The sequence below is a fragment of the Saccharothrix coeruleofusca genome (genome assembly GCF_017876325.1).
Lineage (GTDB): Bacteria > Actinomycetota > Actinomycetes > Mycobacteriales > Pseudonocardiaceae > Actinosynnema > Actinosynnema coeruleofuscum.
In genome coordinates this window covers 6,485,815-6,540,447 of record NZ_JAGINV010000001.1, presented here as the reverse complement: position 1 = coordinate 6,540,447, position 54,633 = coordinate 6,485,815, and the positions used below count along the sequence as shown (strand labels likewise).

The window sequence follows — 54,633 nt, the reverse complement described above, 5'->3', positions numbered from 1 at the left end:
GAATGGGACCGGCTGACTCGCAAACTCGTCGACGCGGGCACCTTCGTGCCACTGCGCAAGAAACCGAACTCGTTCTGGGCCGCGTCCGACCCGACCGATGTCGCGCGGGTCGAGGAACGCACCTTCATCTGTTCGGTGGACCCGCAGGACGCGGGGCCGACGAACAACTGGATGGATCCAGCCGAGATGAAAGCGACCATGACGGACCTCTACCGGGGTTCGATGCGCGGTCGCACGATGTACGTGATCCCGTTCTGCATGGGTCCGCTGGACGCGGAGAAGCCGATGCTGGGCGTGGAGATCACCGACTCCGAGTACGTGGTCGTCTCCATGCACATCATGACCCGCATGGGCACGAAGGCGCTGGCGCGCTTCGGCCACGACGCCCCGTACGTCAAGGCGCTGCACTCGCTGGGCGCGCCGCTGGAGCCGGGCCAGGACGACGTGGCGTGGCCGTGCAACGAGACCAAGTACATCACCCAGTTCCCCGAGGAGCGGATGATCTGGTCGTACGGCTCGGGCTACGGCGGCAACGCGCTGCTGGGCAAGAAGTGCTACTCGCTGCGCATCGCCTCGGTGATGGCGCGCGACGAGGGCTGGCTCGCCGAGCACATGCTGATCCTGAAGCTGACCTCGCCGGAGCGGAAGGTCCACTACATCGCCGCGGCGTTCCCGTCGGCGTGCGGCAAGACCAACCTGGCGATGCTGGAGCCGACGATCCCCGGCTGGAAGGTCGAGACGCTGGGCGACGACATCGCCTGGATGCGCTTCGGCGAGGACGGCAGGCTCTACGCGGTGAACCCGGAGAACGGCTTCTTCGGCGTCGCGCCGGGCACGGACTACCACACCAACCCCAACGCGATGCGCACCATCGAGAAGGGGAACTCGCTGTTCACCAACGTCGCGCTGACCGACGACGGCGACGTGTGGTGGGAGGGCATGACCGAGCAGCCGCCCGCGCACCTGACCTCGTGGAAGAAGCGCGACTGGACGCCGGAGGCGGGCGAGCCCTCGTCGCACCCGAACTCGCGCTACTGCACGCCGATCGCGCAGTGCGACATCAAGGCCCCGGAGTGGGACGACCCCAAGGGCGTGCCGATCTCGGCGATCTTCTTCGGCGGTCGCCGCGCCACGACGGTCCCGCTGGTCACGGAGTCGCGCGACTGGCAGCACGGCGTGTTCATGGGCGCCACGCTGTCCAGCGAGACCACCGCGGCGGCGGTCGGCCAGGTGGGCGTGGTGCGCCGCGACCCGATGGCGATGCTGCCGTTCATCGGCTACCACGCGGGTGACTACTTCCAGCACTGGATCGACACCGGCAAGGGCGCGGACGCGGACAAGCTGCCCAAGATCTTCTACGTCAACTGGTTCCGCCGCGGCGAGGACAAGCGCTTCCTGTGGCCGGGGTTCGGCGAGAACTCGCGCGTGCTGAAGTGGGCCGTCGAGCGCATCGAGGGCAGGGCCGCCGCGCGGGAGACCCCGATCGGGTACGTGCCGACCGCCGACGAGCTGGACCTGGCGGGGCTGGACGCGCCGCGCGAGGACGTCGAGGCGGCCCTGGCGTTCGACGCCGACGAGTGGCGGGCCGAGATCCCGATGATCGAGGAGTGGTTCGCCAAGATCGGCCGGAAGCTGCCGACTTCGCTGCGTGACGAGCTGGAGGCGCTGAAGCTGCGCCTGGGCTGATCCCGATCGCCCCCTGAGCGAGGCCCGGTGGACAACGGCGTCCACCGGGCCTCTTTCGTCCATCCCCTTGTGGAAAACTTTCCGCCGCTGGTCAGAGGGGATACCCGCGAAGTTGTCCACAGCCTGTGGACAAGGCTGTGCACAGCCTGTGGACTCAACCGGGCAGGGGGTTGGCGCCCAGTCCCCACAGCCTGCCGGTGAACGGGCGGGTCGCCTCCGCGTAGCAGACCGCAGTGGTGAAGCCCTCCGACCAGGCGAGGCTGCCGAACGCCCGCCAGGCCGCGAACACGTCCGGCCGGTCCGCGCCGACGTAGCCGCGCACGGCGGTGGCGCAGTGCTCGCGAGCACGCGCGTCCACCTCCTCCTGGGACGGCGCGGGGTCGCCGGGCGAGCCCAGGGACAGCACCCCGGGCACCGCCTCGGCCACGTGCGCGGTGTCGCAACCGGTCAGCTTCGGGTCGCGCGCCTGGGACGGCGAGTCCAGCGCGCACAGCTGCACCGAGGCGAACCCGGAGGCTTTGAGCAGGTCTTTCACCGAGCCCGAGCGCGCCACCCGCTGCCCGTCCGGGGCCAGCTCGACGGCCAGGCACAGCCGCCACCGGTCGCCCCTGGCCCAGCCGTCCGCGCTGGGCCACATCGCCTGCGCGTGCAGCCGGGTGGCGTCGTGGTCGGCGCTGCCGACGTACCGGGCCAGCGCCGCCCGGCACGGCGGGACGGCGGCCCGGCGCACGTCGCGCTGGGAGCCCTCGCCGACGTCGCCCAGCTCGCCGACGTCGGTCACCTCGGCCTCGTGCGGCCCGGCGCAGTCGACCTGCCGCAGCTCGGCGTTCACGCACTGGCCGGGCGCGGGCAGCTCCTGGGCGGAGGGCGTGATGGAGGGGCGGCGCACCTCGTCGTCCGGGCTGCCCTCGACGTACCGGGTGCAGGAGGCGAGCGCCAGCGCGGTCACCACCGCGACCAACGCCCGCCTGCGCACACGGTCACCCTAGTGGTCAGACCAGCGACACCAGGTTGAGCGTCTGGTCGACGATCTGCCGCCGCTGGGCCTCGAACGCGGCGTCGGTGAGCGCGACCGGGTCGCTGGGCAGGCCCATCGCCGGGATGTGCAGGTGGCCGCCCGCCGTGGTGGTGGCGTTCAGGCCGACGCGCAGCCGGTTGGCCCGGTACATGCTCTCGTTGGACAGGTAGTCGCCGCCGCTGCCGCTGGCGGCCACCGCGCCGGGCGTGGGCTCGTCGGTGCGGCAGTCCATGAAGCCCTCGCCGGGGGTGGTGCCCAGCGGCCACTCGCAGAACTCGCGGTTGTAGAACACGGGGAACTGCCCGGTGTCCGCCTCGACCATCCGCTGGTGCGGCAGCGTGGTCTCGATGAACTCCAGGGACGGCTGCGGCCAGCCCGCCGCGTCGGGCACGGGGCCGGTGGAGGACACGTCGTTGTTGTCCCAGAAGCCGCCGCGCCAGCGGGCGGCCCACCGCTCCACGTCGAACTGCCCGCCGCGGCCCTGGCTGATGGTCACGATCGCGTCCGGCCTGGCCGACGAGCGCAGCAGGTTGCCGTAGAACTGCTCGACGATGCCCTCGTCGAAGGTGCCCCACAGCACGGGCAGCACGGCCGCCTGCACGACGACCCTGCCCTGCGGGGTGTCGAAGACGCGGCCGTCGAGCTGGAGGGCCGCCGCGCCCGCCGGGTTAGCGCGGCGCACGCTGTTGCCGTCGAGCTGGAACGGGTCGAAGCCGGTCACCGCGACCCGCCGCACGCCGCTGGGGAACGAGGCGTCGCCGAGGCCGCGCGAGGCCCGGTCGAGCGTGGTGACCAGGGCGGCGCGCTGGTCGGCGGGCAGTTCGCCGCGCACCGGCCGCCACTGCCGCAGCGCCTTGGTCAGCTGCAGCCGCGCCCAGTACAGCGGGCGGTCGTCGTAGGAGTCCCAGGTCTGTGGGCTCTGCGCGCGTCGCACGGCGGCGCGCCACAGGTCGTTGCCGGTGGTGGCGGCGAGCGTGGTGGCCTCTCGGCCGGGGCTCAGGCGGCACAGCGCCGTGGTGAACCGGCTGACCTCGTCGTCGAAGCCGCCCAGGCGCACCAGTTCCGGTCCGACGGCGGGCTGCCCCTCGCCGAGGGTGTCGTCGAGGCGCTGCTCCTCGACGGTGATCGGCGCGGCGGCGTCGAAGCACTGCTGGGGCTGCGCCTGCGCCACGGCGGGTGCGGCCAGCAGGGTCAGGGCCAGGGGGATCGCGGTGGAGATCACCGCGCGGAGTCTCATGGTCACGCCGCGATGCTGCCCAGTGCGGTCGGCTTGGGAAACCCGCCGAACGGAGGTGTGCCCTTTCACGCCACCTTCACGCGCTGAGCTTGCGCTGGTCGGCGGTGAACGGCCGCAGCGCGACGCCCGCCTCGGTCAGCGCCCGCCGCACGGCGCGGGCGATGGCCACCGCTCCGGGGGTGTCGCCGTGCACGCACAGGGAGTCCACGCGCAGCCGCAGGACACGCCCGTCGACCGCGCGCACGTGCCCCTCGGTGGCCATCTCCACGCAGCGGGCCGCGATCTCGCCGGGGTCGTGCAGCACCGCGCCCGGCCTGCGCCGGTCGACCAGCGCGCCGGTGGGCTCGTAGGCGCGGTCGGCGAAGCCCTCGAAGCGCACCGGCAGGCCCGCCACCTCGGCGCGCTTGAGCCACACCGCGCCGGGCAGGCCCAGCACGGGCAGCGTCGGGTCGTAGGCGCGCACCGCGTCGACCACCGCGTCGGCCTGCGCCTCGTGCCGGACCAGCGCGTTGTAGAGGGCGCCGTGCGGCTTGACGTAGGCGACCCTGGTGCCCGCCGCGCGGGCGCAGGCGTCCAGCGCGCCGATCTGGTAGAGCACGTCGGCGGTCAGCGCGGCGGGGGCGACGTCGACGAACCGCCGCCCGAAGCCGACCAGGTCACGGTAGCCGACGTGCGCCCCCACCGCGACGCCCCGCGCGGCGGCCAGCTCGCACGCGCGCAGCATCGTCGCCGGGTCGCCCGCGTGGAAGCCGCAGGCCACGTTGGCGCTGGTCACCACGTCCAGCAGGGCCGCGTCGTCGGTCAGCTCCCAGCGCCCGAAACCCTCACCCACGTCCGCGTTGAGGTCCATGCTCCCCACCTCCCCTCCCCAAGGTAGGGATTGTTCAACAATCCTTCAATACTTCCTTTGATTTGTAGGGCGTTAAGGTGACAGCATGACGACCGTGGAGGCCGACGACTGGCTGCGGACGCTCGCCAAGGACGGCGCCGAGATCGACCGCGCCAGCACCGCCGAGCGGGTGGCGGGCGTCCTGCGCTCCAGGGTCCTCGACGGGTACATCAAGCCCGGCAGGCAGCTGTCGGAGAAGGCCCTCGGCGAGGCGCTCAAGGTCTCCCGCAACACCCTGCGCGAGGCGTTCCGCCTGCTCACCCACGAGCGCCTGCTGGTGCACGAGTACAGCCGCGGCGTGTTCGTGCGGGTGCCCGGCGTCGCCGACATCACCGACCTCTACGCCGCCCGCCGGATCATCGAGTGCGGCGCGCTGCGGCGCTGGCCCGAGGCGGGCGAGGCACGCCGCGAGGCGATCCGCGAATCGGTGCGGTGGGGCGAGCGGCGCGCCGAGGAGGGCGACTGGGACGGCGTGGGCACCGCGAACATCCGCTTCCACCGCGCGATCACCGCGCTGGCGGGCTCCGCGCGGCTGGACGAGGAGGTCGAGCGGCTGCTCGCCGAGCTGCGGCTGGCCTTCCACGTCATGGGCGACCCGGAGGAGTTCTACCGGGACTACCTGCCGATGAACCGGGAGATCGCGGACTTCCTCGACCGCGACGAGACCGACCGGGCCGAGGGGGCGCTGCTGCGCTACTTCGACGTCGCCGAGCAGCACTTGGTCACCGTCCTGCGCGAACAGTGACACGGGCTGTGACAAACGGTCACGATTCAGCCACGTCACATGGCAGCAACCCACCCGACACGATGACGTTGGTCGGGACGCCGCCTAGCATCCCCGACACCCGGTAACCAGGGCCGTACGGAGGGGCGTTGTCATGCGGTCTGCTCGAAAATCCAGCCTGCGCTGGAGCAACTGGAACCTGCTGCTGCTGGTTCCGCTGCTGATGCTCATCACGCCGTGGTTCAACGCCGACGAGCCGAGGGTGTTGGGCCTGCCGTTCTTCTACTGGTACCAGTTCGCCTTCGTGCCGGTGGGCGTGCTCTGCGTGGGCCTGGTCTACGTCAAGACCAAGGACCGGCCCGCGGCGGTCCACGGCAAGCCGGACCGGCTCGGTGTCGACGACCTGGACGAGGGGGCCAACTGATGCAGTGGACCGAGTTGGTGGTCTTCAGCGCGCTGTTCCTGCTGGTCACCGTGCTTGGCTTCGTCGCGGCCAAGTGGCAGGCCGGTGACACGCTGGAGCACCTGGACGAGTGGGGCCTGGGCGGCCGCAAGTTCGGCTCGTGGATCACCTGGTTCCTGGTCGGCGGCGACCTCTACACCGCCTACACCTTCGTGGCCGTGCCCGCCCTGGTGTTCGGCGCGGGCGCGCTGGGCTTCTACGCCCTGCCCTACACCGTGGTGCTGTACCCGCTGGTGTTCCTGCCGCTGGTGCGCATGTGGTCGGTGTCCCGCGTGCACGGCTACGTCACGCCCGCCGACTTCGTGCGCGGCCGCTACGGCTCGCACTGGCTGGCGCTGATCATCGCGATCACCGGCATCATCGCCACGATGCCCTACATCGCCCTGCAGCTGGTGGGCCTGGAGGCGGTGCTGCGGACGATGGGCCTCAACGGCTCCGGCTTCCTCGGCCACCTGCCGCTGTTCATCGCGTTCGTGATCCTGGCGCTCTACACCTACCAGTCGGGCCTGCGCGCCCCCGCGCTGATCGCGTTCGTCAAGGACACCCTGATCTACCTGGTGATCCTGGTCGCGGTGATCTACCTGCCGTCGAAGTTCGGCGGCTGGAGCGCGATCTTCGACGGCGCGCAGGCGCGGTTCGAGGCCACGCCGGCCAAGAGCGACGGCATCCTGCTCAACGGCAACAACCAGCTCCAGTACGCGACGCTGGCGCTGGGCTCGGCGCTGGCGCTGTTCCTGTACCCGCACTCGCTGACCGGCATCCTCGCCTCGCGCGGCCGCAACGTGATCAAGCGGAACATGGTGGCGCTGCCCGCGTACTCGCTGCTGCTGGGCCTGCTGGCGATGCTCGGCTTCGTGGCCATGAGCGCGGGCGTCAAGCCGATCACCAACCAGGCCACCGGCCGCCCGGACACCAACACCATCGTGCCCGTGCTGTTCGGCCAGGAGTTCCCGTCCTGGTTCGCGGGCATCGCCTTCGCCGCCATCGGCATCGGCGCGCTGGTCCCGGCGGCGATCATGTCCATCGCCGCGGCGAACCTGTGGACCCGCAACATCTACAAGGAGTACCTGAAGAAGGACGCCACCCCGGCGCAGGAGGCCAAGCAGGCCAAGCTGGCCTCGCTGGTGGTGAAGTTCGGCGCGGTCGCGTTCATCGTGTTCATCGACCCGCAGTTCTCCATCGACCTGCAGCTCATCGGCGGCGTGATGATCCTGCAGACGCTGCCCGCCGTGGCCATCGCGCTCTACACGCGCTGGTTCCACATCTGGGGCCTGGTCGCCGGCTGGGTCGTCGGCATGGGCTGGGGCATGTACCTGCTGTACCAGATCCCCAGCGCGGACGGGAAGCGCCCGCACTTCGGCGGCTCGGCGCTGGCGCTGGACAAGCTGTCGCTGCTGGGCTGGCACCCGCTGGCCGGGTCCACGGTGCAGATCTACGTCGGCGTGGTGGCTGTGGTCGCCAACCTGCTGGTCGCCGTCGTCGTCACGCTGATCGCCCGCAAGCTGCGGGTGTTCAACGGCACCGACCAGACCAAGGCGGACGACTACCACGCGGACGAGGACAGCCCGAACCTGCGCCCCGCCGCCACCCACTGACCCGCGCGGGCGGGGCGGCCACCACACCGCCCCGCCCCTTCCCCCGCGAGTCGAACGCTCAGGTACCGCGAGTCGAACGCTCGGGTATCTCGGGTGGTACTTACCGGCCCTGAAACGCACCACGGGTGGTACTTGCAGGCGCTCAGCGCTTGAGCATGCGGGTCAGGCCGGCGGCGACGGTGGTGGCCAGCACCCAGCCGGTCACGATCAGGCCGGAGGCGATCCACTGCGACGCGCCCGGCGTCTGCCACCGGTTCTTGTTGCCGAAGTCCACGATCGGCACCACCAGGTCGATGGTGAACAGCCACGGGTTCCACGGCAGCCGGTCGTCGGAGTTGATCACCTCCAGGTCCGGCCGCACCTCGAACCAGACGCTGCCCAGCAGCCACGACACCACCAGCCACGCCAGCGCCCGCGCGGGCCGGTAGCCGTAGCCGACCATCGACCGCTGCAACCAGCTCCACACCAGCACCAGCGGGCCCAGGTAGCGGCGGCCCTCGGCGACCGCCTTGTAGCGCAGCCGCTGCTTCTCCACCAGCACCATCGCGGCGTGCTCGTCGTTGCCGCAGGCCCGCAGCATCTCCGCGAACTGGTCGTACGGGCCGGGCCGGTAGGTGCGCCGCATCGCCTGCCGCAGCCAGCGCAGCCGCCGCTCCACCTCCCCGTCGTCGCGCAGGTCGATCGGGTGGCGCAGCGAGTCGTAGCGGAACTCCTCCAGGTCGATCCGGCCGGTCGCGCCCCACAGGTTCTCGTTGTCCTCCAACGAGGTGCAGCGCGCCTGCCGCAGCGTGACGTCCCCGCGCGGCGGCGTCACCGGGGTCAGCACCAGTTCCTGTACCTGCAAGCCGAGCAGGTTCAGCGCGTGCGCGTCGAGCTTGTCGCCCAGCACCGCGCCCGCGAACGTGGCGATCCGGCCCACCTGGGCCCGCCGCGCCCGCACCCCGCCGTGCGCCACGAACTCCTTGGCGCCGCCCGCGCAGATCAGGTCGCGGCCGATCACCGCGCCGCCCACGTCCAGCGACGGCTTGCCCGCGGGCTGGTGCCGGTAGCGGCCGGGCTGGGTGACGCGGCTGCCGCGCAGGTCCAGGTTGGCCCCGATGTGCACCGCGCGCAGCTCCAGCCCGCCGGTCACCTCCACCTCGCGCAGCGTCAGGTTGCTGCCGACGCGGGACCGGTTGCCCAGCACGGCGTCCGCGCGCGGGTTGTCCACTGTGGACCCGTCGAGGGTGAGGCTGCCCTTCACCTGCAGGTCGACCATGCGGAACTGGCCGCGCACCCTGGCCTGCCTGCCCACGATGTCGCCGCCGATCTGCGCGCCGTCCAGGTGCAGCGCCCGGCCGTAGCCGGTCGGCCCGTCGCCGACGGACTGCTCCAGCGAGTCGAACTCGCCGCCGGTCAGCGACAGGTTGCCGCCCACCGAGGCGTTGACCATGCGCACCGTGCCCGCGCTGGCGAACCCCCGGTCCACGTGCACGTCGCCGTTGACCGCGACGCGGTCGAGCACCAGCGTCGCGGTCGGGTCGCTGTGCGGGTCCAGCGCGTCGGACATGGTGCGGCCGTCGGCCAGCTTGGCCGCGCGCAGCGTCAGCGTCGACTCGACCTGGGCGTTGGCCAGGTACACCGTGCCGTGCGCGGTGGCGGTGCTCAGCACCAGGTTGCCGCCCACGCGCATCCCGTTGCCGCGCAGCGCGTACGCGGCCGGGTTGTGCAGGGTGCCGCCGTTGAAGTTGGCGTTGCCGCCGATGTTCGCGCCCGCCATGCGCACTTCGCCCTCGACGGTGAGCCGGTGGCCCAGCAGCGCGCCCGCCAGCCGCAGCCGGTCCGCGTGCAGCGCCAGCTCGCCGCGCTGCCGCAACGCGCTGTCCTGCAACGACAACGAGCCCGCGATGTCGGCGTCGGTGAGGTCCACGGTGCCCTCGACGGTGCTGCCGATCAGCGCGACCTCGTTGGCGCAGCTGAGGTTGCGGCCCAGCAGGCCGGGTAACCAGCAGCGGCGGAACTCCACGCCCGCCAGCCTGCCCTGGCGCAGGTCCGGTGGCTGCTCGAAGCGGCAGCGCTCGAACTCCAGCAGGTAGTTCAGCTCCACCGCGCGCAGGTCGAGCTGGCCGGTGAGGAACCGGTCCACCACCCGGATCACCGGCGGGGTGTTCGGCCTGCGCCGAGGCAGCCGCCAGGCGCCCTCGTTGCTCTCCAGCGCCCGCAGGACGTCGGCGGCGGGCATCCGGGTGGCGCGCGGCGGGTCGGGGTCGAAGACGTCCAGCCCGCCGCGCGCCTCGGTGTCAGTCACGGGGCCCTTGGTGCGTCGGGTCCAGCACGCGCGCCAGGAACGACTTGGTGCGCTCGTGCCGGGGCGCGCCGATGACCTGGGCGGCCTCGCCCTCCTCGACGACGTACCCGCCGTCCATGAACAGCACCTTGTCCGCGACCTCGCGGGCGAATTGCATCTCGTGCGTCACCACGAGCATGGTCATGCCCTCGTCGGCGAGCTGCCGCATCACGCCCAGCACGTCGCCGACCAGCTCGGGGTCCAGCGCCGAGGTGGGCTCGTCGAACAGCATCACGTCGGGGTCCATCGACAGCGCCCGCGCGATGGCCACGCGCTGCTGCTGGCCGCCGGAGAGCTGGGCGGGCATGGCGCCCGCCTTCTCCGCCAGGCCGACGCGCTCCAGGTTGCGCAGCGCGATCCGCTGCGCCTCCTCGGGCTTGCGCTTGAGCACCTTGCGCTGCGCCACGGTGAGGTTGTTGAGCACGTTGAGGTGCGAGAACAGGTTGAAGCCCTGGAAGACCATGCCGATCTTGGTGCGGGCGGCGTCGATGTCGCAATCGGGGTCGGTCAGCTCGACGCCGTTGACCACGATCTTGCCGCCGGTCGGCTCCTCCAGCAGGTTCACGCAGCGCAGCAGCGTGGACTTGCCGGAGCCGGACGGGCCGATGACGCAGACGACCTCGCCGCGCCGCACGCTCACGTCGATGCCGCGCAGCACTTCCAGCGGCCCGAACGACTTCTTCAGCCCGGTGATCTCCACCGCCACGTCGGTGCTGACCTCGGTGCTCACGCCGACACCCCCAACCCCGTCGACTCGGGCGTGCTGATCTTCTTGCCGCCGGTGCGCCGCTCCAGGTACCGCGACAGGTAGCCCAGGGGCAGCGTGATCAGCAGGTAGCACAGGCCGACCACCAGGATCGGGGTCAGCGACGGCGACCGGCTCAGCGTCTCGCGGCCGAACTTGGTCAGCTCGTACTGCTCGCGGGCCAGGCCGATGATGTAGATCAGCGACGAGTCCTTGGTGAGCAGGATCAGCTCGTTGGTCAGCGGCGGCAGGATGATCCGGAACGCCTGCGGGATGACCACCGTGGCCAGCGTGCGGCCCTGGGACATGCCCAGCGACCGGGCCGCCTCGATCTGGCCCTTGGGCACCGCCTGGATGCCCGCGCGGATCGTCTCGGCCATGTAGGCCGCGCCGACGATGCCCAGCGCCAGCATCACCGTGGAGTAGATGTCGAACTGCAGCTGGAAGGCCAGCGGCACGCCGAAGCTCAGCGCGATGAACACCAGCAGCGCCGGGACGCCGCGGAAGAACTCGATGTAGATCGTGGCGATCCAGCGGTAGGGCGCCACGGAGGACAGCTTCATCAGCGCCAGGACCAGGCCCAGCGCCAGGCCGAAGGCGAAGCCGAGCGCGGTGTAGACCAGGGTGTTCTTCAACGCCACCGTGATGACGTTGGGGAACATCGACGCCGCGATGTCGAGGTTGAAGAAGGCGCGCTGGATCTCGCCCCAGTCAGCGGCCAGGGCCAGCACGAGGGCGATGACGACCAGCAGCGCGTACTGCGCGCCGCGGAACACCTTCGCCCGTTGCCGCTTGGACAGAGCCATGGAACTCCTCGCAGGGTGGGTTCGAACGCGGGGCGGGGCCGGTGCGCGCAGCACCGGCCCCGCTGGCCCAGCCGCTTACTTGCTCTCCGGCTTCTTCCCGAACCACTTCTCGTAGATCTTGTCGTACTCGCCGCTGTCCTTGGCCTTCTTCAGGACCTCGTCGACCTTGGCCTTGAGGGCGGTGTTGCCCTTCTTCATGCCGATGCCGTACTTGTCGCCGGTGTCGAACTCCTTGGTCACCTCGGTGTCCGGGAATTCCTTGGCGTAGTCGTAGAGCACGCCGTTGTCGTTGACGGCCGCGTCCACCGCGCCGGTGCGCACGGCGGTCTCCATCAGTGGCAGGTCCTCGAACTGCACGACCGTGTAGCCGAACTCGGCGGCCTTCTCGTTGGCGTACTCCTCGCCGACGGTCTCCAGCTGGACGCCGACCCGCTTGCCGCGCAGGTCCTCCAGGCCCTTGATGCCGGAGTCCTTCTTCGTCAGCAGCGCCTGGCTGGCGTCGAAGTACGGCTCGGAGAAGTCGATCGCCTGCTTGCGCTCGTCGTTGATGGTCATGCCCGCCGCGGCCAGGTCGCACTTGCCGGTGTTGAACACCTCACCGGAGGTGATCGTCTCGAACGGCGTGTCGAAGATCTCCTGGGTGACGTTCAGTTCCTTGGCCACCAGGTCGACCAGGTCCACGTCGAAGCCGACGGTCTTGTCGCCCTCGCTGAACTGGAACGGCTTGTAGGACAGGTGGGTGCAGGTGACCAGCTTGCCGCTCTGGACCAGGGTGATGCCCGAGCCGCTGTCCTGCGTGCCGGTGTTGACCTTGGTCGCGCACGCCGTCGCCGTGGCGGCCAGGGCCAGCACGGGCAACAGGGCGAGCGCGGCGTGCCTGGTAGGACGGGCCACGGCGGTCACTCCTCGTAACTGTATGGGTCGAGTGCTCGGCATACTGCCACTTGGATGGCGCAGTGGACAGCACGTCCGTGTTACAGAGCACCCTCATGCGCAATTCTTGCGTTACGGCGACTATTCGGCTGAAGGATGTTCATCCCATTGGGTTACTTCACAAAAGAGATTCACTCTCCGCTTCCAGGTGGCGACGATCCGTCAACAGACTGGCCACCAGCGCGGTCCACCCGGTCTGGTGAGTCGCGCCCAGTCCTTCACCCGTGTCGCCGTCGAAGTACTCGCTGAAGGTGACGTGCTCCCGCCACAGCGCGGAGTCGGTCGACTCGATCCGCTTGCCGTCCGCGGGCCTGCGGCCGTCGTGGTCGGGCAGGAACAGCGACACCAGCCTGCGCACCAGCTCGTCGGCCGCCTGCCCGGCGGTGACCTGGCGCTGCGAGCGGGTGGGAAGTTCCACGTGGAACCGGCCCCGGTGGAAGGACTCCAGCGTGCGCAGGGCCTCCACCAGCAGCGCGTTGGTCGGGAACCAGACCGGGCCGCGCCAGTTGGAGTTGCCGCCGAACATCGGCGTGCGCGACTCGCCCGGCTCGTAGCCCATCCGGTGCTCCTGGTCGGCGACCTGCACCTCCAGGCCCTCCCGGTGCGCCGCGGACAGCGAGCGGATGCCGTGCGGGGACAGGAACTCGCCCTCGTCGAACATCCGCCGCAGCACCCGGCGCAGCTTCGGCTCGTCCAGCAGCGACAGCAGCGCCCGCCGGTCGTCGCGGCTGATGAACTGCGCCAGCTCCGGCCTGCGCGCCAGCAGGTGCTCCAGCCGCCGGGTGAACACCGGCAGCTCCTCGAACACCCACGGCTCCAGCACCGCGCACGCCAGCAGCGGGATCAGGCCCACCATCGAGCGCACCCGCACCGGCTTGGACTCCACCGAGCCGTCCGGCAGCCTGCGCGAGACCACGTCGTAGCAGAAGCCGTCGGCCTCGTTCCAGATGCCGCGCCCGCCCGAGCCGAACTGGGTGGACGCCTCGGCGATGCTCAGGAAGTGCTCCACGAACTTCGTGGCCACGTCCTCGTAGGACTCGTCGTGCCTGGCCAGCTCCAGCGCGATCTGCATCAGGTGCAGGCTGTAGGCGGCCATCCACGAGGTGGCGTCGGACTGCTCCAGCCGCCACTGCCCCAGCATCGGCTCGGACCGGTTGACCGGGCCGATGTTGTCCATGCCGAGGAAGCCGCCCTCGAACAGGTAGCTGCCGTCGGCGTCCTTGCGGTTGACCCACCAGGAGAAGTTCAGCAGCAGCTTGTGGAACACCTTGGCCAGGAACTTGCGGTCCGGCACCGGCTCCGAGCGGTACACCTGCAGCGCCGCCCAGGCGTGCACCGGCGGGTTCACGTCGCCGAACTCCCACTCGTAAGCCGGGAGCTGGCCGTTGGGGTGCATCAGCCACTCACGGCACAGCAGCAGCAGTTGCTCCTTGGCGAAGGCCGGGTCCACCTGCGCGAACGGCACCGCCTGGAAGGCGAGGTCCCACGCGGCGAACCACGGGTACTCCCACTCGTCCGGCATGGAGATGACGTCGGCCACGTCGAAGTGCCGCCAGTGCGCGTTGCGCGCGTGCGGGCTCTTGCGCGACTTGGGCGCGGCGGGCTGCGCCGGGTCGCCGTCCAGCCACTCGCTGGTGCGGAACCGGTAGTGCTGCTTGGTCCACATCAGCCCGGCCAGCGCCCGCCGCACGACCGCGGCGCGCACCGGGTCCAGGTCGGACCGGTGGAACTCGTCGGCCTCGGCCAGCCGGGCGTCCATCGTCGCCTGGAAGGTGGGGCCGAAGGCGTCGATGTGCCCGTCGCCCTGGATCAGCCGCAGCCGCACCGACACCGTCTCGCCCGGCTCGACCGGGTCGAAGGAGTACCAGGCGGCGGCCTTGGTGCCCGGCCCGCTGGTGTCGTGCGGCCCGACCACCTGGCACGCCCTGCTGTCGTGGCCGACGACGTAGCGGTCCACGCCGTCCTTGGTGTAGCGGGTGGGGTTCTGCTTGGCGCCGAACAGCGCCACCTCGTTGGTCTCGTTGTCGGTGACCAGCAGCGTCGGGGTGCCCTCGACGTGCAGCGTGTAGCGGCCCAGCGCGCCGTGCTCGGCGGTGATCCGCCGCCAGCCGTCCTCGGTCGACGCGGTCAGGCTCGGCTTGCGGTCGTCGCGGCCCCACGCCCAGGTGTTGCGGAACCACAGCTGGGGCAGCAGGTGCAGCGGCGCCGGGTCCGGGCCGTGGTTGGTGGCGCTGAGCTCCACGCAGATGTCGGTGGGGCTCGCCTTGGCGTAGGTGACCCGGACGTCGAAGAACCGGTTCTCGTCCAGCACGCCGGTGTCGGACAGCTCCGGCTCGCGCGCCTGCCGCCCGGCGCGGGCGGCCATCTCGCGCAGCTCGGCGTAGGGGAACTCGGCCTGCGGGTACCGGTAGAGCACCCGCATCCAGGAGTGGGTGGGGGTGCCGTCGGTCACCCACCAGTACTCCTTGGCGTCCTCGCCGTGGTTGCCCTCGTTGTTGGTCAGGCCGAAGTAGCGCTCCTTGAGGATCGGGTCGCGCCCGTTCCACAGGGCCAGCCCGAGGTTGAGGAACCCGTGCACGTCGCAGATGCCCGCGATGCCGTCCTCGCCCCAGCGGTACGCCCGCGAGCGGGCGTGGTCGAAGGGGAACGACCTCCACGCGTCGCCGCCCGCGGAGTAGTCCTCGCGGACCGTCCCCCACTGGCGTCCGGCCAGGTAGGGGCCCCACAGGCGCCACGGTGCGGTGGGGGAGTCCGAGCAGGCCAGACGTGCCCGCTCGGCCTGCTGCCAGTGCTCGTTCACCGAACCAGTGTGCGGCATCGATACAGTGCACCGGTTACCGACGGGTTAGGACACCACTTTCGGCCTATCGGGCGTGTCGCTACCACCGTTCGCGGTAAAGATCCGGTGGCCGCCGCGTCCGACGGCCACCGGCACGGCGTCGGTACCGGCTCAGCGCCTGCTCTCAGCGCCGGGCGTGCGCGTCCAGCACCAGCGCCACCGCTTCGGTGACGCGGGCCGCCTGGTCCAGGTGCAGCCACTCGTCGGGCACGTGGCAGTTGCTGTCCGGCCCGACCGCCCCGGTCACCAGGAACTGGGCCTGCGGGTACGCCTCGTGCAGCAGCCCCATGAACGGGATGGAGCCGCCCAGCGACACGGTCCGCCACGGCGCGCCGAAGACCTCCTCGCCCGCCGTGTCCAGCGCCTGGCGCAGCCACGGGGCCAGCTCGGGCGCGTTCCACCCGTCGGCGGCCTCGACCCGGCTCAGCTCGACCTCCGCGCCGTAGGGCACGTCGGTGGTCAGCGCCCGGCGCACCGCCTCCAGCGCGGCGGCCGAGTCGGCGGTCGGCGGCAGCCGGAAGCTGAGCACCAGGGTGGTGGCGGGGCGCAGCACGTTGCCCGCGTCGTCGGGCTTGGGCAGGCCGTCCGCGCCGGTGATCGACAGGGTGGGCCGCCAGCCGCCGTTGAGCGCCAGCTCCACCTCGTCGTCGGTGACCGGCCGCGTCCCGCCCGCCCACGGCACCGAGGACACCAGCACGCCCGGCGCGCTGGCCACCGCCTCGCGCACCTCGGCCACCCGGTTGGCCGGGATCTCCACGTGCGCCTCGGGGATCAGCACCTCGCCGGTCCTGGCGTCCTCCAGCCGGTCCAGCAGCTGCCGCAGCACGCGGAACGAGCTGGGCACGATGCCGCTGGCCATGCCGGAGTGCTGGCCGCCCTCCAGCACCTTCACCGTCACCGTGACCTGGGCCAGGCCGCGCAGCGAGGTGGTCAGCCACAGCCGCTGGTAGTCGTTGCCGCCGGAGTCGAGGCAGACCACCAGCGACACCTCGCCCAGCCGGGCCTTGAGGTGCTCCAGGTACGCGGGCAGGTCCGGGCTGCCGGACTCCTCGCCGGTCTCCAGCAGCACCACGCACCGCGCGTGCCGCCCGCCCGCCGCGCGCACCGCCTCGACGGCCGCCAGCGCGGCGTAACCGGAGTAGCCGTCGTCGGCCGCGCCGCGCCCGTAGAGACGCCCGTCACGCACCACGGGCGTCCACGGTCCGAGACCGGGCGACCAGTTGGCCACCGGCGGCTGCTTGTCCAGGTGCCCGTACATCAGCACGGTGTCCTCACCGGCCGTGCCGGGCACGTCCACCAGCAGCAGCGGGGTGCGGTCGGGCAGCTGGACGACCTCGACGGCGGTGCCGGGCAGGTCGCGGGCGGCCACCCAGGCGCGCACGTGCTCGACCGCGGCGGCGAGATGGCCGTGCTCAGCCCAGCGCGGGTCGAACGCGGGCGAGATCGCGGGCAGCGCGACCAGGTCGGACAGGCTCGGCAGGATGTCGTCGTCCCAGAGGCCGCGGACGGTACGGGTCAGCACTGATCGGTCCACGCCCCGATCCTGTCACGCGGGCCGCGCCGGGGAGGGTGGCGGACGGCCGTTAACGATCGGTAACCGGGACAGGACTGTCCGCTCAGCGGACGTTCTAGTGGGATGGCCGATGGTTGGCCATCCGAGTGTTCCCGCAGTTCAGCACGCTTTCGGTATAGAAGCGAAGTGGGGCGGGTCTCACTAAGACGGGTGAGGCCATGTCAAGATGTGGATGAGAACACCGTCAGCGCCGACGGTTGTCGAACGTCCTCACAAGGGCGTCGGCGACTGGCGGTGCCGCCGCGCACGGTCGTCACGAGCGACCGGGCGGCCTCCGAGATGAGGAGCTAGGCGCATGTCGTCCCCTGAGAAATGGACGCCCCCAGGGCCCGGCGCCCCACCGGCGACCGCGGCCCGACCGACCGCGGAACAGGTGATCGCAGGTTTGCGAGCGACGGATGAGGGCGGCGCGGACCTGGTCCAGCTGCTGACCCCGGAGGGGGAGCGCGTCCAGCACCCCGACTTCGACATCGACATCAGCGCCGAGGAGCTGCGCGGGCTCTACCGCGACATGGTGCTGGTCCGCCGGGTCGACCGGGAGGCCAACGCGCTGCAGCGCAAGGGCCAGCTGGGCATCTGGGTGCCGCTGCTGGGGCAGGAGGCCGCGCAGATCGGCTCCGGCCGCGCGCTGCGCCCCGAGGACATGGCCTTCCCCAGCTACCGCGAGCACGGCGTGGCGTGGTGCCGCGGCGTGCTGCCGACCGAGCTGCTGGGCATCTTCCGCGGCACCGACCACGGCACCTGGGACCCGGTGGAGCGGCGCTTCCACCCCTACACCATCGTCATCGGCAACCAGGTGCTCAACGCCGCCGGCTACGCGATGGGCCAGAAGTTCGACGGCAAGGTGGGCGACGACGACGGCGAGGCCACCATCGTCTACTTCGGCGACGGCGCCACCAGCCAGGGCGACGTGCACGAGGGCTTCGTCTGGGCGGCGGTCTACGACGCGCCGCTGGTGTTCTTCTGCCAGAACAACCAGTGGGCCATCTCCGAGCCCACCGAGCGCCAGTCCCGCCTGCCGCTGTACCAGCGGGCGCGCGGCTACGGCTTCCCCGGCATCCGGGTCGACGGCAACGACGTGCTGGCCACCCTGGCGGTCACCCGCTGGGCGCTGGAGCAGTGCAGGCAGGGCAACGGGCCGGTGCTGATCGAGGCGTTCACCTACCGGATGGACGCCCACACCACCTCCGACGACCCCTCCCGCTACCGGCTGTCCGACGAGCTGGAGCTGTGGAAGCTCAAGGACCCGATCGAGCGCGTCAAGGTGCACCTGGTCAAGCAGCAGTGGGCCGACCAGGAGTTCTTCGAGTCGATCGAGCGGGAGGCCGACGCGATCGCGGTCGAGCTGCGCGAGTTCTGCGTGACCATGCCCGACCCGCCCGCCGGGCGGATCTTCAGCGAGGTCTACGCCGGGGGCAACCCCGCGCTGGAGGCCCAGCGCGACGAGTTCCTGTCCTACCACGCCGGTTTCGCTGGGGGTGAGCACTGATGGCTGCTCCGACGATGGACCGCACCACCCCGGCCGCGCCCGCGCCGGTGCGCACGCTGACCATCGCCAAGGCGCTCAACCTGGGGTTGCGCGCGGCCATGGAGGCCAACCCCAAGGTCCTGGTCATGGGCGAGGACGTGGGCAAGCTCGGCGGCGTCTTCCGGATCACCGACGGCCTGCAGAAGGACTTCGGCGAGCAGCGCGTGCTGGACACCCCGCTGGCCGAGTCCGGCATCATCGGCACCGCGGTCGGCCTGGCCATCCGGGGCTACCGGCCGGTGTGCGAGATCCAGTTCGACGGCTTCATCTTCCCCGGCTTCGACCAGATCGTCAGCCAGGTCGCCAAGCTGCACTACCGCACCCAGGGGCGGATCAAGCTGCCCATGGTCATCCGGGTGCCCTTCGGCGGCGGCATCGGCGCGGTCGAGCACCACTCGGAGTCCCCGGAGTCCTACTTCGCGCACACCGCCGGCCTGAAGGTCGTGTCGTGCTCGAACCCGACCGACGCCTACTGGATGATCCAGCAGGCGATCGACTCCGACGACCCGGTGCTGTTCTTCGAGCCCAAGCGGCGCTACTACGAGAAGGCCGAGGTCGACACCACCGCCGCGCCCGGCCCGCTGTACGCCTCCCGCGTGCTGCGCACCGGCACGGCGGCCACCCTCGTGGCGTACGGCCCGATGGTGCGCACCGCGCTGGACGCCGCCGCCGCGGCGGCCGAGGACGGCACCGAGCTGGAGGTCATCGACCTGCGCGCGCTGTCCCCGATGGACCTGGGGCCGGTCTACGAGTCGGTGCGCCGCACCGGGCGGCTGGTCGTGGTGTCCGAGGCGCCCGGCGAGTCCTCCATCACCGGCGAGATCGCGGCGAAGGTGCAGCAGGAGTGCTTCTACTCGCTGCAGGCCCCGGTGCTGCGGGTGACCGGGTTCGACACCCCGTACCCGCCGTCGAAGCTGGAGGAGGAGTACCTCCCCGACCTCGACCGGGTGCTCGACGCCGTCGACCGCTCGCTGGCCTGGTAGGGGGAGGAAGGGAATGCCGCAGTTCAAGCAGTTCCCCCTGCCCGACACGGCGGAGGGGCTGACCGAGGCCGAGATCCTCACCTGGCACGTCAAGCCCGGCGACGCGGTCGAGGTCAACCAGGTCATCGTGGAGATCGAGACCGCCAAGGCGGCGGTCGAGCTGCCGTGCCCGTGGGACGGCGTGGTGACCGAGCTGCTGGTCGAGCCCGGCCAGACGGTCGAGGTCGGCTCGCCGATCATCACCATCGACGTGGACCCGTCCGGCGCCGCGCCTGTCCCCGCGCCCACCCCCGCGCCCACCCCCGCCCCGGCTCCGGCCGCGGTGAACGGCGCGGTCAACGGGTCCTCCGGCGGCAAGATCGGCGAGGAGACGGCGGACGGCCGGATCGCCACGCTGGTCGGCTACGGCCCGAAGTCCGGCGCGGCGAAGCGGCGTCCCCGCAAGGGCGCGCCCGCCCCCGTCGCCGCCGCTCCGGCTCCCGCTCCGGCCCCCGCTCCGGCCCCGGTGGTCGCGCCCGCTCCCGCGCCGGTCGCCCCCGGCGGCCACGTGCCGCTGGCCAAGCCCCCGGTCCGCAAGCTGGCCAAGGACCTGGGCGTGGACCTGCGGGCGCTGGCCGGCTCCGGTCCCGGCGGGGTGATCACCCGCGAGGACGTGGAGCGGGCCGTCGCCCCGCCGCCCGCCCCGGCCGTCACCGTCCCCGGCACCGCCACCGGCGGCGCGCGGGAGCGCCGGGTGCCGATCAAGGGCGTCCGCAAGGCCACCGCGCAGGCGATGGTGGACAGCGCGTTCACCGCGCCGCACGTGACGGAGTTCCTGACCGTCGACGTGACCCCGATGATGGAGCTGCGCGCGCGCCTGAAGAACGCGCCGGAGTTCCGCGACGTCAAGCTCACGCCGCTGGCGTTCGCCGCCAAGGCCGTGGTCCTGGCCGTCCGCCGCACCCCCGACGTCAACGCGACGTGGGACCAGGCGGCGGGCGAGATCGTCTACAAGGACTACGTCCACCTCGGCATCGCGGCGGCCACGCCGCGCGGCCTGGTGGTGCCCAAGGTGCGCGACGCGGACCGGATGTCGCTGCGCGAGCTGGCCGTGGCGCTGGACGAGCTGGCCAACACCGCCCGCGAGGGCCGGACCGCCCCGGCCGACATGCTCGGCGGCACCATCACCATCACCAACGTCGGCGTCTTCGGCGTCGACACCGGCACGCCCATCATCAACCCCGGCGAGTCGGCCATCCTGGCGCTGGGCGCGATCCGGGACATGCCGTGGGTGGTGGACGGCCAGGTCGTGCCGCGCAAGGTCTGCCAGCTCGCGCTGAGCTTCGACCACCGCGTGGTCGACGGCCAGCAGGGCTCGCGGTTCCTCGCCGACGTCGGCGCGCTGCTCGCCGACCCCGGCGTGGCGATGACCTACTGACGACCTACTGGGGTTCGGCCGGAACGCCGGGGGCCTGCGGGCTCCCGGCGTTCTTCATGCGCCGCAAGGCTTCCACGAACCCGGCGGGCTCGGCGCCCTCGGCGGTCACCCGCAGCCCGGACGCGGCGACCCCGTCCGCCTCGACCGAGCACCCGGTGAACCGGCCGTCCGCGAGTCGGATCTCGGCCTCGGTGAACCGGCTGCCGCCGAAGCGGAACACGCAGTCCTCGGCCTCCACCGCGCGCAACCCGATCGCCGCCCACTCGTCCCTCCTCTTGCGCGGCTTCATCAGGTTCACCATGGAGAAGTCCACAGTGGACCGCTGCAGCTCCGCGGCGTCCAGCGCGATGGTCCCCACCCGCACCAGAACTTGGTAGAACCGGATGGTCGTGCCCCGCACCACCGCGCCGGTCAGGTCCACGGTGCTGCGGGTCAGCTCGGCGGTGGAGAAGTCGAGCAGCTCCCCGGTGAACTCGGCCTCGCTGAAGTCCAGCGTCGCGCCCTTGGCCGAGACCTCCACGAACGAGGTGACCGCCGCGGTGAACCGAGCGCCGCGGAAGCTGATCCCGCCGGTGAAGCGCGCGTTGGAGAAGTTCGCGCGGGCGCCGTGGAAGGTCGCCCCGTCGAAGGTGAAGTTGCCCTGGAAGACGCGGTTGGACAGGTCGAGGTCCTCGAACTCCACGCCCCGGAAATCCATCCGGACCGTCTCGGAGTCCCAGCCGCGCTCCCACACCCGGTCGAGCAGGGTGTTGATGATCTCCTGCCGGACCTCGCGCTCGGTGCGGTCCTCCGCAGGGTAGGGCGTGCGCAGGTAGCCGCACAGCACGTCCACGCAGATCTGCCGCTGCTCCGGCCAGTCGTCGGCCAGCCCGACCATCGCGTAGACGCCCGCCAGCCGCACCGCGAAGCTGTCGTGCCCGAGCTGCTCGGCGGCCTGGCCGTAGCGCTCGTTGAAGAACTTCGTGCGCTCGCGCTGCTCCTGCCGCGTGGCGATGACGTGCGCCGCCTCGGACAGCTGCTGCTTGCGGTAGCCCACCGCCAGCGCCACCACCCCGCCCAGCCCGCCGACGACCGCCAGCCCGATCTTGAGCAGGTCGAGCAGCTCCGCGGTGGTGAAAGCGGTGATGACGGGCAGCGCGGGCCTGCCGAGCAGCCAGTACAGCCCGCAGCCGGTCGCGGCGGCGAGCAGCACCGCCAGGAGAACCCACTTGACCAGCGCCCACGCCATCGGCCCCCTGGTGCCCCGCGGCGGTCGCGGCTCCACGACCGGGGGGCGGGCCTGCCGTCGCGGCGCGCGGAACTCCAGCTTGAGCGAACCCCGGTGGTCCGCCCTGAGCACCACCACCCACAGGGCGAGCAGCACTAGCAGTGACAACGCGGAGGGCAGGTAGGCGAGCACGAACGGCAATCGTGCCGGACCGGTCGAAAATGGGGTTGAAGTTCCAGTGACTGGAGAGTCGAAGGTGGTCCCCGTGAGGCACTACTACTCGATCGGCGAGCTGGCGCGGCTGACCGGGATGTCCACCAGGACGATCCGGTTCTACTCCGACTCCGGTCTGATCCCCGTGGCGGGGCGGACGGCGGGCGGGTTCCGCACCTACGACGTCGACGGGTTGGCGCGCCTCAAGCTCGTGCGCACCCTGCGCGACCTCGGCGTCGACCTGCCGACCGCGCAGCGCGTGCTCGCGAGCGAGGTGTCCGTCGCCGAGGTGGCGCGGGCGCACGCGGAAGCCATCGACGCGCAGATGCGCACGCTCCGGCTGCGCCGGGCCGTGCTGCGCGTGGTGGCGCGAAACGGGGAGGTGGAGATGGTGCACGAGTTGGCGCGGCTGTCGGAGGAAGAGCGGCAGGCGATCCTGGACGACTTCTTCGACGAGGTCTTCGGCGGCCTGGACCTCGATCCGGCCTTCGACCAGCGGATGCGGTCGGTGCGGGTGGAACTGCCCGACGACCCCACGCCGGAGCAGCTGGAGGCGTGGATCGAGCTGGCGAACCTGGTGCGGGACCCGGACTTCCGGGCCTCCATCCGGCGCATGTCCGAGCGCCACCAGGAGCTGCGGGCAGGCGGCGCGGACCTGTCCGGGCCGGACGAGGAGCAGACGCGGGTGTTCACCGACACCATGCGGCGGGTGCGCGAGGCGCTGGACGCGGGCATCGCCCCGGACTCGGCGCAGGCCGCGCCGATCGTCGCCGAGGTCGGTGAGCAGTGGGCGCGGGCCACCGGTGTGCCCGTCGGCCCGCAGCTGTGGCGACGCATGGAGGAGTTCGGCGACCCGAGGGCGGAGCGCTACTGGGTCCTGCTGGCCCGGATCAACGGCTGGCCCCCGGTGCCGGACACCTCGGCGGAACGCGCCTGGCTGCTGACCGCCGGGCGGGCCCACACCGAGTAGGACGGACGGCGCGGGGCGGCAGCCCGCCTGCCACCCCGCGCCGTCCGGAAATCCGGTGATCAGCGCCGCGCCGCGTGCCACGATCAGGCCATGCCGATCGACCCGCAGCTGCTCGCGGTCTTCACGCTCACCACGATCGTCGCCATGATCACGCCCGGCCCCGACATGCTGTTCGTCCTGGGCTGCGGGATGCGCGGCGGCCCGCGCGCGGGACTGCTGGCCACCGCCGGGGTGGCCACCAGCGAGGCCGTCCACGTGGCGGTGGCGGCGATCGGCCTGGCGGTGCTGTTCACCGCCGTGCCGGTCGCGTTCACCGTGGTCCGGGTCGTCGGCGCGGCCTACCTGGTCCACCTGGGCGTGCGGATGATCCGGCACCGGGACGACCCGCTGGTCGAGCTGCCCACCGGCATCTCCGGCCGCCGGGCCTACCTCACCGGCCTGGCCACCAACCTGCTCAACCCCAAGATGGTCACCTTCACCATCGCCTTCCTGCCGCAGTTCGTCGACCCGGCGCTGGGGCAGGTGTGGCTGCAGTTCGCCGTCCTCGGCGCGATCCTGATCGCCCTGGAGTTCGCCGTGGACGGCGCGGTCGGCGTGCTGGCGGGTCGCATCGGCGGCTGGCTGCGCCGCAGGCGGTCCGCGCGCCGCCGGATCGACACGGCCACCGGCGGGATCTTCATCGGCCTCGGCGTGCGGCTGGCCGTGGACCGGTGATCACACCGTGACGACGATCTTGCCGATGGTGTGCAGGCGGACGAAGTCCACGCACGCCTGAACCCCTTCGTCCAAGGTGTACCGACGGCCGATGGTGACCGGGAGGTCGCCGCGCGCCGCCTGTTCGCCGACCTCGCGCATCCCGCCGAACTCGCCGTCCAGGTCGAGCACGTGACGCAGGGCCACGTCGTCGCGGCCGTGCGCCCCCGGTTCCGGCACGGGGTAGGTGATGGTGAGGACGCGCCCGCCGGGGCGAACCGCCCCCGCGACGCCGGTCAGCCGGTCGCTCGGCAGGACCAGGTTGAACGCCACGTCGACCTCCGGGTACTCCCCGTACCCGATGAGCTCGTCGGCGCCGAGGGCGCGGAGCACGTCGGCGTCCTCGGGCTTCGAGGTCGCCACCACGTGCGCCCCGGCGGCGGCCAGCAGCGGGATCACCGCGGTGCCGACCCCGCCTGCGGCCCCGACCACCAGGACGCGCTCACCCGCTCGAACCTCGGCGGTCGCCATCAGCGCCCGCGCGGTCAGCCCCGTCGTGGCCAGCGCGGCGGCGTGCTCGGCGGGCAGTTCGGCCGGGCGGTGCGCGATCAGCGGGGTGTCGGCTTCGAAGACCGCGTACTCGGCCAACGCGCCGGTGCTCAGCGAAGGCCGCGTGGCGTTCGCGATCTGCCGCAGCACCCTGGGTATGGCCAAGCCGAACACCTCGTCGCCCACCCGGTAGGCCGTGACGCCCTCGCCCACCTCGCTGACCGTGCCCGCGAAGTCGTTGCCCGGCACGTGCGGGAACTCCACCGACACCACGTCGCGGAAGCCCCCGGCTGGCAGCCGCACGTCGGTCGGGTTGAGGGCCGCCGCGGTGATCCGCACCTGGATCTGCCCCGGTCCCGGCCGGGGCACCGGCACGTCGGCCACCTCGAACCGCTCGGGCGGTCCGTACTCCTTGGCCACCACTGCTCTCACGTGTCCTCCAATAAACGGACCATGCGGTCACCTTATGGTGGCGACGCTAGCAATAACCGGACCAGGCGGTCAACTTGTTAGGCTCCCGCTCATGACCCGGACTCGCCCGCTGCGCGCCGACGCCGCGCGCAACCGCGAGTCGCTGCTGGCCGCCGCCGCGGAGGAGTTCGCCGAGCACGGCCTGGACGCCTCGATCGCCGACATCGCCCGCCGGGCCGGGATCGGCAAGGGCACCGTGTTCCGCCACTTCCCCACCAAGGACGACCTGCTCGCCGCGATCGTGCTCGACCGCATCGGGGCGCTCAACGCGGTCGGCGGGCAGCTGCTCACCGCCACCGACCCCGGCGCCGCGCTGCTGGAGTTCCTCACCTTCGCCGCGCGCCAGCAGCGGCAGTTCGACATGTCCTTCCTGCACGAGGTGGGCGACATCAACCCCGAGGTGATCGCCGCTCGCGAGGAGATGTTCCGGACCGTGACGGCGCTGGTCGACCGCGCCCGCGAGCACGGGGCCGTGCGGGACGACGTCACCGGCACCGACGTGGTCCTGCTGATGTGCGCGCCGAAGCACGTCACCAGCTACCTGTCCGACCCGCCCCCGGACCTGTGGCAGCGGTACCTGGCCATCATCTTCGACGGGCTGCGCCCGCAAGGCGCCCACCCGCTGCCGCACCCCTCCCCCTGAACGAACCGGGGTACGGGTTGGCAGGCGCGGACGGCGGCGTCGCCTGGTGTGCTTCGGCCGCACCGCGCTGCCCGGCAGAATCGCCTTGCCAGATGCGCGGCGGCCTCAGGACCCAGGCACCGCACCGCCTCGTCGGGGCTTGGTCCTCGTCGCCGCCGATGGCGCGACGATCCGATAGAGCCAAGTTCGGCAGCGACGAGTTACACAGTCTCACCAAGCGTTGTAGCAGCTCAGCAACATGCGGACACTGTCATCCCGACATGCTTTGACCCATCTTTGAGGTCGCTCTGCGCGCTGTCACCTTTCCCAAAGGAGCCTCAAAGACATCCCTGCGTTAGCCGAGCTCGAAGCCATCGTGCGGGGTAGGTCGGTGCAAGCTGCAGAGTAACTACATGCACCTCTTGCCGTCCGGTCATGAACGAGCCAGAAAAGCGGAGGGCGGGGTCTCCCGCGTCCGAAGACCCCGCCCGTGGCTCCCCGGCAGCCGCCGGGGCAAATCAACTCACTTGATGTGCATCCCCGAGATGGCCCTGGCCACCACCAACCGCTGAATCTCCGACGTCCCCTCGAAGATGGTGAAGATCTTGGCGTCCCGGTGCATCCGCTCCACCGGGTGCTCCCGCGTGTACCCGGCTCCGCCGAGGATGTGGATCGCCCGCTCGGTGGCCCACACCGACACCTCGCCCGCCTTGAGCTTGGACATCGAGCCCTCGCCCGCCGTGAACGGCACGTTGTTGCGCCCCATCCACGCCGCCCGCCACACCAGCAGTCGCGCCGCGTCGATCTCCATCTTCATGTTGGCCAGGTCGAACGCGATGGACTGGTTCTCGATGATCTTCCGCCCGAACGCCTCGCGGTCCTTGGCGTAGTCCAGCGCGTACTCGTAGGCCGCCCGCGCCACGCCGACCGCCATCGCGCCGACGGTGGGGCGGGTGGTCTCGAACGTGGCCATGGCGGCCTGGCCGCCCGCGCGCTGCCCCTCGCGGGCGCGGGCCAGGCGGGCGTCCAGGCGTTCCTTGCCGCCCAGCAGGCACCGGCCGGGCACGCGCACGTCGTCGAAGAACACGTCCGCGGTGTGCGAAGCACGCATCCCGTGCTTCTTGATCTTGCCGGGGGAGGACAGGCCGGGCGTGCCGGGCGGCACGACGAAACCCGCCTGGCCGCGTGCGCCCAGGGTCGGGTCCACCACGGCGGTGACCACGTGGACGTTGGCGATGCCGCCGTTGGTGGCCCACGCCTTCTGCCCGTTGATGACCCACTCGTCGGTCTTCTCGTCGTAGACCGCGCGGGTGCGGTAGCCCGCCACGTCCGAGCCCGCCTGCGGTTCGGAGGCGCAGAACGCGGCCAGCTTCGGGTCGTCCTCGGTGCCGAAGCACTCGGGCACCCACTCGGCCAGCTGCTCGGGTTGGCCGGAGGCGAAGATGCCCGCTGCGGCCAGGCCGGTGCCCATCAGCGCGAGCGCGATGCCCGCGTCACCCCAGAACAGCTCCTCGGTGGCGATGGGCAGGGACAGGCCCAGGGGGTCGGCGAACCACGTGGCCAGCGACTCGAACCCGTACAGGCCGATCTTGGCCGCTTCCTGGATGACCGGCCACGGGGTTTCCTCCCGCTCGTCCCACTCGGCCGCGGCGGGCCGGATCACGTCCTTGGCGAAGCCGTGGACCCAGTCGCGCAGGTCGGTCTGGTCCTCGTTGAGCTCCAGCGAAAAACCGCCCATGGTCCCCTCACGCCTTCGGGATGTTGAACAGGCTCATGAAGCCGGCGGCGAAACCGAGGTCCCCCTTGACCTTCAGCTTGCCGGTCATGAACAGCACGGGGGCGGAAGCGTTGCCGGTGGCCAGCTTGAGGAATTCGACCGGGCCGACGGTCACGGTGGCGCGCGGCTCGCGCGTCGCGCCCTTGGTGATGGCGCACTGGGCGTTCTCGATGACCACCTCGTAGGAGTCGAGGCCGTCCTCGCCGAACCCGCCGGTGAGCTGGAGGTGGACCACGGCCCTGGTGGAGCCCGCGCGCTCGCTGCGGAAGTGCGCCTCCATGCGGTGGAAGACCTCGTCGAGGACGCGCTCGCGCAGGCCCGGTCGCGTGGTGACCGCTTCGACCTGGCCCTTGGAGGCGCGGGAGATGACGCGGGCGAAGTCGCGCGCGTCCATCGCGGACAGGTCGAGGTGGGCGGCGTTGTCGGCGAGGGCGACCAGCGCGTCGAGCAGGTCGGCGAACTCGTCCTCGTCGAGCTTCTTCGGGTCGATGCCCTTGGCCACGGCGTCGATGTCGAGGCGGGCCAGCGCCGGGTCGTCCGGCTGGAGCCGCCGGAGCCGTTGGAGTGCGGAGATCAGCTCCCGCGCTCCGAGTCCGGCGATCGCCTCGGTGGTGAGGTCGATGGTCATGTGGGCACCTCCGCTACCTACTGCCCGGTAAGACTACTGACGAGTAGGTTAGGCGGCAAGGGGGTTCGATAATCTTGGCGCAGCCTTCAGGGGGTGCGATGCACGCTGACCAACCGGTCCGGAACGGGCGAGCCAAGAGGCTGCCGCGCGAGGTGCGCGAGCGGCAGATCATGGACGCCGCCGTGGACGTCTTCTCGCGGCTGGGCTTCCACGCCGCGTCGATGGACGAGATCTCCGAGGTCGCGGGCATCTCCAAACCCATGCTCTACGCCTACCTCGGGTCCAAGGAGGAGCTGTTCGCGACCTGCATCCGCCGCGAGTCCAACCGGATGATCGAGGCCATCGCGACCGGTGTCGAGGCCGACCAGCCGCCGGACGTGCAGCTGTGGAGCGGACTGCGCGCGTTCTTCGGCTTCGTCGGGGAGAACCGGGCCAGCTGGCAGGTGCTGCACCGCCAGGCCAGCTCCCAGGGCGGCCCCTTCGCCGCCGAGTTGGCCGACATGCGCGGCCGGGCGATCGCGCTGGTGGCGACGCTGCTGGTGCACTCGGCGGACTCCCAGGACGTGCCGCGCGCGGGCGACAAGGAGGCCGAGAGCCTGGCCGCCGCACTGGTCGGCGCGGGCGAGTCGCTGGCCGACTGGTGGCTGGACAACCCGGCGGAACCGGCGGGCGTCGTGGCGGCCAGGCTGATGAACCTGGTGTGGATGGGCTTCGGCGACCTGGTGGCGGGCAACGTGTGGCACCCGCCGTCGCGGCGGTCCTGATCAGCCCCTGACGTCGGGACGCCGGAGCCACGACCCGTCACCGCCGTTTTCGCGGAACTGCGGGACTCTCCGGCGATCCACGTGCACAACGAGTCGCCGAAGCGGTTTCCGCCGATACGTACTGATCAGCTTCCGTCACGCTCGACCCGCGCGCTCGCGGAGCGCATGAACACGTCCGCGCGGTCCCCGAGGAGGCCCTCCGCGTTCAGGATGAACTGCAGCGCTGCCGAGAGGTCGTCGCGCACTTGGTGCTCCATGCTGTCGCGTTCTCCGGCGCTGCTGAAGGTGACCTCGTCGAGGTGGCGCAGAGCTGTCGCGCGCACCGCGTCGGCGTCCAGCACCGTGACGACGGCGTCCACCGAGATCCGGTAGCGCTCACCGTTCTCCAGAACGTTCTTGAGCTGGGACTTTTCGGTTTCGGTGGTGGGCAATGGCCGTGATGTGGTCATATTTCCTAAAACTACCCAGGCCGCCCCGTCGCGACTATCCGGAAGATTCCCTAGGGGGTGTCCCCGAAGCGGGTCGGGCTGATTTTCCTTTTACCTCCGGCCGTGTGCGGATGTCTTGGGACGGCTGGTGAGCGGTGGCGCTCTGACCACAGGGCGCGCATACGCTCGGTAAGTTCTCAGATGGGGTTCACGAATGACCGCCGCAAAGTGGGACGTCCTCTCTGCCCGTTCAACGGCCATGGGGCGGGCCCGGGACGAGCCGCGCACCCCCATGCGCCGGGTCGAGGAATTGCGCCCGCAGGTGCGGGAGATCGTCGCGGAGCTGATCGACACATACGGGACAGTGGCGTGCCCGTCGACGACCGGCACATGATCCAGGCGTGGAGCGACGCCCCGAAGGCCCCTCCGCGGAGGGGCCTTCGGGGCGCTCTAATCCAAGGGGCTCAGGAAAGCGCCTTCTTCAGGACCGAGATGGCCTGGTCGATCGCGGCCTCGGCGGCGTTGGTGCCGCGCAGCGCGTTCAGCATCACGAAGTCGTGGATCGCGCCCTGGTACCGGACCGCGGTCACCGGCACGCCCGCCTCGCGCAGCTTGTTGGCGTAGGCCTCGCCCTCGTCGCGCAGCACGTCGGCCTCGGCGGTGATCACCAGGGCGGCGGGCAGGCCCGCCAGGTCCTCGGTGGTGGCGCGCAGCGGCGACGCGGTGATCTCGGCGCGCTGGGCGGGGTCGGTGGTGTACTGGTCCCAGAACCACTGCATGGCGTCGCGGCGCAGGAAGTAGCCCTCGGCGAACTCGTGGTAGGACGGCGTGTCGAAGGACGCGTCGGTCACCGGGTAGAACAGCACCTGCTGGGTGAAGGTCACGTCGCCGCGCCGCTTGGCCAGCAGGGTCAGCGCGGCGGCCATGTTGCCGCCGACCGAGTCGCCCGCCACGGCCAGCCGGGAGGCGTCCAGGCCGTGCTGGGCGCCCTCGGTGGTGATCCACCGCGCCACCGAGTACGACTCCTCCAGCGCCACCGGGTAGTGGACCTCGGGCGAGAGGCTGTAGTCGGGGAAGACGACCGCCGCGCCGGTGCCGACGGCCAGTTCGCGGACCAGGCGGTCGTGGGTGTGGGCGTTGCCGAACACCCAGCCCGCGCCGTGGATGTAGAGCACGACCGGCAGCGGGCCGGTGGCGTCGACCGGGCGGACGAGGCGCACCGGGACGGAGCCGACGGTCACCCACTCCTCGGCGACCTCGGGCTTGGCGATGTCGCCGGACTGCACGCCGTCGACGGTCTTGCGGCCCTCGACCGGGCCGAGGTCGAACAGGTAGGGCGGGTTGGCGGTGGCGGCGGCGAACTCGGCGGCGGCGGGTTCGAGGGTGACGCTCATGATCGGCTCCTCCGGGGTGGTGGTGCTCCGTGCTGACAAGAACAAAGCTAGCGCGCAATTACATCGTGCACAACTTAATCGGGCACGGGTGTACTGTGGTCTCAGTCACCGGAGGAGGACACCATGGACGACGAGTTCACCCTGGAGCTGGACGACCAGCTCTGCTTCGCCCTCTACGCGGCCTCGCGCGTGATCACCGCGCGGTACCGGCCGCTGCTGGACGACCTGGGCCTGACCTACCCGCAGTACCTGGTGCTGCTGGTGCTCTGGGAGCGCGGCGCGGTGCCGGTCAAGGACCTCGGTGCGGCCCTCCAGCTCGACTACGGCACGCTGTCGCCGCTGCTCAAGAGGCTGGAGGCGAACGGCCTGGTGCGCCGCGAGCGCCGCCCGGAGGACGAGCGCTCGGTCATCGTCGCGCTCACCGACGACGGCGTGGCGCTGCGCGAGCGCGCGGCGGCCGTGCCGCCGGTCATCGGCGACGCGATGGGGCTGAGCAAGGAGCAGACCGCGCAACTGCGCGGCCTGCTGCGCACGCTCACCGACAACGTCAGCCGCTGAGATCAGCCGCTGACGGTGCCCTCCAGGGAGGGCTTGCCGCCGCTCCACACGCTGAACCGCCAGCCGTCCGCCGTGGGCCGCGCGGCGAAGTCGGCGCGGGCGGGCAGCGGTAGGGGCGCCTTGAACCGCACGTCCACCGCGCAGGCGTCGGGCAGCCTGCCCGCCAGCGCGGCCAGGCACCGCGCCTTGGTCCACATCCCGTGCGCGATGGCCCGTGGGAAGCCGAACGCCCGCGCGGCCAGCGGGTGCAGGTGGATCGGGTTGCGGTCACCGGAGACCGCCGCGTAGCGCCTGCCGGTGTCGGCGGGCACCCGCCACGAGGCGGTCGGCCGGGGCGGCTGCGGGCGCTCGCCCGCCGCACCGCCGGTCCCGCCACCGGTCCCGCCACCGGTCCCGCTACTGCGGCGCAGATAAGTCGACACGTCGACCCACACCGCCTCGCCGTCCACCGACGCCGTGGTGACCACGTCGAACTGCCTGCCGCGTTCGTGCGGGCGCAGGTTCTCCGCGCGCACCACCAGCTCCAGCGGCTCGGACGCGAGCAGCGGGCGCGTGCGGGTGATCCGGTTGGCCACGTGCACCAGCCCCGGCAGCGGGAACGGGAAGTCCGCGCCGGTCATCAGCTCGACGTGCAGGGGGAACGCGAGCACGTGCGGGTAGGTCGGCGGCAGCTCGTCGCGCACGCCGAACCCGCAGACCCGGCCGTACGCGGCGAGGTGCGCCCGGTCGACCTCCGCCTCGGCGGTGAGCACCGCGTCGGGCAGCGCGTCGGACGAGGTGTCGCCGCGCTTGGCCGGCGCGGTCACCGCCGCCTTCGCGTACAGCCACGTCAGGCCGGCCATCACGCCCCCAGCAGGCTCTGCCCGCACACCCGCACGACGTTGCCGGTGACGCCGGTCGACGCGGGGTGGGCGAACCACGCGACCGTCTCCGCCACGTCCACCGGCAGCCCGCCCTGGGACAGGCTGTTCATCCGCCGCCCGGCCTCGCGGATGAGCAGCGGCACGGCGGCGGTCATCCTGGTCTCGATGAACCCCGGCGCGACGGCGTTGACCGTGGCCCGGCCCGCCAGCTCGGCGGAGAGCTGGTCCACCATGCCGATCACGCCCGCCTTGGTGGTGGCGTAGTTGGTCTGGCCGACGTTGCCCGCGATGCCCGCGATGGACGACACGCCGATGACGCGGCCGTTGGACCGCAGCGCGCCCGCCTCGACCAGCGCCGCGTTGACCCGCTCCTGGGCGGCCAGGTTCACCTCGATCACCGCGTCCCAGCCGGCGGCGTCCATGCGGCCCAGCGTGCGGTCGCGGGTGATGCCCGCGTTGTGCACGACGACGTCCACGCCGCCGTGGCGCTGGGTGAGGTGGTCGACGATGCGGCCGGGGGCGGTGGCGGAGGTGATGTCGAGCTGGAGCGCCGACCCGCCGACCCGGTTGGCCACCTCGGACAGCTCGGCGCCCTGCGCGGGCACGTCCAGGCACACCACGTGCGCGCCGTCGCGGGCGAGCACCTCGGCGATGGCCGCGCCGATGCCCCGCGACGCGCCGGTGACCAGGGCGACCTTGCCCGCCAGCGGCCGGTCCCAGTCCTCCGGCCGCTCGACCTCGGCCGCGCCGATCCGGACGACCTGGCCGGAGACGTAGGCGGACCGGCCGGAGAGCAGGAACCGCAGAGTGGACTCCACGCCGCCTTCCGCGCCCTCGGCGACGTGGACGAGCTGGGCCGTGCCGCCGCGCTTGAGCTCCTTGCCCACGCTGCGCGTGAAGCCTTCCAGCGCGCGTTGCGCGATCCGGGAGGCGGCCTGCTCCGGTGGCGTGCCCAGGACGACGACGCGCCCGCACGGGCCGAGCTTGCGGATCACCGGGTGGAAGAAGTCGTACAGCTCGCGCAGCCGCTCGGTGCTGTCGATGCCGGTGGCGTCGAAGACGAGCGCGGCGTAGCGGTCGGCGTCGGTCGCCGGGACCGCCGTGTCCAGGCCGGCCGACGTGAGCACGGCGCGCACCGGTTCCACGAGGCGACCGCCGCCGCCGAGCAGCACCGGCCCGTCCAGGGGCGGCCGGTCGGGCGAGTGGCGGCGCAGCGGGTGCGGGTTGGGCAGGCCGAGCTTGCCCACCACGAACCGCCCGATCGCGGACTGGGCGAACGACTGGTACCGATCCATGGGCACATCACACTCCCTACTGACTGGTAAGTCTACTGGTGAGTAGGTAGTCTGGCGGGCACAGCCCCGCACCCGGAGGACGACATGCCCAGCACCCGGCGAGTTGCCATCCTCGGCGGCAACCGCATCCCGTTCGCCCGGTCCAACGGCCCCTACGCCACCGCGTCGAACCAGGACATGCTCACCGCCGCGCTGGACGGCCTGGTCAGCCGCTTCGGGCTGCGCGGCGAGCGGCTGGGCGAGGTCGTCGCGGGCGCGGTGCTCAAGCACAGCCGGGACTTCAACCTCGTCCGCGAAGCCGTCCTGGGCAGCAAGCTGTCCGCCGAAACCCCCGCCTACGACATGCAGCAGGCGTGCGGCACCGGCCTGCAGGCGGTCATCGCGGTGGCCAACAAGATCGCCCTCGGGCAGATCGACTCCGGCATCGCGGGCGGCGTGGACACCACCAGCGACGCGCCCATCGGCGTCAACGAGGGCCTGCGCTCGGTGCTGCTGGAGTTCAACCGGGCCCGCGGCGTCGGGGCGCGGCTCAAGCTGCTGACCAAGCTGCGGCCCAAGCACGTCATCCCCGAGCTGCCGCGCAACGGCGAGCCGCGCACCGGCCTGTCCATGGGCGAGCACGCGGCGATCACCGCGCGGGAGTGGGGCATCGGCCGCGCCGAGCAGGACGAGCTGGCCGCCGCCAGCCACCGCAACCTCGCCGCCGCCTACGACCGGGGCTTCTTCGACGACCTGGTGACCCCCTTCCAGGGCCTGACCAGGGACCAGAACCTGCGGCCGGACTCCTCGGCGGAGCGGCTGGCCGAGCTCAAGCCGGTGTTCGGCAAGGGCGAGGGCGCGACCATGACGGCGGGCAACTCCACCCCGCTGACCGACGGCGCGTCCGCCGTGCTGCTGGCCAGCGAGGAGTGGGCGGCCCAGCGGAAGCTGCCCGTGCTGGCCTACCTGACCTTCACCGAGACCGCCGCGGTCGACTACGTGCACGGCGGCGAAGGGCTGCTCATGGCCCCCGCCTACGCCGTGCCCAGGATGCTCGCCCGCGCCGGGCTCACCCTGCGGGACTTCGACTTCTACGAGATCCACGAGGCGTTCGCGTCGCAGGTGCTGGCCACCCTCAAAGCGTGGGAGGACGCCGAGTTCTGCAAGGCCAAGCTGGGCCTGGACGCACCGCTGGGGTCCATCGACCGGGCGAAGCTCAACGTCAACGGCTCCTCGCTGGCCGCAGGTCACCCGTTCGCGGCGACAGGCGCCCGGATCGTGGCCACGCTGGCCAAGCTGCTGGCCGAGAAGGGCTCGGGACGCGGCCTGATCTCGATCTGCGCGGCGGGCGGCCAGGGCGTCACGGCCATCGTCGAGCGGTAGTCAGTCCAGCAACGACCAGGACGCGGTGCAGCGGACCGTCACCACGATCCGCTGGGCCTCCAGGTTGAGCTGGTCCATGCGCGGCGGCTCGCCCGGCGAGCCGCCTGCGCCGAAGGCCATCACGCGGCTCGCGCCCTCGGCCGCCCACACCTCGCCGTCGCCGTCGGACAGCCGCAGCAGCACGCCCAGCCGGACGCCCAGCGCCTCGGCGTAGCCCTCGGCGCGGCGGCGGGCGTCGGCCACGGCCGCGCGCTGCGCCTCGCGGACGGCGTCGGCGTCCTCGGCCAACTCCCAGGTCGGGCCGTTGAGCCAGGTGGGCTCGGCCCCCACGAGCGCGCCGAGCAGGTCGTCCAGGCCGGTCAGGTCGGTCACCCGCAGCACGTACCGCTGCACCGCGCGGGCACCCGAGCGCCGCTGGCCGTCCCAGTTGTCGTGCACCGACAACTGCCGCGTGCGCACCTCCACCCCGTCGCGCCGCAACAGCGGCTCGACGGCGGAAACGCGCTCGGTCAGCGCGCGCGCCGCCTCGTCGCGGGTCGCGCCAGCCGCCTCGAAGCTCACGTCCACCTGCGCGCGGTCGGCGGTCCGCTCGACCCTGCCCACGCCCTTGGTCACCACCTCGGCCATCGGGCCAGCCAACCGATCCGGCGGGCCGCGCGCAAGCCGTCACCCGCGCTGAGCGGGCAGGAGAATCGTCGGCGCTGAGGCCGTAGCTGCCGGGGATTCGCCGGCTTGTGCCCCAACTCACCGGATAATCGGGTGCATCGCGCGTCCTGAAGGTGCATACTTGAGGCACAGCACCGAGAAGACTTGAGAGGGATGAACCCCGTGAACTTCACTGCGAAGCTCCGCGCTCGTCGTGTCGAGGCTCGCAACCGCAAGGCCGTCGCTCGCGCGATCGACACGGCGCCCACCCCGGCGATGCGGCACGAGCTGATCGCCATCGCGCAGTCCCAGGTCGCCAACCTGCGCTGACCCCTCCCGCGCCGAACCCTCGCGCGAGGTGACCGCCCGATCGACACCGGGCGCGCCCCCGAGTCACCCGCGCGAACCTCCTTGGGGGAACAGCACGAGCCCCTGCCGCACCTCCCGCGCGGCAGGGGCTCGCTGCTGTCCGGAGAGTGATCTGGAGCACACCGTGTGGGTTCTGTAACAGTCCGCGGTGGTGTCTCGATGAAGCAGGTGGCCCCGTGGTGCTGTCAGCCCCCCGACCTGGCAGCACCCGGGGTTTTCCCATGTCCGGGACCATGGGGCGGTGACTTCCCCGCTCCTGGTCGTGGACGCGGCCAACGTGGTCGGCTCGGTGCCCGACGGCTGGTGGCGCGACCGCGCGGGTGCGGTCGCGCGGCTGCGCGACTCCCTGGTCCCGCTCGCCTCCGCCGGTCTGCCCCGCTTCGCCCCCGGCCCGCTGGAGGTCGTCCTCGTGGTCGAGGGCGAGGCCCGCGGCGTCCCGCCGGTCCCCGGCGTGCGGGTGGTCTCCGCGCCGGGGTCCGGCGACGACGCGATCGTGGAGGTCGTCCGGTCCGAAGGCGCGGGCCGAACCGTCGCGGTGGTCACCGCCGACCGCGCCCTGCGGGCCCGCGTGACCGCGCTGGGCGCGGCCACCCTGGGGCCGCGCTCCGTGCGCCGCTGAGGTCGGTCAGGGCATCACCCGCTCCTCCTCGGCCTCCGGGCGCGACTCGTTCTCCCTGATCCAGTCGAGGGCGCTGCCCGTCTTCTGGTGCAGCCGCTCCAGCGCCGCGTGGCTCAGCAGCAGGTCCAGTTGCCCCTGACCGAGGTTGAGTTCGACGTTGTCGAGCGTCGCCGTGCACTTCATCGGCGTCTCGCCGGTGATCGTGAAGCACGACGAAGAAGACATTCCGTGCAGCTGGTTTTCCATGAGCGCCCTTTCGGCAGCGGGGTTTCACCGATGTTCGGCACGTTAGCAGCGCACGTGCTTAGTTGACTCGCCACGATTGGGTGATCTTATTGTGGGTCGATTGCCCAATAGAGTGGCGACATGGCGAACACGCAAACCCGACGCAGGCGCAAGCTGGGCGGCTACCTGCAAGAACTCCGCAAGCGGGCGGAATGGACGCCGGAAGCCGTCGCGGAGGCGCTGGGCATCTCGCGGCCCACGGTGAACCGGATGGAGAGCGGCCACACCCGTTGTCGCCGTGCGGAACTCCAGGCGATGCTCGGGTTCTACCGGGCGACCGAGCGGCAGCGCGCCAAGGCGGTTCAACTGTGGGAGGACGCCAAGGACGACGCGGTCAGGATACGTTTCCCCGCACGTAGTTCCAGTGCGTTCCGGAATTTCCTCCAAGCGGAATCAGAAGCGAATTCGCTGGATGTGCTCGACTCGTACGCGGTCTCCGGCCTGCTGCAAACGCCCGACTACGCGCGAGCCGTGCAGAACCCGGCCGCGTCGCCTTTCGAGGAGGAAGCGGCCGAGGTCGAGCGGTACGTGACCTCCCGGCTGGAGCGGCAGCGCAGGCTGACCGGGACCGACCCGCTCCGACTCCGCGCATTCCTCGACGAATCCGTGATCACGCGCGAGATCGGTGGCGTGGACGTGCTGATCGGCCAGCTCGGGCACCTGCTGGAGATGGGCGACCGGGAGAACGTCACCGTCCGGATCCTGCCGTTCGGCCTGGGGGCCTACGGCACCATGTGCGGCGGTGTCACCGTGGTGGACTTCGGCGATTCGGAGGACCCGCCCGTCGTGTATTTGGAGCACGCGGGCGGTGGTGCCTGGGTGGAGGATGGAGAGGCAATTCAGCGCTACGTCCACATGATGCGTGGGCTGGACGCCGTCGCGCTGTCGGAGAGCGCTTCGGCCGAGCTGATCCGACATCGGATGAAGGCACTCGAGGGCGATGACCGTCTACTGGCGTAAGAGCAGTCGATCGGGCGCGGGGGCGAGCAACTGCGTGGAGGTGGCGCGGAGCGCCGAAGAGGTCCGCTTCCGGGACAGCAAGGCACCGGGGGCGGGCCAGCTGGTGTTCGGCGCGGACGGGTTCCAGCGCTTCCGCGCCGCCGTGGCCGCTCAGCTCCCGGCGGACGTCACCACGGCAGGTCCACGTCTTCCCAGCTGGTGAAGGTGCCGGACGGCCCGTCGGGGCCGAGCCGGGCGACGCGCACCACCTCGCGGGCGGCCTCCTCGACCGATTCCGTCCCCTCGAAGTTGACCAGCGCGGTGTTGGCGAACCCCGGCGAGACCAGGTTGACCTTGATGTCGGTGTCCTCCAGCTCGATCATCATCGCCAGCGTCACCGCGTTGAGCGCGGACTTCGACGCGGCGTAGACCGGCTCGAAGGACGAGTGGTAGCGGAAGTTCGGGTCGGCGGCGATCGTCAGCGAGCCGAGCGCGCTCGTGACGTTCACGACGCGCGCGTCCGGTGACCGGCGGAGCAGCGGGAGCATGGCCTGGTACACCGCCAGGACGCCGAAGACGTTCACCTCCCAGACGGCGCGCACCTCGTCGAGGGGGACGACGCTCGCCGCTGACCTGGCGCGCAGTTCGGCCATGGTGGCGCCGGTGCGGGTGGTGGCGATGGCGGCGTTGTTGACCAGGAGGTCGAGCCGACCCGCCTCGTCGCGAATCCGCTGGGCCGCCAAGGCGATCGACGTCGGGTCGGTCACGTCGAGCTGGACCGCCGTGGCCCTCTCGCCGATCATCGCGGCCGCCGCCTCGCCGCGCACGAGGTCGCGGGCGCCCACGAACACCCGCACGCCGTCAGCGGCCAGTTCCTTCGCGACTTGCTCTCCCATTCCCTGGTTGGCGCCGGTGATCAGAGCGATGCGGTTCTCGGGCACTTCGGCCACTCCTCCGATGGACGTTGCGATGCCGGACGAGCGCTCGTGCCGGGGGCAAGCCGCGCTCCCGGCAACCGTGCGCCACCCGCGGCCCACGGGAAAGGCCATCGCGACCCTAGGAACGTCAGTGCCAGTCAGCGCCACGTCGGGAGAACTACGATCGGCGGTGATGACGGCGGAGACCGGCGCGGGAAGCGCGAACCGGCTCGGCGACTACCTGCGCGCTCGACGTGAGCTGGTGTCACCGGGAGCCGTCGGCCTGCCCGAGGACTCGCGGCGCCGGGTTCCGGGATTGCGCCGCGAAGAAGTGGCCATGCTCGCGGGCATCAGCTCGGACTACTACCACCGGCTCGAACAGGGGCGGAACCGGAACCCCTCCGCGCAGGTGCTCGAAGCCATCGCCGGGGTGCTGCGACTGGACGAGTCCTCCACCGAGCACCTGCTCGAACTGGGTGCCGCCAGGCCGCGCCCGCGTCGCACCCCACGCCGCCGGGAGACCGTCGCCCCCCGGATCGTGGAACTGGTCCACTCGCTCACCATGCCCGCGTTCGTCGGCGGGCGGTACCTGGACGTGCTCGCGAGCAATTCGCTCGCGCGCGCCCTCTCCCCGGAGTTCGAAACCGGTGAGAACCTGCTGCGCGCGGCCTTCCTCGGCACGGAGGGGCGAGTGCGCTTCGACCAGCGCGAGATGGTCGCGATGTTCCGCAAGCGCGTGGGAACCGACCTCGACGACCCGCGGGTCGTGCGGCTGGTGGGAGAGCTGTCGCTGGCCAGCGCCGCGTTCCAGCGGGCGTGGGCCCGCCACGACGTGCGGCCCGCCCGAGGCGGACCCGTTCACGTCGACCACCCCCAGGTCGGCCCGATGGAGCTGAACCTCTCCAAGCTCGTCGTCGACGACATCGGCGACCAGTGGCTGGTCGTCTACCACCCCGCCGCCGAACACCCGGAGAGCGCGGACCGGCTCGCCCTGCTCGCCTCCCTGGTCGCACGGGTTCGCCCCACGTCGAGGGAGGACGTCCCCTCGGCGCGGGAGTGAACCGCGCGGCGACTTGTGACGGGCGTGTCAGTCTCTCCAGATACCGAAGCGGTGCTCGTTGCGACAAGCTGCCGCGAACCTCGGGCACCCGTGCCCCGCGTTGCCGAGTACGTCGAGCAGGTCCTCCACTGAGCGCGGGTACTTCCGGTAGCGGGACGTCTGGCGTCGCAGAGCTGCCAGGACGGCTCCGGGTGCCAGGTCCAGTTGGTCCTGGAGGAAGTCGTCCTGGTGCATGGCGATGATGTCGTAGGGGTCGAGCGCGGCTTTGGGAAAGTCTTTCAGGTTCTCGGTGACCAGCACCTCCGCCCCGCCGCGTACCGCTGCGGCGAGAACGTGCCGGTCCTTCGGGTGGTTGCTCATCGCGTCCACCAAACCCTCGTACCCGAGGACCTCAGCATCGGGGAAGTGGTGGCTCATCCGATCGAGCCTGCGAGCGACTTGCTCCTCGGACACCCCCCGCTTCCGAAGATTGCGCTCCAGTTCGGTGAGCACGTCCCCCGACCACAGGGGGCGGTAGATGCCGCACTCCGCGATGCTCAACACCGTGTCGCACAGGTAGGGCTTGAACAGCACGCAGGCGTCAAAGAAAACGGGAAACAAGGATCACCTGTCGTCGTCCGTGGGCATCCGCTCGAACGGTTCGTCCAAGGGGATGTCGTACAGCCCGTCCTCCTCGCTGGTGCGCACCATGTCGTCCAACCCCGCCGCGCGGGACCGACGAGCGCGCTCGCGGTAGGCGAGGAGGTCCGCCAAGCGCACTCGACGGTGTCGGTTCGGCTGTTCATAAGGGATTTCACCTGCTTCGAGCAGGCGCACCAGAGTCGGTCGTGAAACACCCAAGAGGTGGGCGGCCTCGCTCGTGGTCAACACGGTGTGCTGAGGGGCGACGGTGATCGCCAGCCCTTGCGACATGGCGGCCACCACATCCCGCAGCACCTCGAACACCTCGGGAGGCAGTTCCAGCCGGGTGCCGTCGGGGGCGATGAGGCTGGCGTTTTCGTGGCCATGCCTGGCCAGCGCGGCAACCCACGGCGACAAGCTCTCCGGACTGGCCGGTGGCAATACCGTTCGTTCGCACGCTGCCGCTGTCATGGTCGCCAGTGTAGTGGAAAACGAACAAAACGAAAGCCGGGTCAGCTGGATGGGGTCGCGAGATGCCTCCAGGCGTCGTGCTGCCCCTCATGACGACTGATCGAGGCCGTGCCCGTGTCCGCGCCCCTGAACTGGTCGGCCGAGGCCGGCTGGACACCGACGACCACCACGCGGTCCGAGCGAGCCGCCAAGTCGGCAGGCGACCGCCGGGATCGTCACCGCGTACGACAACGCCAAAGCCCGCCCGCCCCTGGGAGGACAACCGTGAAGCTCGTCGACGACGTCAGGGACGCCCTGCTCGGGCTGGCACTCGAAAGCACCCGAGGAATTGCCATCACGGGCTTCGACGCCGACCACACCACCGGATCGATCCTCGGCCGCCCCCGCGTGCGGTTCACCGTCGCGGATGGCCCCAACGCGGGTTCGTACCTGGCCACTGCCGAGTCGCTGACCCCCGTTGGCCCTGATGGTGGCAACGACGCCGCGGCCTTGTCCGGGTGGTACGCGGGCCTCATCCGCACCCACGTGTGCGAACTGGCGGCCACCTCCGCCCTGCCCTCGACGCGGGGAGCGTCTGTGATCTGGGAGCCTTGGGTGATCCTGCGCGAGCACTGAAGTGCTCCGTCACGGACACGTGCCCGGTAGTAGTTACCGGCCCATTTGGACACGTCGGGTGGTACTTGCCGGTGTGGGGAGTCCACATGGTGGGCGGCGAAATACCGAAGCCTGGACGTCGTGTTCACTTCGGGTGTGACGACCGCCCACCGCCGCCGTGCCCGTGTCCGCGCCCCCGAACTCGTCGGTCGGGGCTGGCTGAACACCGGTGACCGGGAGGTCCGGCTCAAGGACCTGCGCGGCAAGGTCGTGCTGCTGGACTTCTGGACCTTCTGCTGCATCAACTGCCTGCACGTGCTGGACGAGCTGCGCCCGCTGGAGGCCGAGTTCGCCGACGTGCTGGTCACGATCGGCGTGCACTCGCCCAAGTTCGTCCACGAGGCCGACGCCGAAGCGCTCAGGGCCGCCGTGGAGCGCTACGAGGTGCACCACCCGGTGCTGGACGACCCCGAGCTGACCACCTGGCAGAACTACGCCGTGAAGGCGTGGCCGACGCTGGTCGTGGTCGACCCCGAGGGCTACGTCGTGCACGTCGCCGCCGGTGAGGGGCACCTGGACGCGCTGCGGCAGGTGGTCGGCGAGCTGGTCGCCGAGCACGAGGCCAAGGGCACGCTGCACCGGGGCGACGGCCCGTACGTGGCCCCGCCGCCCGCGTCCACCACGCTGCGGTTCCCGGCCAAGGCCGTGCTGACGCCGCGCGGCACGCTGCTGGTCAGCGACTCCGCCCACCACAGCCTGGTCGAGCTGGAAGCCGACGGCGAGACCGTGCTCCGGCGCATCGGCACCGGCGAGCGCGGCAGGCAGGACGGGCTGCGGCCGAGCTTCTCCGAGCCCGCCGGGATCGCGCTGCTGCCCGAGGACGTGGCCGCGCGGGTCGGCTACCACGCGGTCGTCGCCGACACGGTGAACCACCTGCTGCGCGGCCTGGACCTGGACACCGGCGAGGTCACCACGGTCGCGGGCACCGGCGAGCAGTGGCGCGACGGCGCCACCGGCGGCCCGGCCCGCGCGGTCGACCTCACCAGCCCGTGGGACGTGGCCTGGTGGGAACCGGCGGGCGGGGTGGCCGTGGCGCTGGCGGGCAACCACACGCTGGGCCTGTTCAAGCCGCTGGAGGGCACCTTCGAGCGGCTCGCGGGCACCACCGTTGAGGGGCTGAGCGACGGCCCGGCGCTGGAGGCGTTCTTCGCCCAGACCTCCGGCCTGGCGGCGGACGGCGACCGGCTGTGGCTGGTCGACTCGGAGACCTCCGCGCTGCGCTGGCTGGACGCCGACCGCACCGTGCACACCGCCATCGGCCGGGGCCTGTTCGACTTCGGCCACCGCGACGGGGCCGCCGACCAGGCGCTGCTCCAGCACCCGCTGGGGGTCACCGCGCTGCCGGACGGCTCGGTGGTCGTCGCCGACACCTACAACGGCGCGATCCGCCGCTACGACCCCGCCACGGGCGAGGTGTCGACGGTGGCCGACGACATCGCCGAGCCGTCGGACGTCGTGCTGGTGGACGGGGAGCTGGTGGTGGTCGCCTCGGCGGCGCACCGGCTGGAGCGGCCGGTGGCGCCGGGCGCGCGGCTGGTCACCGGTGACGCGCACCGGGTGCGCAGGCCGCCGACCGAGATCGCCGGGGGCGAGCTGGAGCTGGCCGTGGTGTTCACCCCGCCCGCCGGGCAGAAGCTGGACGACCGCTACGGCCCGTCCACCCGCCTGGAGATCACCAGCTCGCCGCCCGAGCTGCTGGTCGAGGGCGCGGGCGTGGGCACCGACCTGGTGCGCGTGCTGCGCGTGGCCGAGGGGATCACCGAGGGCGTGCTGCACGTCGTGGCGCAGGCCGCGAGCTGCACGGACGACCCCGCCGTGGAACACCCCGTGTGCAAGCTCACCCGTCAGGACTGGGGCGTACCCGTGCGGGTGACAGCGGCCGGTCCGCGCAGACTGCCCCTGATGATGGGCGGGCTGGACGACGGCGCTCCGGCGGGCACGTAGACTCTTCGAGTGCCCGATGTCAAGCTCGAGATCCAAATGCTCCACGACCGCGTCCTGGTGCGCATCTCGCCCGAGGACGGCGAGCGCCGCAGCAGCGGAGGCATCGTGATCCCGGCCACAGCCCAGATGGCCAGGCGGTTGGCCTGGGGCGACGTGCACGGTGTCGGCACCGGCGTGCGGCACGTCAAGGTCGGCGACCGGGTGCTGTTCAACCCCGAGGACCAGCTGGAGGTCGAGGTCCAGGGCCAGACCTACCTGGTCATGCGAGAGCGGGACGTGCACGCCACCGCCACCGAGCGGACCGACCACGGGACGGGTCTTTACCTCTGAGCGGCCCCGAACGTGATCGTCACGTGACGGCGTTCGGGTATTCAGTCCCATGACCTTGCGGAGAGGCAAGAGGGGGAGCGGTGCCGGAGAAGCAGCGACCGGAGTACGACGCTGAGCGGACCACGGCCATGGAGCCGGTCCGCCCGTCGGACACCGCTTCGGAGCGCACCACGAAGATTCCCGCCTCGGCGGTCCACGAGGCCGCCTGGCCCTCCGAGGAGCCCGACGCGGAGCCGGACCAGGGGGCCGCGCCGACGGTGCGCAACGTGTCACCCCCGACCGAGGTCACCCGTTCGGGAACCGCGTCGAGTGAGGTCACGCGCGCCCTCAACCCGCCCCAGCCGGAGCAGCCGACCGCCCAGCTGCCCGCGCCCCAGCAGCAGCCTCAAGAGCAGCAGCCTCAACAGCAGCAATCTCAACAGCCCCAGCCCCAGCCCCAGCAGCAGTCGCCCTGGCAGCAGGCATCCCAGCAGCAGACGCAGCAGCAACAGCAGCCTCAGCGGCAGGCCGCGCAGGAGCAGCCCACGCAGGTGGCCCGCCCCTCCTCCGCCGAGGAGACCACGGTCTTCGCCACCCCGGTCCTGCCGCCCCAGCCGGAGCAGAACCCCGGCCAGAATTCCGGGCAGCCCGACGAGCAGGCCACCGTGCTCGGCCCGGTCATGGTCGAGCAGGGCGAGGACGGCAGGCCGCTCGACGAGGCCGAGCGGGAGCGGGAGCGCCGCCGCAAGCTGCGCCGGGGCGGTCTGGTCGCCGCCGCGGTGCTGGGCGTGCTGGTCGTCCTCTACGGCCTGGACATCCTGGTCTCCAGCGGCAACGTGCCGCGCGGCGTCACCGTGGCGGGCGTGGACGTGGGCGGGATGAGCCCCGCCGAGGCCGAGGCCAAGCTGCGCGCGGAGATCGAGCCGCGGCTGTCCCGGCCGATCGCCGCCAAGGCGGGTGACGTCGAGACGCAGCTGGACCCGAAGGCCGCCGGGCTGGAGCTGGACTGGGTGGGCACGCTGGACCGCGCGGGCAGCCAGCCGCTGTCCCCGTTCACCCGCCTCACCTCGTTCTTCACCTCCCGCGAGGTCGGCTTCGCCACGCGCAGCGACGAGGCCAAGCTGACCGCCGCGCTGGAGGGCCTGCGCGGCACCACCGACCACGCCCCGGCCGAGGGCACCATCCGGTTCGAGGGCGCCACGCCGGTCCCGGTCGACCCCAAGCAGGGCCAGCAGCTGGACGTGCCCGGCGCGGCCAAGAAGGTGCTGGCCGACTGGGCGGACGGCGGCGCGGTCGAGCTGCCGGTGACCACCACCCCGGTGAAGACCACCAAGGAGGGCGTGCAGAAGACCCTCGAAGAGGTCGCCAAGCCCGCCGTCGCCGCGCCCGTGGTGATCAAGGGCCAGGGCAAGGACGCGACGCTGGCGCCGGAGAACCTGGCCGCCGCGCTGGTGTTCGAGCCGGGCGAGGGCGGCGCGCTCAACGCCAAGGTCGACAACGGCAAGGTGGTCGAGGCCGCCGGGCCGCAGCTGAAGTCGACCGAGAAGGAGGGCAAGGACGCCCAGATCGTGTTCGAGAGCGGCCGTCCCGTGGTCAAGGAGTCGGTGGACGGCGTCGGCATCGACTGGGACAAGTCCCTCAACGGCTTCCTCGACGTGCTCAAGCGGGCCGACAACCGCCAGGTCAACGCGGAGTACAAGCACACGCCCGCCAAGGTGACCACCGAGCAGGCCAACAAGATGGGCATCAAGGAGATCATCGGGGAGTTCTCCACCGGTGGCTTCGCGGCCGACTCGGGCGTGAACATCCGGGTGGTGGCGGAGAAGGTCAACGGCGCGATCGTCAAGCCGGGCGAGACCTTCAGCCTCAACGGCTACACCGGTCCGCGCGGCCTCGCGCAGGGCTACGTGGAGGCGGGCATCATCGAGAACGGCGCTCCCGGCCGCGCGGTCGGCGGCGGCATCTCGCAGTTCGCCACCACGCTCTACAACGCCGCGTACAACGCGGGCATGAAGGACGCCGGGCACACCGAGCACAGCTACTGGATCTCCCGCTACCCGGCGGGCCGCGAGGCCACCGTGTTCATGGACGCGGCGGGCAACAGCATCATCGACATCAAGTTCACCAACCCCGACGACACCGGCGTGGCGATCCAGACCATCTGGACGCCCTCGTCGATCAGGATCGTGCTGTGGGGGACGAAGAACTACGACGTCACCGGCTCCACCAGCGAGCGGTCGAACTTCACCGAGCCCAGGGAGATCAAGAAGAACACCCAGCCTTGCGCGCCCAGCGCCGGGGCGCAGGGCTTCACGGTGACCGACACCCGCACCATCCGCGACCGGCGGACCGGGCAGACCAAGAGCGAGACCCGCACGGTGAAGTACGACCCGTCACCGAAGATCGTCTGCGAGCCCCCGCCCACGGGCGGCTGATTCACGGTAGCCACGGACGGGTATCACCCGTCCGTGGCTACTACTGGCAGTGAGGTGCGGAGACACCCGGCGGTTCAACTGCTCGGCCGGGCGGGCATGGTCTGCTACGGGGTCGTCCACGTCCTGCTGGCGGTGCTGACCGCGCAGGTGGTGCTGGGCGACAGCGGCGAGCGGACCGACCAGAAGGGCGCCGTCGCGGAGATCGCGCGCACACCGCTGGGGCCGGTGCTGCTGTGGGTCCTGGCGATCGGTCTGTTCGCGTTCGCGGGCTGGCAGCTCGCGATGGCCGTCAGCGGCTACACCTGGGTCACCGAGCGGCGCAAGCGGCTCTACCGGCGGGCGGGCTCGGTGGGCCGGGCCATCACCGGTGTGGTGATCGGCATCGCCGCCCTGACCTACGCGCTGGGCAGCTCCTCCAGCGACTCGACCGCGCAGCAGCAGACGCTGACCGCGAAGGTGCTCGCCATGCCCGGCGGGCAGTTCCTGGTCGGCGTGGTCGCCGCGGGGATCATCTGGCTCGGTCTGGCGGTGGGCCGCAAGGGCGTGAAGAAGTCCTTCGAGGACGACCTGGACATGGCCGAGCTGCCCGCGGGCACGCAGCGGTGGGTGGAGCGGCTGGGCCGCGTCGGCTGGATCGGCAAGGGCCTGGCCTACGTGCTCATCGGCGTCCTGGTCGGCCTGGCCGCGATCAACGCCGACCCGCAGCAGTCCGGCGGCATGGACAAGGCGCTGCACACGCTGGCCGCGCAGCCCTACGGGGTGTTCGTGCTGGCGCTGATCGCGCTGGGCTTCCTCGGCTTCGGCGTCTACTGCTTCGCCGCCGCCAAGGCGCACAAGGGCTGACCCCCGTCCCGACTCCCGGCCCCGGACAGCGGTTCCGGACAGCAGAAGGGCGGCACCCCACGGGGTGCCGCCCTTCGCTCACCGCGGGAGCGGGTCAGAAAGCCGACTCGTCGATGTCCATCAGCGAGTTGTCGGTCGCCTCGGTCACCTTGCGGCGGGCCGACAGCTCCGGCAGGACCGTCCTGGCGAAGAACGACGCCACGGCGACCTTGCCCTCGTAGAACGCCTTGTCCTTGGCCGACGGGGAGCCGCCCAGCTTGGCCAGCGCCACCTCGGCCTGGCGCAGCAGCAGCCAGCCCACCAGCACGTCGCCCGCGGTCATCAGCAGGCGCACCGAGTTCTGGCCGACCTTGTAGAGGTTGCGCACGTCCTCCTGCGCGGAGGTCAGGAAGCCGACCATCGCGCCCAGCATGCCCTGCAGGTCCTCCAGGCCCTGCTTGAGCAGCGCCCGCTCCTCCTTCAGGCGACCGTTGCCGCCCTCGTTGTCGAGGAACTTCTGGATCTCGCCGCTGAGGAAGCCCAGCGCCTGGCCCTTGTCGCGGATGATCTTGCGGAAGAAGAAGTCCAGCGACTGGATGGCGGTGGTGCCCTCGTACAGGGAGTCGATCTTCGAGTCGCGGATGTACTGCTCGATCGGGTACTCCTGCAGGAAGCCCGAGCCGCCCAGCGTCTGCAGCGACTGCGCGAGCTGCTCGTAGGCGCGCTCGGAGCCGACGCCCTTGACGATCGGCAGCAGCAGGTCGTTGACCTTCTCCGCCAGCTCCTTGTCCGCCCCGCCCAGCGCGACGCGGTCCTGGAAGGTGGCGGTGTAGAGGTACACCGCGCGCATCCCCTCGGCGTAGGCCTTCTGCAGCATCAGGCTGCGGCGCACGTCCGGGTGGTGGGTGATGGTGACCCGCGGCGCGGTCTTGTCGGTCATCCGGGTCAGGTCGGCGCCCTGCACCCGCTCCTTGGCGTAGGCCAGGGCGTTGAGGTAGCCGGTGGACAGGGTGGCGATGGCCTTGGTGCCGACCATCATCCGGGCGTACTCGATGACCTGGAACATCTGCGCGATGCCGTCGTGCACCTCGCCCAGCAGCCAGCCCTTGGCCGGGGTGCCGTGCTGGCCGAAGGTCAGCTCGCAGGTGGTGGAGACCTTCAGGCCCATCTTGTGCTCGACGTTGGTGACGAAGGCGCCGTTGCGCTCGCCGGTCGGCTCGCCGGTCTCCGGGTCGAAGTGGAACTTCGGGACCAGGAACAGCGACAGGCCCTTGGTGCCGGGGCGGCCCTCGATGCCGGGGCCCTCGGGGCGGGCCAGCACCAGGTGCATGATGTTCTCGGTCATGTCCTGGTCGGCGGAGGTGATGAACCGCTTCACGCCGTCGATGTGCCAGGTGCCGTCCTCCTGGAGCACGGCCTTGGTGCGGCCGGCGCCCACGTCGGAACCGGCGTCGGGCTCGGTGAGCACCATGGTGGCGCCCCAGCCGCGCTCGATCATGATCTCGGCCCAGCGCTTCTGCTGCTCGGTGCCGTTGCGGTGCACGATCGAGGCGAAGCTCGGGCCCGCCAGGTACATGAACAGCGCGGGGTTGGAGCCGAGGATCAGCTCGGCGGCGGCCCACTGCACCGACGGCGGGGTGCCGTAGCCACCCAGCTCCTCCGGCAGGAACAGGCGGTACCACTCGCCGTCCCAGACCGCCTGGTAGGACTTCTTGAACGACTCGGGCAGCGTGGCCGAGTGCGTCTTCGGGTCGAACACGGGCGGGTTGCGGTCCGAGTCGGTGAAGGACTCCGCCAGCGGGCCGACCGCCAGGTTGTTCAGCTCGGCCAGCACGCCGCGCGCGGTGTCCTCGTCGGACTGCTCGAACGGCCCCGTGCCGAGGTGGTCCTGCACGTTGAAGACCTCGAAGAGGTTGAACTCGAGGTCCCGGACGTTGCTCTTGTAGTGACCCATCTCGTCGCTCACTCCATACAAGGTCGGGGACGTCCCCTACTGACCGGTAACAACAGGGTATTACCTGTCAGTAACCTGGGCAAGGGGACGCCCCCGGTTGTGGGTGAACAGCCAGGGACGGCGGTCAGGGGCGGACGGTCAGGGGTGGACGGTCAGGGGTTGAGCCTCCCGGTGAGCAGGCCGGACTGGTAGGCCAGCGAGACGGCGTGCGTGCGGTCGCGGGCCCGCAGCTTGCGCAGGATGTTCTTCACGTGCGTGCGCACCGTCTCCACCGACACGTAGAGCTCGTCGGCCACCGCCTGGTTCTCCAGGCCCTCCGCGATCAGCCGCAGCACTTCATACTCCCGTCGGGACAGCGCCCGGCGCGACCCCGCCTCGACGGCGGGGGTGAACCCGGCCGCCAGCGGCGCCAGCGTCGGGTCCAGGTACAACCGCTCCTGATGGGTCCGCAGGATCGCGTGCACCACCTCCGCGGGCTCGGCCGCCCTCGGCACCAGGCCGCGCACCCCCGAGCCCAGCGCGGTGCGCACGAACTTCACCGTCCGGTGCGGCTCCCGCACCAGCGAGACGACCGCCACCCGCGGCGCGGCCGTCATCAGCTCGCTCGCCAGGCAGCCCTGCGCGTCGAGCACCGAGTCCACCAGCAGCACGTCCGGCGCGAGCTGCTCGCACAGCCGCAGCGCGTGCTCCACCCGGCCCGCCGCGCCCAGCCAGCGCACCCCCGCCGTGCGGCGCACCACCGCGCACACGCCCTCGCGGTACAGCGGAACGGGGTCGACCAGCGCCACACCCGGTTCCGCGGCAGCGCTCGCCGACGCGGACGAACCCCCGCTTACGCCGTTTGCCATGCCGGTGGGAGTGCCCGCCCCGCGCGGCATGACGCAACTTCCACCGAGAAGTTTTCGCAGGTCCCCGGTCACATACATGAACAAGAATCACGAATGTGACTCAGTTGACCGGTGTGGCCTTCCGCACACCTCCACGGCCTCGTAAGACCTAGGTCACAGACCCATGCGGAGGCGCACCGCCGCACCGCCGCCCGCCACCGGCGTGCCGCCACTCGTGGGACGAGCACCCAGGGAGGTCTCATGGGCACCCTCGACTGGATCGTCGTCGGCGGGTACTTCTTCGTGATGGTGGCGATCGGCTACTGGTCGCGCGGGCGGATCAGGAACATCGCGGACTTCTTCACCGCCGGCGGCCGGATGCCCTGGTGGCTGTCCGGCATCTCCCACCACATGTCCGGCTACAGCGCGGTCATGTTCGTCGCCTTCGCCGCCGAGGCCTACCGGCTGGGCCTGACCGTCTACGTGTGGTGGTCGCTGACGATCGGCGTCGGGGTGGGCATCGGCGCCTTCCTGTGGGCGGGCGCGTGGAACCGCCTGCGCGCCAAGCACGGCGTCAAATCGCCCCTGGAGTACCTGGCCCGCCGCTACAACGTGCCCGCCCAGCAGCTCATGGCCTGGGCGGGCGCGGCGCTCAAGGTGGTCGACATCGCCGCCAAGTGGGTCGCCGTCGCCCTGCTGCTCCAGGGCTTCGCGGGCGTCGACGTCAAGCTCGGCATCCTGCTCGTCGGCGTGGTCACCATGGTCTACTCGGTGCTCGGCGGCCTGTGGGCGGACGCGCTCACCGACTTCGGCCAGTTCATCATCCAGGGCTTGGCGGGCATCGCCATGTTCATCGCCGTCGCCGCCCACTTCGGCGGCATCGACTTCATGTGGGAGATCTGGGACCGGCTGCCCGAGTCGCACAGCGACCCGCTGTCCGGCCAGTACACGCTGATCTTCTTCATGGCGCTGTTCCTGATCAAGACCCTGGAGTACAACGGCGGCATGTGGAACCTGGCGCAGCGCTACATGGCCGCGCCCTCCGGCGCCGCCGCCAAGCGCTCCGCGCTGCTGTCCAGCGCCCTGTGGCTGATCTGGCCGCTGGTGCTGTTCTTCCCCATGTGGGCGGCCCCGCTCATCGTGCCCGGCATGGAGGCCAACGCCGAGCAGGCCTACGTGGAGATGGGCAAGGCCATGCTCCCGGCGGGCATGGTCGGCCTGGTGCTGGCCGGGTTCTTCTCGCACACCATGGCCATGGTCTCCTCCGACGCCAACGTCATCTCCGCGGTGATCACCCGCGACATGCTGCCCAGGCTGTGGAAGCGGGCGACCCGGCTCTCCGAACCCGCGCAGCTCCAACTCGCCCGCATCACCACGTTCGCGTTCATCGGGCTGAGTATGACCATCGCGCTCACCGCCGACACCAAGGGCTTCGTGCTCAAGGTGGTCATCGCCCTCGTCGCGGCCACCATGGGGCCCATCGCCATCCCGCTGATGCTGGGCCTGCTGCCCTGGTTCCGCCGGATCGGCCCCACCGCCGCCATCGCCTCCGTCATCGGCGGCCTGGCCACCTGGGCCTACCTCTACGTCGAGCAGCAGAACAAGACCGAGTGGGTCACCCAGGCGGTGATCGTCTCCGCGCCGCTGGTCGTGTCCCTGGTGCTCTACCTGGTCGTCGGCCTGCTCAAGCCGGAGCCCTCCGCCGACCGCGACGCCCTGGTCGGCTCGCTCCAGCGGGACGACCCGGACGTGCCGTCAGACGCGGCGATCCGCGCCTGACGGCACGCGGGGCAGCCGCCCGACTCCCGTGCGGGCGGCTGCCCCCGTGTGATCGAGGTCCACCGTGGCGTGCGTCATCCACTGCTGCCGAACCGCGGCTTCCTCTCCACCCTGGAGCCATGACGACGTGGCAGCCGCAGGGCGAGGCCGAGTTGTCCGCCGGGTGGCGGCTCTGGCTGGAGTTGAGCACCCGGCTGTGGCCCGACGGCGACTGGGACGGCACCCCCGCCGAAGCGGTGCGCGCCCTGCGGGCGCTGTCGGCCGCCTGCGGCGAGATCCACGCCGCCTACCTGGAGTCCGGCGCACCCCGCTCGGCGCAGGTGGTGGGCCTGCTGCACTCCGTGGTGTTCGCCGCCAGCCTGCCCGTGGGCCTGTGGCAGGACGACCGCGCCCCGCTGGACGCCGACCGGGCAGCCCTGCTGCACAGCGACCTGTCCGGCTTCGTCGACCACGTCGCGGGCGTCCGCGCGGTGCTGGCGCGCGGCGGCGGGTGGGCCGAGCTGGAAAGCCGGTGACCGCCGGACCGGTCGGCGCGGGCCGGCACCTCGGAATCCTCGACGAAGGCGGTGCGTTGGGGCTCTGACCCGTTCGCGCACAGTTCTTACCCCTTCGGCACTGCAAGCCCCAGCGGCACGCGCACGCCAGTACCTTCGCCTGGTGCACTTCTCCCCGCTGAGGTTCGCTCGTGTTGCTCCTTGAGATCGTCGGGATCGTCGCGTCCGCCTTCGTAGGAGCGTCCCACGCCGTCCGAGCTCGCGCGGACCTGTTCGGAGTGGTGGTGGCGGCCATCGTCACCGCCATCGGCGGCGGCCTCCTGCGCGACGTCCTGCTCGGCATCCACCCGTCGACCGTGCTGACCACCTGGTGGTACGCCGCGGTCAGCACCGCCGTCGCGGTGCTCGTCTTCTCCCTCTACCCGAGGCTGACCGGGCTGCGCCTGTCGGTCGAGTTCGGCGACGCCCTCGGACTGGCCGCGTTCTCCCTCGCAGGCGCCGCCCGCGCCGTGGAGCACGGCCTCCCGATCCACCTCGCGGGCCTCATCGGCATGGTCAACGGCGTCGGCGGGGGGATGCTGCGGGACATGATGCTCGGGCGCGTCCCCTTCGTGCTGCGCGAGGAGATCTACGCCCTGCCCGCCATGGGCGGTTCACTGCTGTTCGCCTCCGGGATCGCCCCCGAAGCGGCCGTCGCGGGCCTCATCGTGGGCGTCCGGATGGCCGCCGTCGTGTTCAAGTGGAAGCTGCCCACCGGCCGCACCGAGCGCCGCCTGCCGGAAAGCGACCTGGAACGCACCATGCGGATCCCCCGCTACACCCCGACGCACGACCAGACAGTGGTCCTGCGCCGCGTCCCCCCACCGCACAACCCGCCCCGCCGCGTGGCCTGACCTCGCCACAATCGCTCCGTGAAGCCTTGGATGGTGCTGATCGGACCTGCGGGCGCGGGCAAGACGACCATCGGTGAAGCCGTCGCCGAGGTGACCGGGCGCCCCTTCGTGGACCTCGACGCCGTGGCCGCGCCGTACTACGCGGAAGTCGGCTGGAGCATCGAGAAGCTCGTGCGCCGGATCGAAGCGGTGGGACGGGTCGCGGCCGAACGGGAGTGGGAACCAGCGCGCGCCCACGCCGTCTCCCGCGCCGTCGCCGAACACCCCGGAGCCGTGCTCGCCCTCGGCGCCGGGCACACCAGCTACCGGGACCCCGGTTGCCGCGCCGCCGTCCGCGCCGCGCTGCGGGACTGCCCCGACGTCGTCCTCCTGCTCCCGGCGGCCGATCCCGCGCTGGCGCTGGACGTGCTGCGCAGGCGTTGCCTGGCGGGCAAGGGGAGGACGTGGATTTCCGAGGGGCACGACTTCCTCGCCGAGTGGCTCCACGACGAGGGGACGCGCGAGATGGCCACGCGGACCGCGTTCACCGAGGGGATCAGCCCCGCCGCCCTCGCGCGTGGCCTGTCCCGTTCCTCCGCGTGACGACCACTACGAGGTGGAGTCCGCGTTCCCCGCCCACCCGATCCACGGTTGCGGCTGGTTCGCCGGGTGGGTGCGGGTCAGCTCCGCCGCCAGGAACGCCTGCCGCTGCTCGGCGGCCTCGGCGTCGGGTAACCCGAGCACGTCGGCGATGCGCTGCCACGTCCACCCTTGCCGCCGAGCCTGGTCGATGAAAGCGGGCTCGGACTGGTCGGCCAACCGCCGGTGCGACGCGATCAGGCGATGCCAGCGCGCCATGACCAGGTCGGAGACCTCCTCGGGCTGGTAGCGCTCGACGGCGAGCATCAGACCGCTCAACTGCTCGGCCTCGAGCAGCACCTCGCCTGCGGGCAGATCCCTGAACCAGTCGTCAACGACGGGATCACGTGGCGTGGGACGACCTTTACGGGTGGTAGCCATGCCCCCATAGTGGCGTCATGGTCAACCACCGATCGGGCTCAGCGGTGCGCATGTAACCCCTGTTGGGAAGCACGACATCGCGCCGCAGGGAGTTTTAAAGTACCTTGCAACTATGTCCATCGCCGCCTCCGAGATCAACTTCAGCGATCTGTCCAACAAGCCGGCCGACTCCGTCCGCAAGCTCCAGGAGTCACCGAGCCGGACGCTGCTCGTGCACCGCCGTGGTGATGAGGAAGACCTGGTGCTCACCACAGTCAGCAGAGCGCAGGAGGTGTGTGAGGTCGTCTCCACCACGACGGCCCTCTTCGTGGCGTTGATGCAGCACAGCGAGAGCGTCCGGGATCTGGTGACCGACGTGATGCCCACGGCGCTGCCTTGGGTGCGGTTCCTGCCACGGGAGGACATGCAGGCGTTCGTCGTCGAACTCGTCCGGACTCTGGAAGCAGCCGACTCGCTGGGCACCCCGGCTCCGGTCACGCAGCTCATCAGCGAGTGGCAGCACACGGCCGAGGTCCACGCCGACCCGCGACTCCTCGCAACGCTTCGGCAGGACGGCGAGGACCTCGGTGAGGTTCCCGCACCAGGAGCCACCACCGCGTGAGCCCGAAGAAAGGCGACTCGGTCGCTCCGCCCGCCATCGGCTCGGAGTGGCGCGTTCGCTACTGCACCAACCAGGCCATCAAGGCGGGCAAGCCCACCAAACCCCATCACCAGCTCAAGGGGAGCTTGGCGTACGGAACGCACAACGGGCAGGTCCTGCCCTGCTGGCAGATCGAGGTCACCGGCGGCGACCGCATCTGGTACTTGCTGGACGCCGACAGGCGCACCGTGTGGGTGCAGTACGCCGGGCCTCATCCCAAGGCGACCGAGTGAACATCAGGAATACCCCACATCCGATGAACCTCGGAGGAGGTTGAAGCGATGGCAACTCGGTACTGGGTCGAAGTCGGCTGCGAGGTCCGTCCGCAGACCAGTGAACTGGAGGAGCACGTCCTCGCTGTGATGGACGCACTTCTCGGCGATCCGGGCGCGATCGACCCG

General features: G+C 71.3%; 55 protein-coding genes (2 of these 55 cut by a window edge). 30 read left to right on the top strand and 25 right to left on the bottom strand.

The window, feature by feature from the left end; translation table 11 throughout:
- A protein-coding gene (locus tag JOF41_RS30045) for a phosphoenolpyruvate carboxykinase (GTP) (protein WP_209623403.1) crosses the window boundary here: on the top strand, nt 1-1,686 show its 3' portion. Its footprint begins 129 nt before the window's first position; 1,686 of the gene's 1,815 nt are visible here — the last part of the coding sequence; its start codon lies beyond the left edge, outside the window; its stop codon occupies nt 1,684-1,686.
- Between the two features lie 154 nt (nt 1,687-1,840).
- Here the strand turns inward: JOF41_RS30045 and JOF41_RS30040 are convergent, their stop codons facing one another.
- The 3 genes from JOF41_RS30040 to JOF41_RS30030 form a co-directional block, all read right to left on the bottom strand.
- Entirely contained in the window at nt 1,841-2,662 is an 822-nt protein-coding gene (locus JOF41_RS30040) for a septum formation family protein (protein ID WP_189221637.1), read from the bottom strand.
- A 16-nt stretch (nt 2,663-2,678) separates the two neighbouring features.
- Nucleotides 2,679-3,941 (bottom strand): pyroglutamyl-peptidase I, encoded by a 1,263-nt coding sequence (locus JOF41_RS30035; protein ID WP_209624533.1) that lies wholly within the window; start codon nt 3,939-3,941, stop codon nt 2,679-2,681.
- 76 nt (nt 3,942-4,017) lie between these two features.
- Entirely contained in the window at nt 4,018-4,791 is a 774-nt protein-coding gene (locus JOF41_RS30030) for a LamB/YcsF family protein (RefSeq protein ID WP_209623402.1), read from the bottom strand.
- Between the two features lie 85 nt (nt 4,792-4,876).
- Between JOF41_RS30030 and JOF41_RS30025 the strand changes: the two genes are divergently transcribed.
- The 3 genes from JOF41_RS30025 (at nt 4,877) to mctP (ending at nt 7,612) form a co-directional block, all read left to right on the top strand.
- Nucleotides 4,877-5,575, top strand: a complete 699-nt coding sequence (locus tag JOF41_RS30025; RefSeq protein WP_189221639.1) for a GntR family transcriptional regulator — start codon at nt 4,877-4,879, stop codon at nt 5,573-5,575.
- A 133-nt stretch (nt 5,576-5,708) separates the two neighbouring features.
- Entirely contained in the window at nt 5,709-5,978 is a 270-nt protein-coding gene (locus tag JOF41_RS30020; RefSeq protein ID WP_189221640.1) for a DUF3311 domain-containing protein, read from the top strand.
- Complete coding sequence (mctP, locus tag JOF41_RS30015) at nt 5,978-7,612, top strand: monocarboxylate uptake permease MctP (protein WP_209623401.1); 1,635 nt, start codon at nt 5,978-5,980, stop codon at nt 7,610-7,612. The genes JOF41_RS30020 and mctP overlap by 1 nt, the downstream gene beginning before the upstream one ends.
- Nucleotides 7,613-7,754: 142 nt before the next feature.
- Here mctP and JOF41_RS30010 read toward each other — a convergent pair whose 3' ends face one another.
- The 6 genes from JOF41_RS30010 to JOF41_RS29985 form a co-directional block, all read right to left on the bottom strand.
- Complete coding sequence (locus JOF41_RS30010; protein WP_209623400.1) at nt 7,755-9,899, bottom strand: translocation/assembly module TamB domain-containing protein; 2,145 nt, start codon at nt 9,897-9,899, stop codon at nt 7,755-7,757.
- Nucleotides 9,892-10,668: an amino acid ABC transporter ATP-binding protein gene (locus JOF41_RS30005; protein ID WP_276530092.1), complete on the bottom strand. Its 777-nt coding sequence runs from the start codon at nt 10,666-10,668 to the stop codon at nt 9,892-9,894. Before JOF41_RS30005 ends, JOF41_RS30010 begins: the two co-directional genes overlap by 8 nt.
- Nucleotides 10,665-11,489 (bottom strand): amino acid ABC transporter permease, encoded by an 825-nt coding sequence (locus JOF41_RS30000; RefSeq protein ID WP_209623399.1) that lies wholly within the window; start codon nt 11,487-11,489, stop codon nt 10,665-10,667. Before JOF41_RS30000 ends, JOF41_RS30005 begins: the two co-directional genes overlap by 4 nt.
- 75 nt (nt 11,490-11,564) lie before the next feature.
- The gene (locus tag JOF41_RS29995) at nt 11,565-12,383 is read right to left on the bottom strand and encodes a transporter substrate-binding domain-containing protein (protein WP_229795006.1); all 819 of its coding nucleotides are present in this window, start codon (nt 12,381-12,383) and stop codon (nt 11,565-11,567) included.
- Nucleotides 12,384-12,540: 157 nt separating this feature from the next.
- Nucleotides 12,541-15,222: an MGH1-like glycoside hydrolase domain-containing protein gene (locus JOF41_RS29990; protein WP_229795008.1), complete on the bottom strand. Its 2,682-nt coding sequence runs from the start codon at nt 15,220-15,222 to the stop codon at nt 12,541-12,543.
- A gap of 163 nt (nt 15,223-15,385) precedes the next feature.
- Nucleotides 15,386-16,795: a M20/M25/M40 family metallo-hydrolase gene (locus JOF41_RS29985; RefSeq protein WP_209623398.1), complete on the bottom strand. Its 1,410-nt coding sequence runs from the start codon at nt 16,793-16,795 to the stop codon at nt 15,386-15,388.
- Nucleotides 16,796-17,129: 334 nt separating this feature from the next.
- Here JOF41_RS29985 and pdhA point away from each other — a divergent pair, with 334 nt between their 5' ends.
- Genes pdhA through JOF41_RS29970 form a run of 3 tightly spaced genes read left to right on the top strand, consistent with a single transcriptional unit; the run spans nt 17,130 to nt 20,762 of the window.
- Nucleotides 17,130-18,323 carry a pyruvate dehydrogenase (acetyl-transferring) E1 component subunit alpha gene (pdhA, locus tag JOF41_RS29980; RefSeq protein WP_189221647.1) on the top strand — a complete coding sequence of 398 codons (1,194 nt, stop codon included), beginning with the start codon at nt 17,130-17,132 and terminating at the stop codon, nt 18,321-18,323.
- Nucleotides 18,323-19,345 (top strand): alpha-ketoacid dehydrogenase subunit beta, encoded by a 1,023-nt coding sequence (locus JOF41_RS29975; RefSeq protein ID WP_189221648.1) that lies wholly within the window; start codon nt 18,323-18,325, stop codon nt 19,343-19,345. The genes pdhA and JOF41_RS29975 overlap by 1 nt, the downstream gene beginning before the upstream one ends.
- Before the next feature lie 13 nt (nt 19,346-19,358).
- The gene (locus tag JOF41_RS29970) at nt 19,359-20,762 is read left to right on the top strand and encodes a dihydrolipoamide acetyltransferase family protein (RefSeq protein ID WP_209623397.1); all 1,404 of its coding nucleotides are present in this window, start codon (nt 19,359-19,361) and stop codon (nt 20,760-20,762) included.
- Between the two features lie 4 nt (nt 20,763-20,766).
- Here JOF41_RS29970 and JOF41_RS38440 read toward each other — a convergent pair whose 3' ends face one another.
- Nucleotides 20,767-22,161: a pentapeptide repeat-containing protein gene (locus JOF41_RS38440; RefSeq protein WP_209623396.1), complete on the bottom strand. Its 1,395-nt coding sequence runs from the start codon at nt 22,159-22,161 to the stop codon at nt 20,767-20,769.
- A gap of 73 nt (nt 22,162-22,234) precedes the next feature.
- Here JOF41_RS38440 and JOF41_RS29960 point away from each other — a divergent pair, with 73 nt between their 5' ends.
- The gene (locus JOF41_RS29960) at nt 22,235-23,152 is read left to right on the top strand and encodes a MerR family transcriptional regulator (protein ID WP_307867568.1); all 918 of its coding nucleotides are present in this window, start codon (nt 22,235-22,237) and stop codon (nt 23,150-23,152) included.
- A 90-nt stretch (nt 23,153-23,242) separates the two neighbouring features.
- A complete protein-coding gene (locus JOF41_RS29955) occupies nt 23,243-23,866 on the top strand; it encodes a LysE family translocator (RefSeq protein ID WP_209623395.1) in 624 nt (207 codons plus the stop codon).
- On the opposite strand, the gene JOF41_RS38435 is transcribed toward JOF41_RS29955, so the two are convergent.
- Complete coding sequence (locus JOF41_RS38435; protein ID WP_209623394.1) at nt 23,867-24,826, bottom strand: NADP-dependent oxidoreductase; 960 nt, start codon at nt 24,824-24,826, stop codon at nt 23,867-23,869.
- 91 nt (nt 24,827-24,917) lie between these two features.
- On the opposite strand from JOF41_RS38435, the gene JOF41_RS29945 reads away from it, so the two are divergent.
- The gene (locus JOF41_RS29945) at nt 24,918-25,508 is read left to right on the top strand and encodes a TetR/AcrR family transcriptional regulator (RefSeq protein ID WP_209623393.1); all 591 of its coding nucleotides are present in this window, start codon (nt 24,918-24,920) and stop codon (nt 25,506-25,508) included.
- A 502-nt stretch (nt 25,509-26,010) separates the two neighbouring features.
- Here JOF41_RS29945 and JOF41_RS29940 read toward each other — a convergent pair.
- Nucleotides 26,011-27,225, bottom strand: coding sequence for an acyl-CoA dehydrogenase family protein (locus tag JOF41_RS29940; protein ID WP_209623392.1), 1,215 nt, complete (start codon nt 27,223-27,225; stop codon nt 26,011-26,013).
- Between the two features lie 7 nt (nt 27,226-27,232).
- The gene (locus tag JOF41_RS29935; protein ID WP_209623391.1) at nt 27,233-27,892 is read right to left on the bottom strand and encodes an SCP2 sterol-binding domain-containing protein; all 660 of its coding nucleotides are present in this window, start codon (nt 27,890-27,892) and stop codon (nt 27,233-27,235) included.
- Nucleotides 27,893-27,990: 98 nt separating this feature from the next.
- On the opposite strand from JOF41_RS29935, the gene JOF41_RS29930 reads away from it, so the two are divergent.
- Nucleotides 27,991-28,656 carry a TetR/AcrR family transcriptional regulator gene (locus tag JOF41_RS29930; RefSeq protein WP_189221665.1) on the top strand — a complete coding sequence of 222 codons (666 nt, stop codon included), beginning with the start codon at nt 27,991-27,993 and terminating at the stop codon, nt 28,654-28,656.
- Nucleotides 28,657-28,781: 125 nt separating this feature from the next.
- Here the strand turns inward: JOF41_RS29930 and JOF41_RS29925 are convergent, their stop codons facing one another.
- Nucleotides 28,782-29,105: a hypothetical protein gene (locus tag JOF41_RS29925; RefSeq protein WP_189221666.1), complete on the bottom strand. Its 324-nt coding sequence runs from the start codon at nt 29,103-29,105 to the stop codon at nt 28,782-28,784.
- A 443-nt stretch (nt 29,106-29,548) separates the two neighbouring features.
- A complete protein-coding gene (locus tag JOF41_RS29920; RefSeq protein ID WP_209623390.1) occupies nt 29,549-30,478 on the bottom strand; it encodes an alpha/beta hydrolase in 930 nt (309 codons plus the stop codon).
- 123 nt (nt 30,479-30,601) lie between these two features.
- Between JOF41_RS29920 and JOF41_RS29915 the strand changes: the two genes are divergently transcribed.
- Entirely contained in the window at nt 30,602-31,036 is a 435-nt protein-coding gene (locus JOF41_RS29915) for a MarR family winged helix-turn-helix transcriptional regulator (RefSeq protein ID WP_189221669.1), read from the top strand.
- A gap of 2 nt (nt 31,037-31,038) precedes the next feature.
- Here JOF41_RS29915 and JOF41_RS29910 read toward each other — a convergent pair whose 3' ends face one another.
- The gene (locus JOF41_RS29910; RefSeq protein WP_209623389.1) at nt 31,039-31,878 is read right to left on the bottom strand and encodes a MaoC/PaaZ C-terminal domain-containing protein; all 840 of its coding nucleotides are present in this window, start codon (nt 31,876-31,878) and stop codon (nt 31,039-31,041) included.
- Nucleotides 31,878-33,194 (bottom strand): 3-oxoacyl-ACP reductase, encoded by a 1,317-nt coding sequence (locus JOF41_RS29905; protein WP_189221671.1) that lies wholly within the window; start codon nt 33,192-33,194, stop codon nt 31,878-31,880. The genes JOF41_RS29910 and JOF41_RS29905 overlap by 1 nt, the downstream gene beginning before the upstream one ends.
- An 84-nt stretch (nt 33,195-33,278) precedes the next feature.
- On the opposite strand from JOF41_RS29905, the gene JOF41_RS29900 reads away from it, so the two are divergent.
- Nucleotides 33,279-34,556 (top strand): acetyl-CoA C-acetyltransferase, encoded by a 1,278-nt coding sequence (locus JOF41_RS29900; RefSeq protein WP_209623388.1) that lies wholly within the window; start codon nt 33,279-33,281, stop codon nt 34,554-34,556.
- Here the strand turns inward: JOF41_RS29900 and JOF41_RS29895 are convergent, their stop codons facing one another.
- The gene (locus JOF41_RS29895; protein WP_209623387.1) at nt 34,557-35,183 is read right to left on the bottom strand and encodes an SIMPL domain-containing protein; all 627 of its coding nucleotides are present in this window, start codon (nt 35,181-35,183) and stop codon (nt 34,557-34,559) included.
- A 201-nt stretch (nt 35,184-35,384) separates the two neighbouring features.
- Between JOF41_RS29895 and JOF41_RS29890 the strand changes: the two genes are divergently transcribed.
- Both JOF41_RS29890 and JOF41_RS29885 read left to right on the top strand, forming a co-directional pair.
- Nucleotides 35,385-35,531, top strand: a complete 147-nt coding sequence (locus tag JOF41_RS29890; protein WP_189221796.1) for a hypothetical protein — start codon at nt 35,385-35,387, stop codon at nt 35,529-35,531.
- Between the two features lie 280 nt (nt 35,532-35,811).
- Nucleotides 35,812-36,189: a PIN domain-containing protein gene (locus JOF41_RS29885; protein WP_209623386.1), complete on the top strand. Its 378-nt coding sequence runs from the start codon at nt 35,812-35,814 to the stop codon at nt 36,187-36,189.
- 6 nt (nt 36,190-36,195) lie between these two features.
- Here JOF41_RS29885 and JOF41_RS29880 read toward each other — a convergent pair whose 3' ends face one another.
- Complete coding sequence (locus JOF41_RS29880; protein WP_209623385.1) at nt 36,196-36,414, bottom strand: hypothetical protein; 219 nt, start codon at nt 36,412-36,414, stop codon at nt 36,196-36,198.
- 141 nt (nt 36,415-36,555) lie between these two features.
- On the opposite strand from JOF41_RS29880, the gene JOF41_RS29875 reads away from it, so the two are divergent.
- A complete protein-coding gene (locus JOF41_RS29875) occupies nt 36,556-37,434 on the top strand; it encodes a helix-turn-helix domain-containing protein (protein WP_209623384.1) in 879 nt (292 codons plus the stop codon).
- Nucleotides 37,415-37,636 carry a DUF397 domain-containing protein gene (locus tag JOF41_RS29870; RefSeq protein WP_209623383.1) on the top strand — a complete coding sequence of 74 codons (222 nt, stop codon included), beginning with the start codon at nt 37,415-37,417 and terminating at the stop codon, nt 37,634-37,636. Before JOF41_RS29875 ends, JOF41_RS29870 begins: the two co-directional genes overlap by 20 nt.
- Here JOF41_RS29870 and JOF41_RS29865 read toward each other — a convergent pair.
- A complete protein-coding gene (locus JOF41_RS29865; protein ID WP_209623382.1) occupies nt 37,602-38,354 on the bottom strand; it encodes an SDR family NAD(P)-dependent oxidoreductase in 753 nt (250 codons plus the stop codon). The two genes, JOF41_RS29870 and JOF41_RS29865, sit on opposite strands and share 35 nt — an antisense overlap.
- Before the next feature lie 169 nt (nt 38,355-38,523).
- Here JOF41_RS29865 and JOF41_RS29860 point away from each other — a divergent pair, with 169 nt between their 5' ends.
- Nucleotides 38,524-39,390 carry a helix-turn-helix domain-containing protein gene (locus JOF41_RS29860; RefSeq protein ID WP_189221677.1) on the top strand — a complete coding sequence of 289 codons (867 nt, stop codon included), beginning with the start codon at nt 38,524-38,526 and terminating at the stop codon, nt 39,388-39,390.
- Nucleotides 39,391-39,417: 27 nt separating this feature from the next.
- On the opposite strand, the gene JOF41_RS29855 is transcribed toward JOF41_RS29860, so the two are convergent.
- Together JOF41_RS29855 and JOF41_RS29850 are read right to left on the bottom strand one after the other, a co-directional pair.
- A complete protein-coding gene (locus JOF41_RS29855) occupies nt 39,418-39,990 on the bottom strand; it encodes a PIN domain-containing protein (RefSeq protein WP_209623381.1) in 573 nt (190 codons plus the stop codon).
- Nucleotides 39,991-39,993: 3 nt separating this feature from the next.
- Nucleotides 39,994-40,482, bottom strand: a complete 489-nt coding sequence (locus JOF41_RS29850; protein ID WP_189221679.1) for a helix-turn-helix domain-containing protein — start codon at nt 40,480-40,482, stop codon at nt 39,994-39,996.
- A gap of 264 nt (nt 40,483-40,746) precedes the next feature.
- Between JOF41_RS29850 and JOF41_RS29845 the strand changes: the two genes are divergently transcribed.
- The 5 genes from JOF41_RS29845 to JOF41_RS29825 all read left to right on the top strand — a co-directional run bounded on the left by JOF41_RS29845 (nt 40,747) and on the right by JOF41_RS29825 (nt 46,667).
- Nucleotides 40,747-41,097, top strand: a complete 351-nt coding sequence (locus tag JOF41_RS29845; protein ID WP_209623380.1) for a hypothetical protein — start codon at nt 40,747-40,749, stop codon at nt 41,095-41,097.
- 135 nt (nt 41,098-41,232) lie between these two features.
- On the top strand, nt 41,233-43,080 hold the full coding sequence (locus JOF41_RS29840; protein ID WP_307867567.1) for an NHL domain-containing thioredoxin family protein: 1,848 nt from the start codon (nt 41,233-41,235) through the stop codon (nt 43,078-43,080).
- 36 nt (nt 43,081-43,116) lie between these two features.
- The gene (locus JOF41_RS29835) at nt 43,117-43,410 is read left to right on the top strand and encodes a GroES family chaperonin (protein WP_189221790.1); all 294 of its coding nucleotides are present in this window, start codon (nt 43,117-43,119) and stop codon (nt 43,408-43,410) included.
- A gap of 659 nt (nt 43,411-44,069) precedes the next feature.
- Nucleotides 44,070-45,824, top strand: coding sequence for a VanW family protein (locus JOF41_RS29830; RefSeq protein ID WP_244992333.1), 1,755 nt, complete (start codon nt 44,070-44,072; stop codon nt 45,822-45,824).
- A gap of 54 nt (nt 45,825-45,878) precedes the next feature.
- Nucleotides 45,879-46,667: a DUF1206 domain-containing protein gene (locus tag JOF41_RS29825; RefSeq protein ID WP_229795020.1), complete on the top strand. Its 789-nt coding sequence runs from the start codon at nt 45,879-45,881 to the stop codon at nt 46,665-46,667.
- 94 nt (nt 46,668-46,761) lie between these two features.
- Here the strand turns inward: JOF41_RS29825 and JOF41_RS29820 are convergent, their stop codons facing one another.
- Entirely contained in the window at nt 46,762-48,600 is a 1,839-nt protein-coding gene (locus JOF41_RS29820) for an acyl-CoA dehydrogenase (protein ID WP_209624525.1), read from the bottom strand.
- A gap of 152 nt (nt 48,601-48,752) precedes the next feature.
- Nucleotides 48,753-49,388, bottom strand: coding sequence for a response regulator transcription factor (locus JOF41_RS29815; RefSeq protein ID WP_229795022.1), 636 nt, complete (start codon nt 49,386-49,388; stop codon nt 48,753-48,755).
- 300 nt (nt 49,389-49,688) lie between these two features.
- On the opposite strand from JOF41_RS29815, the gene JOF41_RS29810 reads away from it, so the two are divergent.
- From JOF41_RS29810 to JOF41_RS29795, 4 genes are all read left to right on the top strand, one after another.
- On the top strand, nt 49,689-51,206 hold the full coding sequence (locus tag JOF41_RS29810) for a sodium:solute symporter family protein (RefSeq protein WP_209623378.1): 1,518 nt from the start codon (nt 49,689-49,691) through the stop codon (nt 51,204-51,206).
- 119 nt (nt 51,207-51,325) lie between these two features.
- Nucleotides 51,326-51,721, top strand: a complete 396-nt coding sequence (locus JOF41_RS29805; protein ID WP_189221684.1) for a hypothetical protein — start codon at nt 51,326-51,328, stop codon at nt 51,719-51,721.
- 170 nt (nt 51,722-51,891) lie between these two features.
- On the top strand, nt 51,892-52,593 hold the full coding sequence (locus JOF41_RS29800; RefSeq protein ID WP_189221685.1) for a trimeric intracellular cation channel family protein: 702 nt from the start codon (nt 51,892-51,894) through the stop codon (nt 52,591-52,593).
- A gap of 18 nt (nt 52,594-52,611) precedes the next feature.
- Nucleotides 52,612-53,175: a shikimate kinase gene (locus JOF41_RS29795; protein ID WP_209623377.1), complete on the top strand. Its 564-nt coding sequence runs from the start codon at nt 52,612-52,614 to the stop codon at nt 53,173-53,175.
- A gap of 6 nt (nt 53,176-53,181) precedes the next feature.
- On the opposite strand, the gene JOF41_RS29790 is transcribed toward JOF41_RS29795, so the two are convergent.
- A complete protein-coding gene (locus JOF41_RS29790; protein WP_209623376.1) occupies nt 53,182-53,592 on the bottom strand; it encodes a hypothetical protein in 411 nt (136 codons plus the stop codon).
- A gap of 112 nt (nt 53,593-53,704) precedes the next feature.
- On the opposite strand from JOF41_RS29790, the gene JOF41_RS29785 reads away from it, so the two are divergent.
- The 3 genes in view from JOF41_RS29785 to JOF41_RS29775 are tightly spaced (at most 48 nt apart) and all read left to right on the top strand, a layout consistent with a single transcriptional unit that may run on beyond the window.
- Nucleotides 53,705-54,193 (top strand): hypothetical protein, encoded by a 489-nt coding sequence (locus JOF41_RS29785; protein ID WP_209623375.1) that lies wholly within the window; start codon nt 53,705-53,707, stop codon nt 54,191-54,193.
- Nucleotides 54,190-54,465: a hypothetical protein gene (locus JOF41_RS29780; RefSeq protein ID WP_209623374.1), complete on the top strand. Its 276-nt coding sequence runs from the start codon at nt 54,190-54,192 to the stop codon at nt 54,463-54,465. The genes JOF41_RS29785 and JOF41_RS29780 overlap by 4 nt, the downstream gene beginning before the upstream one ends.
- A 48-nt stretch (nt 54,466-54,513) precedes the next feature.
- On the top strand, nt 54,514-54,633 hold the start of the coding sequence (locus JOF41_RS29775) for a hypothetical protein (protein ID WP_209623373.1). The gene runs 210 nt beyond the window's last position; 120 of the gene's 330 nt are visible here — the first part of the coding sequence; its start codon is at nt 54,514-54,516; its stop codon lies beyond the right edge, outside the window.

What these genes read in the sequence shown, in the direction of transcription:
- JOF41_RS30035 (WP_209624533.1), bottom strand. Translation starts at nt 3,941, where the DNA reads ATGAGACTCCGCGCGGTGATCTCCACCGCGATCCCCCTGGCCCTGACC.
- JOF41_RS30030 (WP_209623402.1), bottom strand. Translation starts at nt 4,791, where the DNA reads ATGGACCTCAACGCGGACGTGGGTGAGGGTTTCGGGCGCTGGGAGCTG.
- JOF41_RS30025 (WP_189221639.1), top strand. Translation starts at nt 4,877, where the DNA reads ATGACGACCGTGGAGGCCGACGACTGGCTGCGGACGCTCGCCAAGGAC.
- JOF41_RS30020 (WP_189221640.1), top strand. Translation starts at nt 5,709, where the DNA reads ATGCGGTCTGCTCGAAAATCCAGCCTGCGCTGGAGCAACTGGAACCTG.
- mctP (WP_209623401.1), top strand. Translation starts at nt 5,978, where the DNA reads ATGCAGTGGACCGAGTTGGTGGTCTTCAGCGCGCTGTTCCTGCTGGTC.
- JOF41_RS30000 (WP_209623399.1), bottom strand. Translation starts at nt 11,489, where the DNA reads ATGGCTCTGTCCAAGCGGCAACGGGCGAAGGTGTTCCGCGGCGCGCAG.
- pdhA (WP_189221647.1), top strand. Translation starts at nt 17,130, where the DNA reads ATGTCGTCCCCTGAGAAATGGACGCCCCCAGGGCCCGGCGCCCCACCG.
- JOF41_RS29975 (WP_189221648.1), top strand. Translation starts at nt 18,323, where the DNA reads ATGGCTGCTCCGACGATGGACCGCACCACCCCGGCCGCGCCCGCGCCG.
- JOF41_RS29970 (WP_209623397.1), top strand. Translation starts at nt 19,359, where the DNA reads ATGCCGCAGTTCAAGCAGTTCCCCCTGCCCGACACGGCGGAGGGGCTG.
- JOF41_RS29955 (WP_209623395.1), top strand. Translation starts at nt 23,243, where the DNA reads ATGCCGATCGACCCGCAGCTGCTCGCGGTCTTCACGCTCACCACGATC.
- JOF41_RS29945 (WP_209623393.1), top strand. Translation starts at nt 24,918, where the DNA reads ATGACCCGGACTCGCCCGCTGCGCGCCGACGCCGCGCGCAACCGCGAG.
- JOF41_RS29940 (WP_209623392.1), bottom strand. Translation starts at nt 27,225, where the DNA reads ATGGGCGGTTTTTCGCTGGAGCTCAACGAGGACCAGACCGACCTGCGC.
- JOF41_RS29935 (WP_209623391.1), bottom strand. Translation starts at nt 27,892, where the DNA reads ATGACCATCGACCTCACCACCGAGGCGATCGCCGGACTCGGAGCGCGG.
- JOF41_RS29930 (WP_189221665.1), top strand. Translation starts at nt 27,991, where the DNA reads ATGCACGCTGACCAACCGGTCCGGAACGGGCGAGCCAAGAGGCTGCCG.
- JOF41_RS29925 (WP_189221666.1), bottom strand. Translation starts at nt 29,105, where the DNA reads ATGACCACATCACGGCCATTGCCCACCACCGAAACCGAAAAGTCCCAG.
- JOF41_RS29920 (WP_209623390.1), bottom strand. Translation starts at nt 30,478, where the DNA reads ATGAGCGTCACCCTCGAACCCGCCGCCGCCGAGTTCGCCGCCGCCACC.
- JOF41_RS29915 (WP_189221669.1), top strand. Translation starts at nt 30,602, where the DNA reads ATGGACGACGAGTTCACCCTGGAGCTGGACGACCAGCTCTGCTTCGCC.
- JOF41_RS29910 (WP_209623389.1), bottom strand. Translation starts at nt 31,878, where the DNA reads ATGGCCGGCCTGACGTGGCTGTACGCGAAGGCGGCGGTGACCGCGCCG.
- JOF41_RS29905 (WP_189221671.1), bottom strand. Translation starts at nt 33,194, where the DNA reads ATGGATCGGTACCAGTCGTTCGCCCAGTCCGCGATCGGGCGGTTCGTG.
- JOF41_RS29900 (WP_209623388.1), top strand. Translation starts at nt 33,279, where the DNA reads ATGCCCAGCACCCGGCGAGTTGCCATCCTCGGCGGCAACCGCATCCCG.
- JOF41_RS29895 (WP_209623387.1), bottom strand. Translation starts at nt 35,183, where the DNA reads ATGGCCGAGGTGGTGACCAAGGGCGTGGGCAGGGTCGAGCGGACCGCC.
- JOF41_RS29880 (WP_209623385.1), bottom strand. Translation starts at nt 36,414, where the DNA reads ATGTCTTCTTCGTCGTGCTTCACGATCACCGGCGAGACGCCGATGAAG.
- JOF41_RS29875 (WP_209623384.1), top strand. Translation starts at nt 36,556, where the DNA reads ATGGCGAACACGCAAACCCGACGCAGGCGCAAGCTGGGCGGCTACCTG.
- JOF41_RS29870 (WP_209623383.1), top strand. Translation starts at nt 37,415, where the DNA reads ATGACCGTCTACTGGCGTAAGAGCAGTCGATCGGGCGCGGGGGCGAGC.
- JOF41_RS29860 (WP_189221677.1), top strand. Translation starts at nt 38,524, where the DNA reads ATGACGGCGGAGACCGGCGCGGGAAGCGCGAACCGGCTCGGCGACTAC.
- JOF41_RS29850 (WP_189221679.1), bottom strand. Translation starts at nt 40,482, where the DNA reads ATGACAGCGGCAGCGTGCGAACGAACGGTATTGCCACCGGCCAGTCCG.
- JOF41_RS29835 (WP_189221790.1), top strand. Translation starts at nt 43,117, where the DNA reads ATGCTCCACGACCGCGTCCTGGTGCGCATCTCGCCCGAGGACGGCGAG.
- JOF41_RS29830 (WP_244992333.1), top strand. Translation starts at nt 44,070, where the DNA reads ATGGTCGAGCAGGGCGAGGACGGCAGGCCGCTCGACGAGGCCGAGCGG.
- JOF41_RS29820 (WP_209624525.1), bottom strand. Translation starts at nt 48,600, where the DNA reads ATGGGTCACTACAAGAGCAACGTCCGGGACCTCGAGTTCAACCTCTTC.
- JOF41_RS29810 (WP_209623378.1), top strand. Translation starts at nt 49,689, where the DNA reads ATGGGCACCCTCGACTGGATCGTCGTCGGCGGGTACTTCTTCGTGATG.
- JOF41_RS29805 (WP_189221684.1), top strand. Translation starts at nt 51,326, where the DNA reads ATGACGACGTGGCAGCCGCAGGGCGAGGCCGAGTTGTCCGCCGGGTGG.
- JOF41_RS29790 (WP_209623376.1), bottom strand. Translation starts at nt 53,592, where the DNA reads ATGGCTACCACCCGTAAAGGTCGTCCCACGCCACGTGATCCCGTCGTT.
- JOF41_RS29785 (WP_209623375.1), top strand. Translation starts at nt 53,705, where the DNA reads ATGTCCATCGCCGCCTCCGAGATCAACTTCAGCGATCTGTCCAACAAG.